The organism is Massilia sp. Dwa41.01b (genome assembly GCF_014171775.1).
Taxonomy (GTDB): domain Bacteria; phylum Pseudomonadota; class Gammaproteobacteria; order Burkholderiales; family Burkholderiaceae_D; genus Telluria.
Map to the genome: position 1 here is coordinate 2,335,749 of NZ_CP050454.1, position 54,086 is coordinate 2,389,834.

Genomic DNA, 54,086 nt, shown 5'->3' on the forward strand with positions numbered 1-54,086 from the left:
GCGCATAGGCACGGTCGTCCAGGCTGCGTGCGGCGGCCAGCGGATCGTCCGGGTGGGCGAGGGCGCTGCCGATCCGGCCGGCGATATAGAACATGCGCGCCAGGCCCACCGCCCCCAGGGCGTCGAGGCGGTCGGCATCCTGGACGATCCGCGCCTCGATACTGCACGGGGCAATCGCGGCCGAAAAGCTGTGCGCTTCGATGGCGTGGGCGGTGGCGTCGAGCCGCCCCGCTGGATATCCGAGCGCAGCCAGGCGTTCGCGTGCCAGGGCGGCCGAGCGGCGCGAGGCCATGCGGCGCTCCGGATCGTCCTTGGGCAGGTTGACCAGGTCGTGCAGGTAGCAGGCTGCCAGCACGACCAGGGCGTCGGCGTCGGGATGATGGTCGAGCAGCAGGCGCGCGTTGCGCCAGACCCGGCGCAAGTGGCTCGCGTCGTGGGCGCCGTCCGGCCCTGTCGAGCCGGCGTCGGCCGCCAGCGCTGCCAGGCGGACCCGCCATGCGCCGAGCTCAGGCGTGGACATCGTCTTCCAGGCTGCCCGCGCGCTGCGCGAGGGCGTCGGCTTGCGCGTTACGGTGGCGCGGTATCCAGCGCAGGGTGACCCCGGCAGGCGCGCCAGCAAGGCATGCACGCGCAGCCGGTAGGCACGCAGGGCGCCCGCGCCGGCGTCCTGCGGGCCATTGACGTCATCGATCACGACCTGGCTGTCGCCGAATACGGTGAGCCCGGTGGCGCCGTGGGCGAGCGCCGCTTCCAGCACGGCAATCAGCGCCAGGTACTCGGCTTCGCTGCTGTTGCCGTGGCCGGCTGCGCGCGACAGTTCGACCAGCTCGCCATCCGGGCCGCGCAGCAGGGCGCCGATGGCGCAGCGCCCGGGATTCGGCCTGGCCGAACCGTCGAACCAGGCACGCCAGCCGGTGGACGCGCCCCGGTGGCGCGCCCGCCGCTCGGCAGCTGCCTGCGCGCGCGTGTTGTGGCGCGCCTCCAGCCTGGCCGCTTCCTGCGCGCGCAGGGCGTCGCGCCTGGCAAGCAGCCCTGGCAGGCTGTCCGCGCCGGCGCTCGCCGTCAGCGTGGCGTGCAAGGCCTGCGCCAGCGGCATGCCGCTCTGCCGGGCCAGCCGCCGGCTGATGGCAAGTTCCTTCCTGTTGGCCGCCGCTTGCAGCCGCTCGAGTTCGTTCATGGCGGCAGCATACCCGATCCGCGGCGACCGGAGGACTGCCTCCCCGCCCATACAAGAGAGGACGGGGCAGGCCGGTGCGCACGCTCAGCGGCGGCGGGGATTGTCCGGGCTGCCGTCGCGGCCGTTGCGGATGCCGTCGCCGTCACGGTCGTGGTCGTACTTGTTGGGTACGCCGTCGTTGTCGCGATCGCGGTCGTACTGGTTCGGGATGCCGTCGCGGTCGGAATCGCCGCCATGGCGCTCGTAGCGATCCGGCATGCCGTCATGGTCGCGGTCGCGGCCCCGGTACTCGTGCGGGCGGCCGTCACGGTCGTACCAGACGTCGCGGCGGTAGCCGTCGCGGTAGCCGTCGCGGTAGCCGTCGTGGCCGCCATAGGCGCGGGCCTGGGCATACGGGTTCCAGCGGCCTTCCTGGATGAACCAGCGGCCCCCGCGCTGCTGCCATGCCGGCGGCGCGTAGACGTAACCGGGGCGTTCGACGATGTAGCTGCCTTGCACCCAGTGGTGACGGTGGCCGTTCCATGCCCAGTACCCCGGCGACCAGACATAGCCACGGCGCGCCACGGGCGGGCGTTCATACAGCGGTGCAGGCGGCGCCGAGCCGATGTACACCTGGAAGTCGGTCTGTGCCATCGATGGCAGCGGTGCGTAGGCGGCGGCGCCAATGGCGATCAGGGTAGCGAGAGTCAGGCTGCGTTTCATGTTCGTTCTCCAAGTCCAAAGCGGATGATTCACTATATCAACCACATCGGCGGCATGGGGCGTTTGAAGCATGTTCTTACATCTGAAACAGATTTGGCGAACGGATGCGGCAACGCGGGAACGGGCGGGAAACGGAGGCGGGACAGGAGGGAATGCAAGAGAAGAGGCCGGGCCGCGTCGAAGGGCCCGGCGTCCATCGGCCACGCGACGCGCGGCTCAGCTGCGGCTGGCACCCTTGCCGCGATCGGCAAGCAGGGTACGCCCTTGTTCGGCGGCGGCCGGGCGCTTGCCCTTCACGACCACGACGGCCATCCGGGTTTCGCTGGCGATGCTCGAATCCTGGATGACGGCGGGACGGGCCTGGGCTTCGGGCACGGCATCGGCGATATAGCTGGCCGAGCCGATAGCGGCGATGGCGACGACGAAAACGGCTTCCATGTGCTTGGCGATGTTCACAGTGTTTCTCCTTGCGGGTGGGGTGGCGATGTGTGCACTCTAGCCAGAGCGCCCCGCCGGCGTAAGCGGATTGCGACAAGCCGCATGAAAAGCGGGATGACCTGCACAAAACCGCACCTGACGGGGGCTAACCGGCCTTGAACGCCGCTCAAATGACGCTAACGCGAGCATAAGCTGCGCCACAGGCCTGTCCGGCGCCTTTCCGCTCCCCGCTAGCCGCCGGCGGGCGCGCGCGGCCCTGCGCCGCCGCGAGGAGAACACATGCAGGGAATGATCGCCACCGCCGTCGCAAGCCTGGCCGCCAATCGCCGGGCCTGGCGGCGCGCGCGCAATGTGCGGGCTGGAAGCCGGAACGCGGCGCCTGGCAGGACGCGCGCGGTAGCGGCCACGGACCGGCAAGGCGCCGGCGCGCCGGCCTGGTGGAGCGCCCTCGGCGCACTGCTGCTCGTCGCCGGTGGCGCGGCCGTGATCGCACTCCACGCGCGCGCGCTCGGCGGCGCCGTCCTGCCCGCCGCGGGCGGCGGCGTGCACACGCTGGCCGCCTTCCAGGGCGCCTTGCCCGGCCTGGCCTTCAGCGTGCCGCGCGAGCCGGGCGTGAGCCTGACGCAGCATCCGGGCGGCGCCTTGCTGGTGGTGGCGGACATGCGCGCTGCGCGCCCGGTCGTCGTCGACCTGTGCCAGCAGATGCTCGATCGCGACAGCGGCCGCCTGGCGCCGCTGCGCGTCGGTGCCCGCTTCGGCGACGTGGCCCGCTGGGTGGCGCACAAGGACGGCGCGGCCAGCCCGGTCCTGCTGCGCAACGTGGTGCTGGCATCCGACGCGATGCCGCTGCTGGACATAACAGGCAGGGCGCGCGGCGGGGCGCCCTTGCAGCTGCGCTGGCGTGGCCCGCCCGCAGTCAGCTGGGTCGGCGAGGGCGGCGCCGTCGTGCGCGGCGACAGCGGCAACGCCACGCTCGGGCGCGAAGGCTGGCTGGTCTGGGGCGGGCAGGGCGCACTGCGGGTGGCGCGGCGCGCAAGCGGCAGCTGCCCCGCAGCCGGGGGAACTGGTGCTGACGCGCTACCATGCCGTGGGGTCGGCCGGCCCGGCACTGGTGGCGGCTTTTCCGCAACAGGGCCCCGTCCGCAGCGCGGTGCTGGCGCCAGGCGACTACCGGGTGCCGGCCGCGCCGCCCGCCGCGCTGGAAGACGCTGCGCTGTTCGACAGCCTGCTCGCGCGCGGCCTCCTGCGCCTGGCGCCGGGCGGACTCGTCGAGGTGGCGCCGCGCGACCTGGCCCTGTGGCGCATGGCCGGCGCCGACCTGCGCGCGGCCGACCTGCATCGCTGGGATGGCGTACGGCTCGACGCGGAGGGCCTGCGCCTGCTCGCCCGCCTGCACGGCCGCGCCGACGGTGCCTTCGTACGCGAGCAGGTACGCATTTTCAATGCCGAGCGGCGCCTGCTGGCCTGGCGCCTGCGTCCTGGCGGCCTGCCCGCGGGGAGCTGGCAAGCCAGCGTCGGCGGCGTGGCGGTGAGTGCCAGGGCGGCCATGCCGCCGGCAAGCAGCCGGCTCTTCGCGAGCCTGCCCGCGGGCTGGGCACCGTGGCAGCGCGTGGACGATTGGCCAGCGGGAGCCGGCGCTGCCGCGCCTGTGCGCCTGGTGCTGCGGCTGGGGCAGCCGGCCCGCGGCGGCGAACGCTTCGACCTGATGCTGGCGGGACGCCTGCGCGCGCTCGAGGGAGCCGCGCTGACCGGAGACCAGGCACTCTGCCAGGGCGGGCCTGCCGCGATGCCGGCGAGGTGCGCGCGCTGACACTCCAGCTGCTTCCCGGGGCGCGCCAGGTGCTGCTGGAGGCGGCGCCGCTCGACCTGGCGGCCATGGGTACTTACGACGGTGCCTATCGCCACCTGACCCTGAGCGGCGGGCACCTTGCGTGGAAGGCCTTGCCGCCGCCCACGGCAAGCGGCACGACCGCTACTACCGAGGCGAGGATCAGCGACCGCCACGGCACCCCTTGTGGCAGGACGGCGCCACGACTGCCGCGGCCCGGGGCGCCGGCCTGTCGACCCTGCTTGGCCTGCATCCCGGCCACGCCGGCAGCATCGCCGGCATGCTGGGGCGCTTGCCCGCGTCCAATGGCGAGGCGCACGCCGCCCGCCTGACGCTCGACCTGGCCCTGCAGCGCGCAGCGCAGGGCGTGCTCGACTGCGTCGGCCTGCGCCGGGGCAGCTGGGACGGTGCACGCTGCCAGGGCGGCGGCGCCGTCCCAAGCGGACGCCAGGCCGGCCTGGTGCTGCTCGACACCGGCAGTGGCGACATCCTGGCCGCCGCCAGCGCGGGCGCGGCCGATACCTCGGCGTCCGCGTGGGAGGAAGTGCGCGATTTCGATCGCGCCGACCCCGCGCGCAGCCCGCTGCGCCAGGCGGCGCTGCAGCACGACGGCGGCGCCGAGCGCAGTCCGGGGTCGACCTTCAAGATCGTCACCGCGCTCGGCCTGGAACTGGCGGCGCAGCGCGATCCGCGCCTGGACGCGCTGCTCAGCGGGATGGCGCTGCCCGGCATCAACCGCCTCGCCGCCGGCCGCGGCTTCGCTTTCCGCACCGACGCCGCGACCTATCCGAGCGCGGGCAGCAGCGCCCATATCACGAATTTCCGCGACCAGCAGCTCGACAGGCGTGCGAAGGACGGCAAGCTCGGACTGGCCGAGGCGCTGGGCTACAGCCTCAATACCTGGTTCGCCTGGACCGCGGAACTGAGCGACGCCAGCCTGTTCGGCCGTCCGGCGGGCGGGGCGCCCAGCCTGCGCGCGCTCGACCCCGAGGCGCTGGCCGGCGTGCGCCCGGTGGCGGACATGGCACGCAGGATCGGCTTCGAGCGCAGCCTGCGCCTGGACGGCGGCCTGCTGCCGCCCGACTACGGCTGGCGCCCACGGGACGCGCTGGAGGCAAGCGTCGCCGCGTTCGACCCGATCGGCTCGCGCCACGAACTGCGGCAGATGGCGATCGGCCTGCGCATGCAGGCCACGCCCCTGCACATGGCGCTGGCGGCGGGCGCGGTGGGCGAAGGGCGGGCGATCGTCCCGCGCATGTTGCGGGAACTGGACGGGCGGCGCGCCGTCGATGCCGCTGGCGCGCCGCTGGGCGTGCGCCTGGACCGCATCCGTGCCGGCCTGCATGGCGTCGTCACCGAGGGTACGGCGGCGGGGGCCTTTCGCGATCCCGCTTTCGCCGGGCTGCGCGCCGGCCTGTATGGCAAGACGGGCACCGCGCCGGTCGGCCAGGACGGGCTGGCGACCGTCTGGTTCACCGGCTGGCTGGAACCGGGCAGCCTGCCGGGGCAAAGCCGGCGCCTTGCCTTTGCCGCGTTCGTCAGCCGTTCCGGCGAAACCGGCGGGGCGCATGCGGCACCGGTGGTGGCCGCGCTGCTGCGCACGATGGCAATGCAGCGGCCCGAGCCGGAGCACAACTGATCCGCTCCAGCGCGCCGTATTTCCGTGGTTCTATGGCATGATTGACAAAGTCCGTTATTCCACGGACATGCCCATGATCCGGAAGGAAGAGACAGGTATGCGTTTGCCGGGAACCCGGTACCAGGAGCCAGGCTGGGAGCAGGTGCGCAAGCTGCTGGGCGCCTGTTCGCTGGACGCTTTCGCGCGCGCCGGCCTGGCCACGCTGCTCGAATCGCCGCCACCGCAATCCCCGGACGACTACATGGACGCGCTGGCCGCCAGCCTGCACGGGGCGCGCCGTTCCAGCCGCGCACTGGCCCCCGGCAACAGCTACGGCGAGACTGTGTTCGAACTGGCCTTGACGCTGGCCTGGGAGCTGGCAGCGCGCCCGGCCGACTGGGAAGCCTTCCGCACCGCGATCGCCGCCGAGCATGCGCGGCTGCCGTCCTTCTGGGAGCGGCCTGGGGGCGAAGCGCTGCTGCGCAAGAAGGTCAACGATATGTACGCCGTCCTGCGCGACAAGGTCGACGCCGACAATTACCAGGCGGCCTGCGGCCGGCCCTGCAGCCCGAACCGGATCTACGCCTACCGCATGCTCGACACGGCCTACGGCGAGATCGCGCGCCTGTTCGACGCCTGGCGCGAGCACCGGGCGCAGGTGGGCGCGATCCTCGGCCGGCCCCTGGACGCCGCCGCGCCCATCGAAGTGCGCCAGCTGCGCTCGATCGGCGACTGCCGTCCCGAATGGATCCTGCGCTGGAGCGAAAGCCTGGAGCGCTTCACGGGTGCGGCGGGACCCCTGCACACGCGTTCCAAACGCTTCGACAGCCTGAAGGACAATGCCGGCAAGATCGGCGAGATGCTGCGCGAGATCGGCGAGTACGACACCCTCTCGAGCAACCGCGACCTCGACTGGCTGCACGAGCGCGGGCTTGCTGCCGACTGGATGGAGGACTACTGGCGCGTGCTCGGGGAGTCCGAGGCGGCTACCACGCCGGGGCCGGACCTGATCCCGGAGGCGCGCCAGGATGCGCTCGATGCGCCGGCCGGCGTGCCCGAAGACGCCGCTCCGCCGCTTGCGGACGAGGCCCTCGATGCGGCATCGGCCGCGGCGCGCGCGCTGGCCGTTTCACTTCCCCCGGCTATCTGGTAGCGGCACGCGCCGCCGAGGATGCGGGCAGCCTGACCGCACAGGTGCTGGCGTCCGATACGCTGCCGGTCCGGCTGGCGGTGTACCTGAAACTCCTGGGCGCCGGCGACGACAGCTATCCGCAGGCCTGGCGCGATCCGGCCAGCGGCGCACTGCCGACGATGGCGCAGCTGGTCGGCCTGGATGGCGTATCGCTGCCGACGCTGCGCAAGCGGCGCGACGCGGCGATTGCCCGGCTGACGGCCGCGATGGCGCAGGCACCACGAACAGGGAGACCCGAATGACTGCAAGTAGCGATATCGAAGGCAAACTGCGCGAGCAACTGCTGGTGGGACGGCGGGTGGAGGGCGACCGCCTGCTGCTGGGCGACGCCGTGCTGCGCGCCGCGCTCGACGGCAGCCGTCCGCTCACGGCCGGCGAGCGCGCCGCGTTGCAAGCCTCCCCATTGACCATGCGCCGCCTGCGCACGCTCGCCCTGGAGCGGCGGGCCGCCGCCATCGATGCGTGGCAGGGCAGCGGCGGCATGCTGCGCGCCGCCGACAGCGGCGCCGGATTGACGCAGCTGGCCACCGACGACGGCTGCTTCCGCCTGCACTTCGCCGGCAGCGGCGCCGCCTGCCGGGTCATCCTGCAGCTGCTGCCGGAGGCGCCATTCGCCGCGCGCCTCCTGCGCGAGGCGGTGCTGCTGCGCGTGCTCGATGGCGCCGGCACTGAAATACTGCAGGGGCGCCTCGATGCCGACGGCGAATGCGAGTGCGCCTGGCCCTTTCCCGATGCGCCCGCAGAGCACTTCCAGCGCCGGGGTGCGCGCTTCAGCGTGCAGGCCACCTGAGGCCACGGAAAACGCCCATGTTCGAGCTCTTCAAGCGCGTCCCGAAACCCGCTCCTTTCGACGGCGCCGGGCTGGGGACGGCCATTGTGGCGCGCCAGATCGGCGGCGGCTGCGCGCTGCCGGCCGGCACGACCGGGGTGGCGGTCGACCGCGCCGGGCGGACGCGACGCATCGCTTGCAGCGGACGGGTTGCCCTGCTGGACGGCGAAAGCGGGTGGTGCTTCCATCCCGGCCCCTACGGGTGCGACCTGGTGCCGTTCGCCGCGAGCCCCGAGATCGGACTGCGCACCGGCTTCGTGATCGACAGCCCCGACCCGCGCGTGACCCAGCAGCGTTTCGACTTATTCCTCGCCAGCGAAGCCGAGGGCGAGCTGACCCTCGCCGGCCTGGTGGCGGCCATCGAAGCGGCCCTGCAGCGCGAGCTGGCCCAGGAATCTGCTGCTGCCGCCATGCACGACGCTCGAGGAATGGAACGCGTTCCGGGCCGGTTTCAACCAGCTGCTCTACACCCGCTTCGGGCTGACGGTCGACGATTGCGTGCCGGTGGACCTGGCGGGCCGGGTCGAGTATGCGCAGATGCTGCGTGCCCGGACGGACGCAGCCACGGCGGCCGCGGCGGCGCCGCTCCCCTGACGCGCCCGCCACCGCGAGCGTCCCGCCGGGCTCGAGGGCCGTACCCGACCCGGCGCACGAGGATGCGCGTGCCTTGCGCCGCCTGTTCCTCGAGCTGCCCTGCGTGCTGTGCGGCCTGCGCATGGCGGCGCTGCCCACGGGCCAGGCGCTGTTCCGCCAGCAGCAGGCGCTGTTGACGCGGCTCGACCTTGCCAGCCTGGCCGCGAGCACGATGCCGGCGCTGGAGCTGGCGGCGCCCGGCCAGCCGCTGGCGCTTGACGCCCGGCTGCGCCGCCTGCGCCACAGCCGCCGCGCGCGGCGCGGCGCTCGACGAGGCCTGGGCCCTGCTGGCGCGGCTGGAGCGCGCCGGCGACGCGGAGCTGGCTGCGCTCTTCGGCGATCTCGAACGCATCGTGGCCAACCTCGAGGAGGCGCTGGCCGCACGCAAACGCGTCGGGCCCGCGGAGGACGACGAATGAACATGCCATCGAAAACCGCAGACCGTGTGGACGTGCGCAGCCTGCTCGCCGACGGCGGCGAGGTGGTGGTGACGGCCACGCGCCGCCCGCGCGACGGCCGCGCCGACATCAAGTGCAGCGTGCCCGGCGCGCCGCAGCTGGCCCTGCGCATGCAGGCGGTGGCCCGGCTGGCGCGCCACACCGAGGCCAGCTACGACAGCCGCGACCAGGTCGTGATCAGCCTGGACCGCGCACCCGCGCCGGAGGAGCGCGACTGGGAACTGGCCGTGGTGCTGGCCGACCGCATGGTGCGCGGCCTGCTGCCGCGGCGCGCTGCTGGCCAACGGCTGGTCCGGTGCCTGGCAGCTGGGACGGGTCGAAGGACATGACGTGACGGGTGCGCCCGCGGGCGCGCTGCTCGGCGGCCCCGGTCACCTGGGGCATCTGGGCACCCTCAGCGGCCAGCCCGACGTGGCCGCGGCCGTGTCGTCGGCACGTGCCTGGTTCCCGCTGCACAGCGGCGGCATCAACGACAGCCTGTGCTGGGTGGAGGTCAGTGTCTATCCGCTGGCGGCAGGCGCCGACGAGGAAGCGATCGCCGCGCCCGGCCTCGACGGGCCGCGCCAGGCGGCCTTGCGCCAGGTGCTGGCGGGGGCGCGCCATTTCGATGGAGCCAGGGCCGCACGCTGGCGCACCACCGTGCGGTTCGGCGAGGAGGGCTTCCAGGGCGAATCATACGAACTGGCGCTGGTGCTGGCCGACCGCCTGGCGCGCGGACGCGAATTCGTGCCGCGCGGGCGCATCATCGCCAGCGGCTGTTCGCGCGCCTGGCATGCGGGAGCAATCGACCCGGTCGAGGGCCTGGGGCCGAAATGCGCGCTGATTGCGCGCGAAGCGGCAGCGGGCGACCGCGTGCTGCTGCCGCGCGCCTGGGAGCGCGACCTGCCCGCAGGCTTGCGCGAGGCGCTGGCGGCAAAGGGCGCGAGCCTGGCCTGCATCGAGCGGATCGGCATCATATGACGGGCGGCACAGGGCGGCGTGCGGCGCAGGGAAAGCCGCATCTGGCTGATAGAATCGGCGTAGAGCGCCTAACAAAACCTTCATAGCCGCGTTGCGGCTCCTCGCCGTACAGTCGTACTGTCTTCGTCGCCGCGCCTTGCTCTGAAGGTTTTGTAAGACGCTCTTGGCAAGAGGATGGCGGCCTTATCGAGGTTGAAGTCACGAAGATGGAGTCGGATCATGTTCCAGATGTTCGGTTTTGGCGGCACCCGCTGCCCGCGTTGTGAGCACAAGAGCGCCGGCGGCGACCACTATTGCGCGGCCTGCGGCATGACGCTGGGGCGCCGCGCAGCGCGCCGCTGCTGCGCGAAAACCGCTGGATCGCCGGCCCCGACGAACTGGCCGTCTTCTTCGGCGTGCGCGAACTCTCCGGCCTGTTCGTGAAAACCCTGCGCGTGCCCGCCACCGCCCGCGCCTACATCCTCCAGGGCGAGCGTGCCACCGAGGTGCCGCAGGGCGAATACGAGATCGAAGGCTTTTTCACGCGCCTGAACCACCTGCTGCGCGATGGCCATGCCGAGATCCTGGTCACGCGCACGAACGCCTTGCCGGTGGAGTTCAGTCTTGAAGTCGAGACGGCCGAACACCTGGTGGTGGAGGCGCGTTTCACCGTCGACCTGCGCATCGAGAACGTGCCGGCTTTTGCGCGCCACTTCATGACCATGCCCGGCACCGTGACGGTGGCCCAGCTGCACGAACTACTGGCGCCCGGCGTGCGCCAGCTTGCCGCCGAATTCATCGGCAGCCAGTCGCTGCGCGAGATGGCGGCCAACCGCGCATTGCGGCAGCAGTTCGACGAACGCCTGCAGGGCGCGCTGCGCCTGCAGCTGGCCGGCTATGGCCTCGGCGTGGCGGCCGTGCAGACCCTGGCCCTGCGCCACGACAAGTTCGATGCCAACCGTGCCCGCATCGGGACCCTGTGGCTGGCCGCCGACGAACGCCGCGTCCAGATGGAGCATGCGCGCCAGCTCGAGGAACTCTACGACGAAGGGGAGTGGCACAAGATCCGGCGCGAAGAAGGGGAAGCGCGCCTGCGCCTGCGCCGCCTGGAAGCGCGCCAGGCCGAGACGCTCGAACGGGGCGAGACGACGCTGGTCAATTCCGAACGCTACCTGGCCCTGCGCACGCGCGAGATCGAACTGTACGGGCGCATTGCCGAAGCGCGCTCGCGGCGCGAAGCCATCGACCGGGGCGCCGGCGAAACCCTGGCCGAGCTGGAACACGCGCTGGCGCGGAAACGCGGCGTCCGCGCCGGCGAGGCGGCCGAGTGGGCGCAAGTGCAGGCGCTGGCGCGGATCCGCATGCGCGGCGCGCTCGAACTGGCGCAGCAGGAAACGCTGCAGGCACGCCGGCTGGCGCAGCAGCGCTTTTTCGCAGCAGCTGCTGGTGCAGCAGATCCGCAACAAGGTCGAGCAGGCCGCGGCCATCGAGGACGCCACGCGCCGCCGCGCCGAGCTGGCGCGACTGGCGGCAAGCGAAGCGCAGGCGGCCCAGCAGGCCTGCGAACTCGACGAGGAAGAGCACAAGGCGCAGTTCGACCTGGTACGGCTGGCCAATGCCGCGCGCCGCCGCGCCGCCGAGCGCGAGGAAGAATGGCTGGAATCGCAGCAGGCGGGACGCCTGCGTGCGCTGCAACACAGCCAGGACCTGGAAGCGGAAGGCCTGCGCCAGCAGATCGAGGCCTTGCGCCGCGCCGGGGGGCAGGAGGATGCGATCGCCCAGCACGAGAAGCTCCTGCGCACGATCGATGCCGAAGCGCGCCAGGCACGGGCGGCGAAGGAAGTCGAGCTGCTGGCCCAGGAGCGCCAGGCCGCCCATGAACTGGCCCGCGCCGAAGCGCTCGACCGGGTTGACGACACGACCAAGCTGGCGGTGGCCGCGGCCCCCAACGCCGCCGTGCTGGCCGACTACCTGAAGACGCGCGTGCACGCGGGGATGGACGCCGGCCAGCTGGCGGCGCTGGCCGGCGTGGTCGCCGCCGGCGGCGCGGTAGGCGCGCTCGATGCCGCGCGCCTGGTGGAGGAAGCGGCCGAACGCGAACGGGCGCGCCGCGACCTCGAGGTCGACAAGGACCGCGCCCACCAGCTGGCCTTGCTGGCGCTGCAGAACGAGGTCAACAAGGCGGCGCTGGGCGCGCAGGCGCAGGTGGCCGGCGGCGTCGGCGCCGCCCTCGTGTCCGCAAGCGCCGGCGCCCGCTGCGCGAATGGCCACGCGCTGGCGGCGGGCGAGCGCTTCTGCGCCGCCTGCGGTGCGGCGCGCACTGGCTGAGCGCAAGCGATGCCGACAGCCCTCGACAGGATCCGCGACCTGCGCGCGCTGCACGCGGACGGCTTGCTGAGCGACGCGGAGTTCGCGCAGCGCCGCGACGCGCTCCTCGACGCTGTGCCGGCCGCGCCGGCAGGGCCTGCGCGCGGCACCGAGCTGGGACTGATGCAGGGCCAGCACGTGGGCCCCGCCGGCCGCCGCTACCGTCTGGAGCGCCTGATTGCGCTTGGGGGCATGGGCCAGGTATGGCAGGCCACCGACCTCGCCACCCATGCGGAGCTCGGCCATAGTGCCCGGGTGGCGCTGAAGATCCTGGCGCCCGAACTGACCAGCGCAAGCGGGCCCGCCCGGCTGCTGATGCAGGAAGCGACGCGCGCGCGCCGCCTCGCCCATGAACACATCGTGCGTGTCTATGACTGGGCCCAGGACCCGGCCACGGCCAGCTTTTTCCTCATCATGGAGTGCCTCGAAGGCGAGGACCTCGAGCGGCTGCTCGCGCGCACCGGGCCGCTGCCGCTGGCGCGCGTGCTGGCGCTGCTGCAGCCGCTTGCCGCGGCGCTCGACTATGCCCGGGCAAAGCACGGGCTGGTGCACCGCGACATCAAGCCGGCCAACGTGTTCGTCACCAGGAAGGCCGAAGTCAAGCTGCTCGACTTCGGCATCGCCGCGCGGGCCCGGGCTGGCGGGCATCGCGGCGGGACGCCCGCCTTCGATGCGCCGGGCGCATCCGGCACGCCCGGCTACCGCGCGCCGGAAGCCGGCACGCCCGGCCTGGTCCCGGCGCGCAGTCTCGACGTTTTACGCGGTGGCACGCATGATCGGGCAGATGCTGACCGGGGCGCTCCCTGCGGGGCCAGGGCACGAGCCGCCTCCTGCCGCTGGCCTGGCCCCAGCCGCGTGGGAGCTGCTGCGCGCCGGCTGGGCCGATGATCCGGCACGGCGGCCCGAGAGCGTCAGCGCGTTGCTGGCGCGGTTGGCCGCGGCTGCCGCGCCGGCGCCGATCGGCTGGGCAGCGCTGCCGCGGCGCGAAAACGCGCTGGCGGATGGGCCGGCTGCCGGCCCGGTCCCGGACGCCGGCGATGGGCCGGACGAGATCCGGGGACGAGACTCGGGACGAGACTCGGGACGAGACCCCGGACGAGATCCAGGACGAGAAGCCGGACGAGACGCCGGACGAAACGCCGGACGAGAAGGCGGACGCGGGAACGCCGCAGCCGATTCCGCCGCCACCGCCAGTCGAGAGCCCGCGCCTGGCGCCGCTGCCCATCGTGCAGATAGGCCACGCCACTGCCGTGCAGGCCGAAGCCGGACGCGCGCTGCGCGAGCAGGCACGGCGCGCGCGCGACGAGGCCGATGCGGCCCGGCGCAGCCGGCGCGAAGCCCTGCGCGAACAGCTGGCGGCGCGCCGCGCCGAAGACGCGGCCAGGGCGCGCGAAGCCCGGGAAGCGCTGCAGCGCCAGGCATTGCAGGCAAAAGCGGCCGCAGCCTACCTGGCCGAGCAGGAACGCGAACGCAGGCAGGTGCCTGCGCACCCGGACGCGGCGTCCTCGCCCATGCCACCGGCGGCGGCAGTGCCGACGCTGCGCGACCGCTTCCTCGCCGGCGACGCTGGCGGTCCGGAGATGGTGCTGCTGCGCGCCGGCCGCTTCCAGATGGGCTCACCCGAACACGAGCGCGCGCTTGCGCTGGCCGAGGGCGCGAGAAAGCACTGGCTCGCACGCGAAACGCCGCAGCGCTGGGTCGGCATCGAGCGCCCCTTCGCACTCGGACGCTATCCGGTGACGGTCGGCGAGTGGCGTCGATTCGTGGAGGACTCCTCCTGGCGCGGCAGCGGCGACGTGGACTGGGCTTCGCCCGGCTTTCCCAGTCCGACCTGCACCCGGTGGTGGGCGTCAGCTGGCATGACGCCGGGCGCTACCTTGCCTGGTTGAGCGAATGTACCGGCTGCCGCTACCGCCTGCCCAGCGAAGCCGAATGGGAATATGCCTGCCGCGCCGCGACCAGGTCGGCCTTCAGCTTCGGCGAGCGCATCGACACCGGGCTGGCCAACTACGACGGCAACTTCACCTGGAATGGCGGCGAGCGCGGCGCCTGCGTGGCCGGCACGACGGCGGTGACGCGCTTCCCCCGAATCCCTGGGTCTTCACGACCTGCACGGCAACGTCTGGGAATGGGTACAGGACAGCCTGCAGGAGAGCGATCAAGGCGCGCCGCGCGACGGCAGCGCCCGGGAAGAGGGCAAGGAGAACGGGGCCGGCCGCGACCGCCGCGTCCTGCGCGGCGGCGCCTGGCGCTCGCCTCCGCGCGACCTGCGCTCGGCCCTGCGCAACGGTTTCTCCAGCACGCTGTCGAGCAATATCGTGGGCTTCAGGGTGGCGCGCGAGCTGTCCGACGCCGAGTGCCTGCCGCTGCAGTTGCTGGCGTGAACGCCCACCCGCGGACGACCGCGCCCGCGCCCGATTCCTGACGGCTAGCGTGCGCAAGGCGGCAATCGCAAGGAGTAGGCTGTGGCCTGTCGAATGGTCCATCCACCGCACTCGAAAGGAAGCGCCATGAACATCCCGGAGCACCTGCGGATTCCGTTGATCGTGTTCGGGCTGCAGGCCGCCTTGCTGGCGGGCTGTGCGCTCATCTTCATCGTGATGTTGCCGCAAGGGCACTGAGCGTACCCGGACCCGGGCGCGGCCCTAGAGGCTCAGCGCAAAACCGTGGTCGTGCGCCGCAGGGGACGGCAGGGACAGGCGCAGCTCGGGATACGGATCGGTGCGAAAGCGCCCGTCCGCGGGCCAGCCGCTCAAGCCGCTGGTCGCCGCCGTCGGGCTGAGCGCGGTCTCCACGCCCGTGCCCGGATCGAGATGCCAGAAGCCGCCGTCGCGGTGGAACAGCAGCGGCAGGCCGGGCGCGCCCTGGCCCGGATGGCTGCCCGGATGGCGCTCGGGGTCGAGCAGCCAGATGGCCTCGTGCGCCGCGCCGGCGTCCGTCCGCTGCAGGACGATGCCGTTCGGCAGCACGGCCGCCACCTCGAGCACGACCACGCCGGGAATGCTGGCGGTGAACGCCAGGCGCATCCCGGGACGCAGGGGCAGCGCCATGTGCTTGCCGGGCCAGGCGCCATCGACCAGCAGGCCATAGCGCGAAACGTCTTCGATTTCGTAGCCCGCGCGGCCGCGCCGGATCAGCGCATGCCGGGCCGAGATGCGCCGCGTCAAGCCTTCGTGTGCGATGCCCTGGCCGTCGTGGTGGGCGAGCAGCACATCGGCCATGGCATCGGGCCCAGGCGCCCCAGTACGCATTCGTCCAGCGCGAACAGGCGCAGGTAGCGCGCCTGGCCTGCTTGCGTTGCCGGGCCGGCGATACAGGCCGCGCTGGCGGGGCAGGCATGGGCGGGGGCGCGCGCCGGCGGGTCGGTCTCGAGCAAGTCCTCGTCCCAGGCGATGCTGGAAAAGCCGAGGTCGATCTTGCCGCCGCCGGCATCGAGGTCGAGATGGGCGATGCCGGCATTGTAGGCGCTGACGTCGATGTCGAGCCGGCCGCCGCCATCGAGCTGCCCGCGCACGGGCAATCGAGCCGTCGTCGGCGCTTACGCGGACGTTCTTGTGGGTGGCAAGGAAGGTCTGGTGGATTTCGTGCAGGCTGGCGTCCAGCCGCGGCGCCAGGATGAGCAGGGTCGCCACCCGGTGCGCGCAGGCAGGCCAAGGGCTGGACGGCTGCGCAGTTCAAGCGCGATGCGGTATTGGCCGTGTTCGAGGTCGCGCGAGGAAAATTCGAGAAAGACCGGCAGCCATTCGCCGCGCAGGGTGCGGTGAAGGCGTGGCGCGCACCGCCGTCGAGGCGCAGGCGCGAACTGGCGAGCAGGGTGACTTCGCGCGCGCAATCGGCCGGCATGCCGCGCAGTTCCAGCTTCAGCAGCTGGCGCCCGCCGGCCGCGCGCGGGTCGAAACCGCTCACATGCAGGTGGGGACGGACCGGACTTGCGGCGCAGCGGACCGGGCCGCTCGGCAGGATGGCCGCTGCCTGGACGACCGCGGCGGCAGCGGCGATGTCCCTGGCTTCGCTATCGACCGTGCCGATCTGGCGCGCCGCTGCCGCTGCGGGCGCCGGCTGCGCGTGGCCGTGCGCGCAAGCGCCGTCCCCGGGCATGACCCAGAGGGTGCAGTGCGGATGATCGGGATTGCTGCAACGGTTCATGGTCGGCGAGGTCGTGGGAGTAGCGTCTGCCTGGCCGAGCATACGCCGATCCGCCCAGCCGTGGCGCCCGCCTGGGCTCGCCGCACCGTGTTTTCCTGACAGGGAATCAGGCGGAGGGCAGCGCAGTCTCGTCGCGGTGGGGGCCCCGCGTGCGCAGTACGATGGCGGTCAGGTTGTCCGGCTGCAGGCCCACCGGCGGGCGCAGCGCGATCTCGGCGAACAGGGCCTCCACGCAGGCGGCCGCACCCGCGCCGGCGAACAGCCGCGGCCAGCGCGCGACGAACTCGGCCGGATCGAGGCAGGACCAGAAGCCGTCGCTGGCGAGCAGGTAGCAGGCGTGCGGCCGCAGCGTCACGGCGCGCCGGTCCGGCAGCGCGCGCAGCCAGGGGTGGCAGGATGTCGGGCGTGAGGGCGAACAGGGCGTCGTCGAGGCGGGTCGGATCGACGAAGGTATTGCCGAGGATGAAAGCCTGGGCGATCTGGGGCGCATGCGCGCCATGCACGGCGCGCCGCCATTCGTCTTCGTCGACGAGGCCGGCCAGGGCCAGCACCGTGGCCGGTACGTGGTCGATCGTCAGTGTCCGCAGGTCGTCGGCATCGATTTCGTAGAGGCGCGAGTCGCCGGCGTGCCAGAGCAGCGCATCGGCGCCGGGCGGCAGTTCGAGCAGCGTCAGTGTCGTGCCGGGACGCGGTCCGGCCAGCGGCGCGAACTGCCGCTGCAACTGGCCGTGCAGGGCGTCGAGGTGGGCGGACAGGGTAGGGATGTCGCTGCAGGCCGGGAGGCCTAGCAAACCCTGGGCGAGCGCCTCGGCCGCTTCGCGACCATGGCCGTGGCCGCCCATGCCGTCGAGCACGGCCAGGCGCACCTGGCCGGGCGGCCAGCCGGGAACGCGGCGCCGCTGTGGCCCCCCTCGACCAGGCAGGCGGCGTTGCCGGCGGCGTCGATGAGCACGCAGTTGTCCTGGTTTTCGGCGCGCTGCAACTCGCCGACGCCGAGCGCGCTGCGCGCCGCAACGTCCAGGTGGGGACCGAAGTCCAGGCTGTCGAACATGCGCCTCGCTGCCTCCTGTGATGGGTGCGGTGGATGGGGAAAGCCTGCCGGGGCTGGCCGGGCCAAGGCCCCTATGGTATGTTAAGGTTTTGGAAACGCCAAGCACCCATGCTGATTCGTCCCTTCGAAGCTGCCGACCTGACTGCCGTGGCCCGCCTGTTGCGCGCCAGTGCCAGCGAATTCATCGTGCACGAGTCCTCCCCGGAGGGCGCGGCCACCTTCCTGCGCGAAAACGACGAGGACGGACTGCGCGGCTATCTCGCGCAAGGCTACGCCTACCACGTGGCTTGCGATGGAGACGCGCTGGCCGGTTTCGTCGCGATGCGCGGCAACGACCACCTGTTCCACCTGTTCGTCGACAAGCGCTGGCATGGGCAAGGCCTGGCGCGGCGCCTGTGGCTGGCGGCGCGCGACGCGGCGCTCGCGCGGGGCGGCAGCGGCAGCTTCACCGTCAATGCCTCGAATTTCGCGATGCCGGTCTACGAGCGCTTCGGTTTCGTGCGCACCGCGCCCACCCAGTGCGTGAAAGGCCTGTACTTCAACCCGATGCGCTTGACGCAGGATTGACCCTGCCTCAGCGCCGCCCTTCGTCGGCGCGGCGTAGCCACAGGCTGCTGGCCCAGCCAGCGAGCGGCACGCCATCGACCTCCGTGCTTACCTGCCACCAGTCGCCATCGCGGCGGCCCGTCGTCTCGACTTTCGATCCGGCTGGCAGCACCACCACCCGTGGCGAACCCGTGCCGCCGGCGGCGCGCAGGTTCAGCGGCGCGGCGACGCGGTAGCTGCGTCCCGGCCGGGGCGCTTCGATCCGGCGGTGGCCGGCGCCGCCGGCGGGTCGGACCGGTGCGGCGCCAGCCACCACAGCGCGCTGCCGATGGCCGCCGTGCCCCCGACCAGCACCAGCAAGGCGCGTGCATTCGGGCGGCGCCACCAGGCGCGCGCGGCGTCGCATGCGCGGCCAGGACCAGGGTCGCGGCCAGGCTTGCTGCGCCACAGGCCAGGGCGAGCGGCAGCGCTTCCATGCTCACGCTTCCACGCGCAGCACGTAGTGGCCGGCGACGATGTGGTGGCCGACCGGCACCGTGGTAGGCCTCCTCGCCCGCCGCCGTGTCGATGGCGGCGACGAAACCGAGCCGTTCGTCGAGGTGGTAAAGCGCCTGCGTGGCCGCCAGGCGGGTGACGTGGCAGCCTTCCAGCCCGGCCTCGAAGCGGAAGGCCGTGCGCGACAGGCCAAGCCGATCGGCGCCGCCGGCATGGAGTCCGTCGGCCCCGCGCAGGCAGGTGGCGGCGTCGAGCACGCGCAGCAGGAGCCAGGGCCGTCGTTCCGCGTCCGAAGGTGAGGGGCGCGCCGTGCTCGACCGCGAGCGCCGGCGCCTGCGGCAAGCGCACGAGGGCGCTGTAGCGGTCCGCCATTGCCGGCGCCGGTGCCAGGACCTGGATGTCGACGCCGTCGAGCGGGGCGAAGCGGCTCGGGACGGCGATGCGCTGGCGTCCGTCCGCGCCCAGCACGTGGACCTCGTCCGCTGCGTCGACGGCGAAGCCGATCAGGGTATCGCTACCCAGCGGGCCGGCGCCGAGCTGGCGGTCGAACCCGAATTCGACGGCGGCTGCGCCGGTGTCGCGGTAGCGCGAGAGGCGCGGCAGGGCCAGGGCGGCGAGGGCAATGCGCGCCCGTGCCACTGGGGCGTAGGTGGCTTCCAGTGCCGCGGGAGCGGGCGCGCTCGCCGCCCGCTGCAGCGCCGGCACGGCCGTGAGCTCGGCATCGTCCGGGGCCCGCGTGCGCGACTTCCACACCGCCGGCGCGCGCCCGGGCAGCAGGGGCAGGCGCCTGCTCGGGCACGAGAGCAGGCGGCGTGGCGAGCGCCGGCGCGGCGGCGCTGCGCGTCACTTTCAATAGCAGCCGCGCCGTGCCGGCGGTTCCGTCGGGCTGGCGCGCGCGCGGACCGTGTAGTAGCCGGCGAGCGCATCGAAGCTGCAGTCGAAGGCGTCCTTTGGCCGCACCTGCACTTCCAGCGGGGCATCCGGTCCGTCGTTGATCAGGAGGATGGCCCCATCCTGGGCGAAGGGCCAGCCCGGCACCGCGTGGGTACAGCTGGCCGCGTCATGGCCGAGCACCGTCAGGCGTCCGTTCGGGTACACCGGGCAGACCGGCTGCCAGATGGCGCTGTCGCGCGAAACGCTGACCGTGTAGAGCACCGCCTCGTCCGGCGCCGGCAGGTAGACCGCATGGCCGAACTTCACCTCGACCTGGCCAGGTTCCACCGCGTCGGAGCCCAGCACGTGGTAGCGCACCTCGTCAAGCCCGAGCAGGTCGCCAAAGTCCTTCTGGTGCAGTGCCTGCAGCGATTGCGCCAGGTCGCGCACGCGGGCGCCGCGCGTCAGGTGGCGGTCGTCGTCGACCTCGTCCTGCGGCAGCATCAGGGTGACGTGCGAGAAGCAGCGGGTGGCGGCGCGGCCGCGCTGTTCGCGCGGGGCGCGTTCGAGCAGGTCGCGCAGCAGGGGACGGCGCGCGAACAGCGCCAGGCCCGGTGCCTGCCACAGCGCTTCGGCATTGAAGACGTCGCTGACGCGGTTCAGGGTTTCGTGTTGGACGTAGACCGGCATGATGTCAATTCTCCTCTAAGGTGGACTCGCCTGCGGCAGCCACGGCTAGCAGGGGGAAGATGAAAAACAGGAGGTGCGAGCCGCCGGCGGAGAGAAAACTCATCGGCTGGCCCATGACGGGAAAAAAGGCGAGGTTGGTGCCCCAGGAGAGCAGGAAGTGGCCGAGCACGAAGGCGCCGCCGCCGCACAGCAGGAAACAGCGGAAGCGGCCGCGCCAGGCCTCGTGGTAGTTGCGCGCCGCCGCACCCGCGCGCCAGGCGCGCAGCGCCGCATGGAGCAGGGCGCACAGGAACAGGGCCTGCAGCGTCCACAAGCCCAGGCCGGCGAGCAGGCCATGGCGCTGCAGCAGGAAGGAAGGCGCGAAGTCGTCCTGCACCGCCGGGATCGCCAGCGCCGCGGCCGCGCCCTGGCCGAGTGCGGACAGGCCGAAGGCGCTGTCGATGCCGCTCCAGCCGCCGGCGCCGATCGCCTGCGCGCCCAGCAGCAGCTGGGCACCGGTATGCGGATGGGCGGCCGGGTCGAGCCAGACGCCGAAGCGCTCGCCGTAGAAGCGCCAGCCTTCCGCTTCCAGCGGGCTGGCCGCGCGCAGCAGCACCAGGGCAGCCGCGCCGGCGCACAGCAGTCCGGCGACGGCCAGCGCCGCACCGCGCCGGCGCGCCGCGCACGACCAGGCCAGCAGCATCGCCGCGGCCCAGACCAGCAGCAGGATCAGCGGCGAGTAATCGTCGACCTGCACCAGGGCCACCGCCAGCAGCGCGGCGAACAGCAGCGCGGGCGCGACCAGGCGCAGCCAGGGGAGCAGCGAGCGAGAGCGCGCGTCGCCGCTGCCGAGTCCCAGCGCGATGCAGTGCGCGCACAGGGCCGTCAGGGCGAGTTTGGCAAATTCCACCGGCTGCAGGTCGAACACGCCGGTCTCGTCGCCCCAGCCGACCTGCACCAGCAGTGCGCCGACCGCGACAAAGGCCAGGGCAAGGAGCGCCGCCTCCACCCGCGCCGGCGCCGGCTGTGCGCCACGCGGCCATGCGGTCCAGACGCCGAGCAGGCCCGTGCCGAGCGTGACCGCCGCCGCCGTCTTCTGGAAGTGGCGCAGCCAGGCGCTGTCGGGCGCGCCCGTGCCCAGTTCCAGCTGCAGCAGCAGGCCGGCCGCGAGCAGCACCACGGCGCAGGCGATCACCCCGCCGCCCCGGCACCAGGCCAGGACGCAGGCCAGCGCAGCGCAGGCGGCCAGCAGCGACCATGCGGCACCCGGCGCGGCGCCCAGGCGCCCGGCCAGCAGCAGCCCGAGCCCGAGGATGGCCAGCAGGACGCCGGCGCCGAAGCCCAGCGCCTGGGCCGGGTTCTTGCGGCCTTGTCCGCGCCGGGCGAGCAGGGCGGCGAGCACGCCGCCGGCAGCGGCCAGGCCTGCCCACCAGGAGGCCTGCGCGGGCACGGCCCAGGATCGCGGCGCGTCCACTGCCAGGACACGCCAGCGGGGAGTTCGGCGCGCGGGGCTGTCCGCAGGACGAGCTTGCCGGCGGGTTCGAGGTGCAGCCGGTCGCCAAGCACGGCTACGCTCAGGCGGGTGCGCCCGACCCTGAGCGCGGTGACGCCGGCCAGCGGGAAGTCGACGAGCGCGAGTTCGCGCGGCAGGCCCGCCGCGTCCACCAGCAGCGGCAGGCGGGCCGCGCCGGCCAGCAGGACCGGGTCGCCATCCTCGAGGACGATGGCCGCGCCGCCGGTATCGACGTCGGGGTTGCCGATGCGATTGCCGCAATCGAGGCTGCCGCCAAACGTCACCGGCCGCGCAGGCGCCAGCGCGGAAGGCGCGATACGGCGCCAGACCGAGAAAAGGCGTGCGCCCGCACCTGCATCGGGACAAGGCGGAAGTGCCGCGCCGTCTCGCTGCAGCAGGACGCCGTCATAGCGCCAGGTATGGGCCGCGTCGCTCAATAGCAGGTGGCCGGTGCCCGCTTCGCGCACGCGGTAGGCGCGCGCGCCGAGCTGGAAGCGCATGCCTGTCCCTAGCGCGACCGCGCCGCTGCGCGTGCGCACCGGGCCCGCTCGATGCCGATCGGTGGCGCCCCTGCCATCCCGGCCGCCCACCAGGCGCCGGCGTCGTCGCGGCGCAGGCTCAGGCCCCGCCCGGGGCGCCGGCCGCGGCCAGTTCGTTTCCGCCGAGTTGGAGCGCGCCTCCCGCGGCCAGGGTCACGTCGACGCGGGTGGGCAGCCAGGCCGGCGGCATGCGCACCAGCGCCGCCGCCATCAGGGCGCACAGCAGGACAAGGAGCGCGGCGGCCGTCATCCTGCCGATGCGCGCGGCGCTCATGCGACGCTCCGCCATGGCTGCGCCGCCCCGGCCGCCGCCGCGATGAGGCGGCTGATCTCGAGCGCATGGCGCGGCCGGTCTTCGCGCCGCGCCGCCAGCAGGGAGCGCAGCAGGGCCAGCGATGGTGCCGGGTCGGCCCCTCCGCGCGCGGCGCAGGCGGCGAAGTGCGCTGCTTCGTCCTCGGCCAGGATGGCGGGCAGGGCGCCGTCCCAGCGTTCGCGCAGGTGGGCCGCGGCGGCGTGGCCGTGCTCGCGCCAGGCGGCTGCGCAACTGCCGCAGTAGCGCAGGGTCGCGCCGCTTGTCACGAGATAGTAGAAGACCGCGCCGAGCGCGAAGTAGTCGGTGCGGGCGTCGGTCAGGTAGCCGGCACCTTGCGGAAAGAACTGTTCCGGCGCCTGCCAGCTGGCGGTGCCGGTGTAGGAATGGGCGGCGGTATCGAGCAGGCTGCGGTTGGTGCCGAAGTCGGCCAGTTTCAGGGTGGCGCTCCTCCGGTCGAGCAGCAGGTTGCCCGGTTTCAGGTCGAGGTAGCGCCAGCCGTGCGCATGCACCTTGGCCAGCGCGCCGTTGATCTGTCCCAGCCAGGCGAGCGCCTGGGGCAGCGCGATGCGCTCGCCCGCCGCGCCCAGCGCCCTCATGTGGGCACCGAGGTCGCCGTCGAGCAGTTCCAGCGCCATCGCGGGAAGGCCCTCGTGGCTGCCCTGGTCGAGCAGGCGGACGATGTGGCGCCCGTCCCGGGCGACAACCCGCCGAGGAAGGCGATTTCGCGCTGGGCGCATTCGCTCCAGCGCTGGCGCAGCGTGGGCGCGGCGCCTGCCATCTGCTCGCGGTTGACGAGTTTGAGTGCGACGTCCCTGAAGCCGTCGCGCCGGGCGCGCCAGAGCAGGCCGTAGGCCGAGCCGCCCAGCTGCTCGCACAGGCGGTAGTGGCCCCGCCCAGTGCCACGATGTCGCCGCTTCCTGCCATGTGTTCCCCCTGAGTGCGGCACGGCGCCGCCGCAGGGGCCTAGCCGAGGGGAGGGAAATGGCCGGAACGCGGCGGGGAGGGGAAGGGCGAAAAAAAAGCCGCGTCGGCTGACGCGGCTCGTCCGGTATGTCCGTGGAAGGGATCAGCGGCGATAGCCGTCGCGGTCCCAGCCGCGGTCGTGGCCACGGTCCCAATCGCGGCCGCGGCGATCGTCGCGGTCCCAGCCACGATTGTGGTGGCGGTGGCGCGGCTCGACGTAGACGACGGTCGACCCGCGGTAATAACGCGGCTGCTCGTAATACACCGGGCGTGGCTGCTCGTAGTAGACCGGCTGCGGCTGGACGTACACCGGGGCCGGCTGGTAATAATCGACCGAAGCATAGCCGCGGCCGCCGTAGCGGCGGTCATCGTGGCCGCCGATCGAGTTGCCCACCGCAGCGCCGAGCACGCCGCCGACGACGGCGCCGCCGCTGCCGCCGGCGCTATGGCCGATGGCTGCGCCCAGCACCGCGCCGACCGCCGTATTGACGCCGCGATCGCCGGCGAATGCCGAGGGCGAGACGGCAGCCGCGGCCAGGATCACCGCACCAAAGCATTTTTTGTTCAACATGGCTTTTCCTTTTGCCGGGGCGGGGATCGGAATGATCGCGACAACGTCCGGGCATGGATGAACTATAGCGAGACCCATCCGCAAGGCCACGTCCTTATACAGATTATTACAAGTGGTACGGACGCAGTAACATTATTCGGGCGCTCGTCGCGGACCGCCCCTTGCAGACCGCCGTGCCCGCCCCATCTAGGCATGAGAACAACTTTTCCCGAGCGTACATGTCAGCCTTGCGCAATCTTGCCGTCGTCCTCGTCCTGCTGGTTCTCCTGCATGTCTATATTGGTGTGCGCCTGATGCCTGACATGGGCCTGGGCGCGGCGGGCATGGCCGGCGGCGCCATGTTGCTGCTGCTGTCGACGCTGCTGGTGCCCGTGGGCCTGCTGTCCTCGTCGCTGCGCAGGCGGCGCTGGTCGGAGGGGCTGGCCTGGTTCGGCCTGCTGGCAATGGGGATGTTTTCGTCGCTGCTGGTATCGACCCTCCTGCGCGACATCGTGCTGCTGCTGGCGCGCATCGCCGGTCTCGGGAACCCCGGCCTCACTTACTGGAGCGCCCTGGCGGTACCCCTGCTGGCCTTGCTGGTGACCTTCCTCGGCTTCGTCAATGCACGCCGGGTGGCGCAGGTGAAGCAGGTCGACGTACCGATCGCGGGCCTGCCGGAAGCACTGCACGGCTATTCCATCGCCCAGATTTCCGACATCCACGTGGGCCCGACCATCAAGCGTCCCTACCTCAACGCGATCGTCAACCGGGTCAACGCCCTGCGTCCGGACGCCATTGCCGTCACCGGCGACCTGGTCGACGGCAGCGTCGGGCGCCTGGCCCTGCATACCGCGCCGCTGGCACGCCTGTCTGCACCGGACGGCGCGTTCTTCGTCACCGGTAACCACGAATATTATTCGGGCGCGGACGAGTGGATCGCCGAGGTGCGCCGGCTCGGCCTGACGGTGCTGCTGAACCAGCACGTGGTGCGCCGCCGCGGCGGCGCCGCGCTGATGATCGCGGGTGTGGCCGACTATTCCGCCCACCATTTCAACCCGGCGCACCGCAGCGACCCCCAACTGGCCGCCGCCGGCGCGCCCGGCGACGTCGCTGTCAGGATCCTGCTCGCGCACCAGCCGCGCAGCGCCCTGCTGCGGCCGAAGCCGGCTTCGACCTGCAATTGTCGGGCCACACCCACGGCGGGCAATTCTTCCCGTGGAACCTGTTCGTGCCGCTTCAGCAGCCTTTCGTCGCCGGACTGCACCGCGTGCGCAAGCTCTGGGTCTACACGAGCCGTGGCACCGGCTATTGGGGACCGCCCAAACGCTTTGGCGCACCGTCGGAAATCACGCTGGTGCGCCTGGTCGCCGCGTAGCGCGGGCGTACGCCCGCGGTCAGGCTGAGGCTGTGTAGCGGTCTTCGCCTGCGCTTCGGCCGGGACTGCGTAGCGTGGCCTCCGCCTGCGGTTCCGCCGAGCTGCGCATCGTGGCCTTCGCCCACGGCTCGGCTGGGGCTGCGTATCGGTCGTCGCGCGCAGTTTGGGTGCAGCTGCATGCGTGGCCTTCGCCCCGGGTACCCCAACGGCTGCCTGCTTGCGACCGCCGGACAGGGCTGAGCAAGCCTGTCCCGGCAGCTTGTCGCGAGGCATGTAAAGACAGCCAAACGTTGCCAAATGCGCTATCGTGCCCCTTCCTGCCATCTTCGAAGGACCGTCCGCATGAATCGCATCAAGACCCCCATCCTCGGCCTGCTGGCCGCCTCCCTGTTCGCCTCCGTCGCCCAGGCGGCCAGTCCCGGCAACGACCCGGCGGCCCTGGTGCGGATCCGCGATACCGCGATGCAGAGCAATTACGCCCGGGAACGGATGGCGGACATGACCGACCTGATCGGGCCGCGTCTCTCCGGCTCGGCCGGGGGGCGGCTGCCGTCACCCAGTGGCCGAGGCCATGCGCGCGCTGGGCGCGAAGGTGACGCTGCAGCCGGTCAAGGTGCCGCACTGGGTGCGTGGGCTCGAGACGGGCGAGCTGGTCGACTACCGCGGCCGCCCGGCCGGCATCAGCCAGCGGGTCGTGCTGACCGCGCTGGGCGGATCGGGCGCGACGCCGGAGGCCGGCCTGCGCGCCGAGGTGATCGTGGTATCGAGTTTCGAGGAGCTCAAGGCGCGCGCAAGCGAAGTGAATGGCCGCATCGTGCTCTTCGACGTGCCCTTCGACCAGGCGATGGCCGACGTCGGCCTGGCGGGCCAGGCCTATCGCCAGGCTCGAACTACCGCGTCAATGGCCCGCGCATCGCCGCCGAGATGGGCGCGGCCGCGGCGCTGGTGCGCTCGGTGGGCGGCGCCAATTATCGCCTGCCGCACACCGGCAACTCCGGCCTGCAGGACGGCGCGCGCATTCCGGCGGCAGCCGTCACGGTCGAGGACGCAATGCTGATGAGCCGCCTGGCCAGGCGCGGCCCGCTCGTCATGCGCCTGGTGCTGACGCCGAAAATCCTGCCCGACGCCGATAGCTACAACGTCATCGCCGACTGGCCGGGGTCCGACAAGGCTGGCGAGATTGTCGTCGTGTCGGGCCACCTCGATTCCTGGGACCTGGCCACCGGCGCCCATGACGACGCCGCCGGCGTTGCCAGCGCGATGGCGGTATTCGAGACGCTGAAGAAACTCGACTACCGGCCGCGCCGCACGATTCGCATGATTGCCTGGATGAACGAGGAGAACGGTACCCGCGGCGCACGCGCCTACCTCGACAGTGTCGCCGCGAATCCGGCCAGCCACGTGGGTGCCATCGAAAGTGACAGTGGGGCTGGCCGCCCCTTCGGTCTGCACGCCAGCGTGCCGGCCGCGTCCACGCCCCTGTTCGCGCCGCTGCAGGCGGCCTTGCAGCCGATCGGCGCCGGCGTCTTCCAGCGCCAGGGATGCGCTCGCGACCGGCGATTTGTCGGGTCTGGAGCGCGCGGGCGTGCCAAGCTTCGCGCCGCTGATCGACAACTCGACCTATTTCAACTACCACCATACCGCCGCCGACACGCTCGACAAGGTGGATCCGGATAACCTGCGCCGCCACGTCGCAGTGATGACGGCGACGGCGTGGTTCCTCGCCAACATCGAGGAACCGGTCGGGCGCGCGGTGGTGCCGGCCTCGTTTTCCCGCTGACTGCCCGGCTGCGGCGGCACGCCTCATGTGGCGCAGGCAGCGCCACCAGGCGGTGTTGATGCCTGCGCGAACGCTGCCGACCCGTACGCGGCCCTATCCGCCGTTGGGGTAGACTCCCCGCACACATCTCAACGGAGGAAACCATGACTGGACGGAAGAAACTGGTTGGACAGCGTATCGCCGTGCTCGCCGCGGACGGCTTCGAGAAAGTGGAACTGACGGCGCCGGTCGCGGCGCTGCGCACGGCCGGCGCCGAGGTCGATATCATCTCCCTTCGCTCGGGCAAGATCCGCGGCATGAACCTGCACCAGCCTGCCGACCTGATCCCGGTCGACTTCACGGTCGACGAGGTCAGCGCCCGCGACTACGACGGTCTCCTGATTCCGGGAGGCTTCATGAACCCCGACATGCTGCGCCAGTCCGCCGAGGCGCGGGACTTCGTGCGCGCCTTCGATCTGCTGGGCAAACCCATCGCAACGCTCTGCCATGGCCCCTGGGTGCTGGCATCGAGCGGCTTGCTGTCGGGCCGCACGCTCACCTCATGGCCGGGCGTACGCGACGACATGATCCATGCGGGCGCGATCTGGCTCGACCAGGAAGTCGTTCGCGACGGCAACCTGGTGACCAGCCGCGGACCGCAGGACATGCTGCCTTTTGTCCGCGAAATGATCGCTTTGTATGCGGGCAACGCGGGCAGCAAGGCGGCGCTGCGCCAACGCCACCATTCGGATCCGCAGCGCGAGGGCCGAGCGTCGTGACGAGCGCTGCCATGCCGCTGGATGCCGCGCCCATCGCTGGGCACGGTGCTCGGCCTGGTCCTCCCGGGTGTGGGCGTGATGGCGGCACGGTCGAGCGGCGAGCGCATGTCCGCCGCCGAGGCACGGTCGGCCTCCGTATAAGGCTTGCCTGCGAGACCGGCGGAGGGAGGGGCGGCGCTGCGTGGCGTGCCGCTGCCCCGTCTGCCCAGGCCGAGATGCCGTTTCCGCATAGCGAGCCGGCGCAGGGGCGGGCTCGGTACCGCACACCCGTCAACGCCAGCGTGCTTGCGCGTGCGACTCCGTGCGACTGCATGCGACTGCATGCGACTGCATGCGACTGACATAGCGGCGCGCCGACGCCGATCCGCTCGCGCGTCGTCGGCAAGTAGCTGGTGGCCTGCGCCTCGACCATTGCTTCCGCTCGCGTTGCCAAGCCTGCGCCTGCTGGAGGCGCGGCCTGTCGAGGCGTCAAGCACCGGGGCGCGCACACCTGTGACCCAGCCTGTGCAGGCATGCAGCCGCGCAGCACCCGCATCGCCCAGGCCCTGCATGGCTCGAGCCGCGAAATCGCCCGGCCCGCCAGTTGGGCAAGCGTCGGGCTGGCTCGGCGCCCACCCGGGCGGCGCTACGCCAGGCCAGCTGCACTCCCGGTGCTGTCAGTCGTGCAAGCACAGGCCTGGACTGGCGTGCATCGGCGTTCACACACAGAGGCCACGGCTCGTGACCCATGACGCAGCATGGGAAGCGGTACCGCCGCTGCATGCGCCGCGGCGGCCTCCCTATTCGATTGCTACCCGTCTGACCGCCCGTGCGTGGCCACGGAAGGGTCGGCCATAGACGGTCTGGATGCCGCTGGCGAAATTCTCCCCCCAGACCAGCTGGGAACGGGTTTCGTGCGGTTCGGCAGACCAATACCATTCGCGCGCGAACTCTTCGCGCAGGTTCGCGAACAGCAGCGAGAGTTCGCGCCGGTTCGGTAATTCGCCACCCTGGCTGCCTGCCCAGTCAAGCGCACCGGGCCAACTGACATCGGCGGCGTCGCCGGGCAGGAGAATCAGGTGGTGGTCGGGCGCGCCATCCTTACCAAGGATGACACCGGCATACAGTTCGCCTTCCTTCAGTGTTTCTCGTAATTGCATATAAATGCCCATCGTTGTCCTCGCGCGTCCGTGACTGGTTATTCGTATGACACCGGGCTCTTCGTTTTAGTTGCCGCCGTTGGCGCTCCAGACACGACATGGATCATGGAAGTGTTCGATTTCACAGGAATAAACTGTTTTGATTCTTTATTACTCCAAGAAAATTTATTCGCAAAAAGATTGAACTAAGGAAGTTTCCTACCCTCAAAGGTTACGTATTCACTTTTTACGCTAGGAAATTTCCTCATGAAAAAGCAAGCCCTCTTCGCCGCCATCGCCATCGCTTTCAGCGCCACCGCCGCCTCGGCAGCCACCGTCACCCTGACCGGTTACGACAGCCTGACCGCCACCCCCGGCGGTACCGTGAACGCCACCATCCCGGCCACGACCTATAACTATTATGTGTCGCCGACCGGCTCGGATACCGCAGCAGGCAGCAAGGCCGCGCCATTCAAGACCCTGGCCCGCGCCGCCAAGGCCGCCATCAAGCCGGGCACGACCGTGTTCGTCGCTCCCGGCACCTATGCCGGCGGCTTCAAGACCACCGGCAACGGCACCGCGACGGCCCGTATCTACTGGGTGTCGACGACGAAGTGGGGCGCGAAGATCGTGCCGCCGGCAAGCTCGGTCAACAAGAACGCTTGGGACAACCGCGGCAACTACGTCAGCATCGTCGGCTTCGAAGTCGACGGTTCGAAGATCCAGAGCGGTACCAAGTGGACCCTGGGTATCTACACGGGCGGTTCGTACAACGTCATCGAAGGCAACCACGTGCACCACACCGCCACCACGATTCCTTGCTCGAGCGCAGGCGGTTCGGCCATCGGCGTCGACAGCTACTACAAGGGCGTGATGGGTGATGTCATCGGTAACGTCGTGCACGACATTGGCCCTGCCGGCTGCACCTATGTCCAGGGCATTTATCACAGCACCTCGGGCTCGATCAAGAACAACGTCGTCTACCGCGTCGGTTCGGCAGCGATCCACCTGTGGCACGATGCGACGAACGTGAAGATCATCAACAACACGGTGAGCTCCTCGGTGTTCGGCATCATCGTCGGCGGCGGCGACTATTACTTCACGACCGCTGGTGCCAACAACGTCCACGTCCACAACAACATCGTCTACGACAACAAGTACGGCATCTCGGAGCAGGGCAAGACCGGCAGCGCCAACACCTACAAGAACAACCTGGTCTACAAGAACACGACCTACAACTGGCAGCTGCGCAATGGTCTGCAGCACACCGGCACCCTGACCACCGAGCCGCTGCTGGCTGGCTACTCGCGTACCGCCGCCATGCCGAACTTCAAGCCGAGCACCAGCTCGCCTGTGATCGGCCGTGGTCTCAGCACCTACGCGCCGACCACCGACATCGATGGCCGTGCGCGTAACGCGAGCACCGGCTTCGACATCGGTGCCTACCAGCATTAAGCAAAGCACCAGGCAGCCCGGTACAGCACCGAGTACCTGAATAGCACCAGCACTCACTGCGGCACCGAGCTGCCCGCATCCTTCCGCCGCCTGAGCAGTCTACTGACTGCCCCGGGCACGGTTTACACCCGCGTCGCCGCCAGGCCCGCGGGTTTTTTTTCGTCTGTCGATGCCGGCGACCGCGCGCAGGGATGACGCCGCGATGGCCGTTGGCGGCCATCGAACGCACCTGCGCGGGTGATTTCTACTCGGAAACTACATTTGTGGCCATGATAATCCGCGGAAATATTTCCAAGAAACCTTTGAACTTAGGAAGTTTCTGCACCTCAAAGATTACGCATTCACTCAATACGTCAGGAAAATTTGCATGAAAAAGCACCTCACCGCAGTAAGCTCGTTCCGCCTCAATCCGGTCACCCGTGCCACCGCTGCCGCCATGCTCAGCTTGTGCGCCGCCACGGCCACGCAGGCTGCCGATCGTTACCCGACGGACGGCGAGGGCACAGCCTCCGCCGGCTACTCCGCTGCCTACCGGTCCCCAGCTGCACGCCAGGTTGTCGATGCTTACCGCACCTTGCTGCACCGTATGCCAGACAGTGCCAGCCTGGCCTACTGGACCAGGCTGATGGGCCGCGGGATGACGATCGCGCAGGTCGAAGCCCGCCTCAAGCAAACCGACGAATACCGCAAGCGCGTATCGCCGCCACCGGTCGCTCCCAAACCGACGCCCACGCCACCGCCCGCGCCAGCTCCGACGCCAGCCCCGCCGCCTGCGCCGACCCCGACGCCGCCGGCGCCAGGCCCGACGCCCATCGCACCCGGCGCACCGCTCGCCACGCCGAGCACCACCTACCATTATTATGTGTCGCCGACCGGCTCCGATACCGCTGCCGGCACCAGGACAGCCCCGTTCAAGACCCTGGCACGTGCGGCCAAGGCGGCGCTAAAGCCAAGCACGACCGTGTTCGTGGCACCCGGTACCTACGACGGTGGTTTCAAGACCACGGCCAACGGTACGGCCAATGCGCGTATTTACTGGGTGTCGACCACGAAGTGGGGCGCGAAGATCGTCCCGCCGGCAAATTCGGCCAACAAGACCGCCTGGGATAACCGCGGTAACTACGTCAGCATCGTGGGCTTCGAAGTCGACGGTTCGAAGATCCGTAGCGGTACCAAGTGGACGCTGGGCATCTATACCGGCGGTTCGTACAACGTCATCGAAGGCAACCATGTGCACCATACCGCCACCACCATCGCCTGCAGCAGCGCGGGCGGTTCGGCGATCGGCGTCGACAGCTACTACAAGGGCGTGAAGAGCGATGTCATCGGTAACGTCGTGCACGACATCGGCCCGGCCGGCTGCACCTATGTCCAGGGCATCTATCACAGCACGTCCGGCACCATCATGAACAACGTGGTCTACCGCGTGGGTTCCGCAGCGATCCACCTCTGGCACGATGCAAACAACGTCAAGATCGTCAATAATACGGTGAGCTCGTCGGTCTTTGGCATCATCGTCGGTGGCGGCGATTACTACTTCACCTCGGCAGGCGCGAACAATGTTGCTGTCTACAACAACATCGTCTACGACAACAAGTACGGCATCTCGGAGCAGGGCAAGACAGGCAGCGCCAACAGCTACAAGAACAACCTGGTCTACAAGAACACGACCTACGACTGGCAGCTGCGCAATGGCCTGAAGCATAGCGGTACGATTTCGTCGGATCCGCTGCTGGCCGGCTACTCGCGAACCGCCGCCTCGCCGAACTTCAAGCCGAGCACCAGTTCGCCAGTTATCGGACGCGGCATTGCAAGCTATGCACTGCCTGCCGACATCGACGGCCGCCCGCGTAACGCCTCGACGGGTTACGACATCGGCGCCTACCAGCACTAAGAGCCTATCCCGGTAGTCCGGAGTCGCTGCTGGCGCGCCTGACAAACGCGTGCTGCGTTGCTCGTCGTTGCATGGCCAGCCATGCGGCCTCCTCGCGCCTTGCCCGCGCTTGCCATGCATCGCCACCAGCTTTCCCCCGGACTACCGGGATAGGCTCTAAGCACGGCGACCGACCATCTCGGGCACTGCCCGCGCAGCCCATCGCTGCGCGGGCTTTTTTTCGCCTGGATCCGTGGGCGAGGCATTCAATGCGACACAGAACCGAGTCGTTTCCCGGAGCCATGGCCCGCTCTGCAGACACCGGCTGACCGCGCTGCGGTGGAGCGTTCCGGCATCGAGGGCGACGCCGCTTCGCCGTCGGATATCTCCCTGGATTTAACAATCGTCCAGAATCCCGATGTTCGGTATCCCACAGGAAATTTCCTTTAAGCCTTTGATACTCCTAGAAAATTTATTTGAGAAAAGATTGAACTAAGGAAGTTTCCTACCCTCAAAGGTTACGTATTCACTTTTTACGCTAGGAAATTTCCTCATGAAAAAGCAAGCCCTCTTCGCCGCCATCGCCATCGCTTTCAGCGCCACCGCCGCCTCGGCAGCCAGCGTCACCCTGACCGGTTACGACAGCCTGACCGCCACCCCTGGCGGTACCGTGAACGCCACCATCCCGGCCACGACCTATAACTATTATGTGTCGCCGACCGGCTCGGATACCGCAGCAGGCAGCAAGGCCGCGCCATTCAAGACCCTGGCCCGCGCCGCCAAGGCCGCCATCAAGCCGGGCACGACCGTGTTCGTCGCTCCGGGCACCTATGCCGGCGGCTTCAAGACCACCGGCAACGGCACCGCGACGGCCCGTATCTACTGGGTGTCGACGACGAAGTGGGGCGCGAAGATCGTGCCGCCGGCAAGCTCGGTCAACAAGAACGCCTGGGACAACCGCGGCAACTACGTCAGCATCGTCGGCTTCGAAGTCGACGGTTCGAAGATCCAGAGCGGTACCAAGTGGACCCTGGGTATCTACACGGGCGGTTCGTACAACGTCATCGAAGGCAACCACGTGCACCACACCGCCACCACGATTCCTTGCTCGAGCGCAGGCGGTTCGGCCATCGGCGTCGACAGCTACTACAAGGGCGTGATGGGTGATGTCATCGGTAACGTCGTGCACGACATCGGCCCTGCAGGCTGCACCTATGTCCAGGGCATTTATCACAGCACCTCGGGCTCGATCAAGAACAACGTCGTCTACCGCGTCGGTTCGGCAGCGATCCACCTGTGGCACGATGCGACGAACGTCAAGATCATCAACAACACGGTGAGCTCCTCGGTATTCGGCATCATCGTCGGCGGCGGCGACTATTACTTCACGACCGCTGGTGCCAACAACGTCCACGTGCACAACAACATCGTCTACGACAACAAGTACGGCATCTCGGAGCAGGGCAAGACCGGCAGCGCCAACACCTATAAAAACAACCTGGTCTACAAGAACACGACCTACAACTGGCAGCTGCGCAATGGCCTGCAGCACACCGGCACCCTGACCACCGAGCCGCTGCTGGCCGGCTACTCGCGTACCGCCGCCATGCCGAACTTCAAGCCGAGCACCAGCTCGCCTGTGATCGGCCGTGGTCTCAGCACCTACGCACCGACCACCGACATCGATGGCCGCGCACGTAACGCGAGCACCGGCTTCGACATCGGCGCTTACCAGCACTAAAGCGTAGTCCAGGGGCGGCGACCAGCACGGTCGCCGCCCCGGCGCCGGATGCCAGGCTTCGCGCCACATGAAACCCGTACAGTTTGCGCTGTGCGGGTTTTTTTCGCTCCGGATGCGCGCGGGCGCGGGCATTTTGGCCCGCAATGGCCGTGGTGTTGATCCCGCGCAGACCTGTGCCACAAATGCGTCTTGTAGAGCGAGGGGCTTCGTGTAGAATCAATTCTTTCAAGTCGCAGGTCGGGGCGGACGTCCCGGTGGCGCCGCGCTGCGGGCCGGCGCTCCTGAGGCGGATCGAACACGGTACCTGGCATGTCACGCAACCTGCAACACAAGTTCCTCGGTTTTACGTCCTTCGACGGCGCGGCGCTTGCCCGCGCCGTTGTCTTTTGCGGCCGCCCGCAGGGGCGCATGCGCAAGTCTCTCTCCGAGCATCTCGCCCGGCTTGCCTGAGCTCGGCCGACGAGCAATCGTCGCGCCCGAGCACGCCAGGCTACCAGCGGCCCGCAACGGCCAGCATCCACATTTTCCGCACTTTCGGGGACGCCCCATGGATATCGTAGAGATGAATATGAAACAAGATACGCAACAAGCACATGACACCGAAACTGGCCCGCTGCGTCCGCGCCGGCGTGTCGCCAAGCAAGTGCTCGAACGCGGCGAGCGCCTGCGCCAGCGCGCGGGCGTCATCATCGGTCTGTCGCTGGGACTGGTGGCGCTGCTGACGATCCTCGAGTAAGTCCCGCACCGGGGAACCTGGCCGGTCGGCGCCATCGCGGCAGTCCGCCGGCGCATGGCCTGCGGTTGTGCTCCCAGGCGCAGGTTTACCCGGCATCGGTGTTGCCATTTGCGGGCTGTTCGCCCCCGCGCGGTTGACCTCGGGCGTCACCTTGAACCATTCGAAGGCATCGGGCGGCAGCGCAGCATTGCGGGCGAGTTCGAGGGCGCCTTCGGGCGGGAGTGCGGGATCGAGCCAGAGTGCAGCGTCCTGCGCGCTGAGCACCACCGGGCGGCGGTCGTGGATGTCGAGCATGCCTTCGCCGGCGGCGTCGGTGACCAGCACGAACCCGGCTTCGGCACGGTTTTCCTCATAGGGCCCGAAGTTGGCCAGCGCCAGCATGAACAGCGGCGCGCGGTCCTTGCGGTGGATATGCCAGGGCTGCTTCTTGCCTTTTTCGCCCGTCCATTCGTACCAGCCCTCGGCCGCCACGATTGCGCGCCCGTTCTTCAGCAGGCGGCTCCAGTAGCGGTTGGTGAGCTTGTCGAGCCGCGCATTGATCGAAATCGGCAGCTTGCCTTCCGCCCACTTGGCACGGTAGCTCCAGAAAACGTCGTCGATGCGGCGCTCGCCGTCCTGGATGTGCATCAAGGGGCGGTAGGTGCCTGGCGACACGTTATAGGCGGGCGCGGACTCGCTGTCGTACACGGCATCGGCCCAGCCGAAGACGTTGGCGTAGTATCGGGCCGTTTGGCTCTGGTCAAATCGTCCACACATGGGATCATGGTACTGCAAAACCCCCGAGCGCACGGCACGCGACGCGGCTGCGGAACGCCCCGCCTGCGCACCGGTGCTATCCTGAAGCCTGTTCCCAATGATGGGATCGAGATCGGGAAGAGAAGGAGTCGAGATGGCGCTACCCTGGCTGAAGGTATTGAAGTCCGTTCCCTGGAGCGATGTGATCGCGGCCGCGCCGCAGGTGGCCAACGGTGCGCGCAGGCTGTGGGACACTGTCGGGAGGAAGCCCGGCCCGGCGCCGCAGCCCGACCTCGGCGAGGCGATGGCCCACCTGCCGCCCGAGGAAGACATCGCGTTGCTGGCCGCGCGTATCGAGCAGCATGAGGCGACCATGGCCCAGCTGCATGGGCAGGTGCGCGACGCATCGCGCCTGATCACCGAACTGGCCGACCAGAACGCCCAGCTGATTGCGAAGATGGAAGCGGCACGCGAGCGCCTGAACCTGGTCGGTTTCGTGGCCGCCGCGGGGGTCGTCGTGTCCATCGTGGCGCTCGCACTGGCGCTGGCCCACACCTGAAACACCCTGCCACGCACGCCGGGGCGAACATGAAAGGCCACCGATGAAGTTTGTCCTGCTGCTGTTCCTCGGCTTCCTCTTCATTGCCATGCTGCTCAACGGCAGCCGCAAACGCGGCATGCTGAACGAGGATGCGAACAAGGCCGTCACCGGCCTGGCGACGGCGATGCGCTATTTCCTGTATGGCTTGCTGGTGCTCGGCGCGGCCGCGTGCGCGGTGCTGATCTACCAGGGCAGCTGAGGCCGCTGTCCCCATTGAAGCCGCCGTGCGCCCGGCCCTGCCGCGCGTTTACAGCGGCTCAGGCCGGCAAGTCCGCGCGCCGTCCTCCCTTGAATAGCAACACTTCCAGCACCAGCAGGATGGCGCCGGACAGCGCCAGCAGCGGCATCAGCGCGCACAGCCCGGCCGCGGTGAGCAGCGCCAGCGGCGAGGCCGCGCGCCAGGCGCCGGGCAGGAGCGCCGGCAGGCCGAGCCCGGCCGGGCGCATGCGCTTGAAATACATCACCCAGCCCGATACCAGCGAAAACAGCACGCCCAGGCCGAACAGCAATAGCAGCAACTGGTTCCACAGTCCGAACTCGCCGCGGTGGAAAGGGATGCCGAGCGCCGTTGCCTGGCCGAAGGCGGTGGCTTCGCTCCAGCCCGAGCGGTACAGCAGCGTGCCGCTGTAGGCGTCGAACAGCAGGTCGAAGCGCGCAAGTGGCCGGGCCGTGTCGCTGCTTGTCGCGTGCCAGACGCCGTGCGCACCTTCGGGTGGGCTGAGCTTGAGAGCAAGCGGCGCGCCGGGGCGGCGAGCGACTGCGCGCGCCGCGATGCCGCTTCCCAGCCGAGGGGCGGCGCGCCTGTGGGGGTCGAATGCAGGTGGCGCGGCGCCTGGGGCGAGGCCTGGCCGGCGGCATCGCGCAACTTGCGCACCTGCACGCCCGCGTACTGGCTCCGGGTGATACCGGTGGCGACGATGACGAGGCTCAGCACGCCGAGTGCGACGCCGGAAACAGCATGCCACTGACGCCAGGCGGCCCGGCCTGTCTTGCCCGCACGCGGCAGGCCCGTTTGCCCCGGCCGCGGCCACCACAGCCAGGCGCCGGTGACGAGCATGACCAGCAGCCAGCTGGCGGCCAGTTCGATCATCCAGCGCCAGCCGTCTCCCCTGCAGCAGGCGTGAATGCAGCCTGCGCGCCCCCTCGGCGAGGCGTGCGTCGGGTGCCTGGGTGCCCAGCACGCGCGCCGTGTACGGATCGACGAAGACGGTCAGCGGGCCCGACGGCGCTGCTGCCGGTGCGCCGCCGTGGTGTGCGTGCGCCGCACCCGCGCCCCCTGGCGCCATCAGCACCTCGAGCGCGCGCCCCGGACTTGCCGGGAGCAAGACCGAGCGCACCCGATACCCGTGGGGTGCGGCGGCCTCGGCTGCGGCCAAGGACAGCTCGAGGGCGCGCATCGGGCCGGCGGGCGTCACCCGCTCCAGCGACGCGTACAGGCGCGCCTCGAACTGGGGCGTGAAGATGTACAGCAGCCCCGTCAGGGTGGCGAGCAGGATGAAAGGCGAGGCGATCAGTGCCGCCCAGCCGTGCACGCGCAGGTAGAGGCTGCGGCGGCGTGCCCCGAGGGCAGGGGTGAAAGGCATCGCATTGGTCGTCATCGTGTCCTCGTCGAATGGCTGGCCGCGGCGCATTGGCGCACCGGCCAGGCGCCCACCATCGTAGCGCGCCATACGGATGAGCGGCGCCGCCGAGCCGCGGGCAGGGCTGCCATCGCCGTCGCGTGCCCGGACGCAGCAAGCGACGTGGGTATCGCCAGGACCGCGACGGCGTCGTTTGCGCACACGCAGGGGTGCGCAAACGACGCCTGGCACGCGCGCCGCGCCGGTCCAGGCAAGCAGGCCGGCGCGGGAGGACTTCCCCTAGCGTGCCGGGCTGCGCCTGCGCAGGGCCGCGGCCAGCGCCGCCAGGCCCAGCCCGAGCAGACCCAGGCCGGCCGGTTCCGGCACGGCGACGGGCGCGGGCACGAGACGCGTCAGTCCATCGGGATAACCGCCTTCGCCGTCGATGAAATTCACCAGGCCGGGGTCGACCGCCGTCACGCGCGCGGTACCGCTAAAGCGCAGGGCCAGTGGCACCAGCTCTCCGGCCCACGGGTCGTTCGCGTACTCCGGATGCTCGCGCTGGGAGTAGCGCGCCGAAAAGCGGTACACGCCTGCGCTGCCGGTGGATTGGTAGTCGAGGGCGATGTTGTAGACATAGACCCGGCTCAGGCTGTCGAAGGCGGCGAAATTCGTCGGGCCGCCATCGCCGAACCGGGTAGTGGCGCCCGTAATGTTGTCTTCGCCATGTGCGGCGGCGAAGCGCGCATAGGCCCGTTCGGTGTCGATGAAGATCTGATAGAAGGCGATCGAATGGTCGTCGTCGTGCTGGACGACGTAGCCGGAGATGCCATTCCCGCTGAGGTCGTACTGGATATAGCCTGCGGATGCGTCGAGGGAAAACAGCGTGGTCGCTGCCAGTGCAATCAGTTTCTTGATCATGGCTGCCTGAGGGCGTGGGGAAAGACGGCTGTTTTCAAGCAACGGCCATGCCACCAGTCCGGAAACCATCGGTATCAAGGACTTAGCGGCGCCCGGGATGGCCCGGTGCACCGGGGTGTCAATATTTCCGACACCTGGACGCCCAGCCATTGCGCAGAGTGGGTTTGTCAGCCTGTCATGCCGCCCTTGCCACACTCCTTGTCAGGCGCGCATGACACAAGATTCACAGTGTTGCGCGGATGAAGCAGAGGCGAGAAAAAGCGATTTTCATCCTGCCATGAAAGCGCGGATTGGCTAGCGCGCCGTTCTAAAATTCGCTCAAGAAATTTGCCTCACGGAATTCTTTCTTTCTTTCTTCTCCTGCAGCGCTACCGCGCCTACCCCCACCACCATGAACACGACCGCACATCAGCGCATGCCGTACGCGTGGCTTGCCCTGTTATTTCTCGGCGCTCCCGCCTTCGCCACGGAAGCCGATACCCCCACGCCGACGACGGAAGTCGTCTCGCCCCTGTCGTTCAACACCACCATCGCCTCCCAGTACGTCTCGCGCGGCTTTCGCCAGACCTGGGGCAAGCCGGCGGCGCAGGCCGGGGTCGACTATGCGCACGCAAGCGGCTGGTCGGCCGGTGCCTGGGCCTCGAACGTCAGCCGCCGCTATGTCGAGGGCGCGAGGTTTGAGGTCGACCTGTACGGCGGCTACAGCGGCACCGCCGGTCCGCTCGGGGTCAGCCTGATGGCCTATTACTACGCCTACCCGGGCGCGCTGATCAAGGCGACCGGCACCCGCTTCAACTACGGCGAAGTGTCGGCCGGCCTGGCCTACAAGGCGCTCTACGCCAAGTACAACGTCACCTTCACGCGCGACTTCTTCGGCATCACGAATGCGCGCGGCACCGGCTACCTCGACAGTGGCGCGAACGTCGACCTCGGCCACGCCACCACGCTCAACCTGCATGCGGGCGAGGGCCGCGTCGCCGGCGCCGGCAACGATTACTGGAACTGGCGCGACGTCAAGATCGGCGTGACGCGCAAGTTCACGGGCGGCTGGAGCGGCGCCGCCGCCTTCACCCGTGCATTCGGCGCCACCCACGCCTACGACAGCTACACCACGGGCGTGCCGGACACGTCCGGGCACATTGCCTTTTCGAACCCGGCCAAGAATACCTTCGTCGTCAGCCTGACGCGGACCTTCTGAACGTCTCCCACCTTGATACGATCATGAACACCACAGCATCCAAGCCACGCCGCTTCGCCTTCCTTTCCACGCTGTCGCTGAACGCGCGCATCTGCGCCAGCGCCACCGCCCTCGGTATCCTCAGCCTGGTCCTGACTTCCAGCTTCATCGCCGTGAAGAACAGCGCGTCGGCCGAACGGGTCGCGATGGAACTGGCGCGCACCTCGGCGCGCGAAGCGGCCGGCGTGCTGCAGGCGCGCATCGGCGCCAACTTCGCCGCGGTCGATACGCTCGCGAGCCAGCTCAGCACAACCCACGGCGCCGGTCACGCGCTGGCGCGCGAGCAGATCGGCGAAATGACCCGCTCGCTGGTGCTCGGTTCGCCCGACCTGATCGGTGCGGCCGTCACCTTCGAGCCGAATGCCTACGACGGCAAGGACGCCGAGTATGCGGGCAAGAAGCCGCACTACGACGACAGCGGCCGCTACATGCCTTACTACACGCGGGCTGCGAATGGCGGCATCGGCATCGAGCCGATCGTGTTCACGACCACGCCCGGCGCGAACGACTGGTATGACATCCCGAAGGCAAGCGGCAAGAAGCACTTCACCGAGCCCTACGTGTATCCGATCAACGGAAAGGACGTGCTGATGGCCTCGATGGTCGCGCCGGTCATCATGGACGGCGGCTTCAAGGGCACCGTCAGCGCCGACTTCCAGGTGGCGACCCTGGGCGCCATCCTGGGCGACATGAAGGTGATCGAGGGTGGCGTGCTGACCCTGGTCTCGAACGGCGGCCTGTACGCCAGCCACCCGGACGCGGCGCGCCTGGGCAAGAAGGCGGCCGACATCCCCGAAGCGGCACTGGAGAGCATTCGCCGGGCAAGCCCTATGAATTCGTCGACGCCACCAACACCGTGCGCCTGCTGCAGCCGCTGCGTGTCGGCCCCGGCATGGCACCCTGGGCGGTGGCGCTGAGCTTCCCGCATGCAGTCGCCACCGCATCGGCGCGCGAGCTGGCCACCTACGCAGCACTGGTCTCGGTCGCCTGCGCGCTGCTGGCAGCTTTCCTGCAGGTGACGCTGCTGAACCGCATGATGCGTCCCCTGCGCACGCTCGCCACGGCGATGTCGGGCCTGGCCGGCGGCAATGCCGACCTGAGCGCGCGCCTGGAAGTGCGCGGCAGGGACGAACTGGCCATCATTGCGGCCGGCTTCAATGGCTTCGTGGCCAAGATCCGTGGCGTACTCAGCCGCGTACGTACGAGTTCGGACAGCGTGGCCCTGGCCAGCGGCGAGATCCGCCGGGGAACGCCGACCTGTCGGCCCGCACCGAGCAGCAGGCCAGCGCGCTGGAGGAAACGGCGGCATCGATGGAAGAACTGACCTCGACCGTGCGCCAGAACGCCGACAACGCGCGCCAGGCCAACCAGATGGCCGAGTCCGCGTCCAGCGTTGCCCAGCGTGGCGGCGAGGTGGTCGGCCAGGTGGTCGAGACCATGGCCTCGATCGAGATGTCGTCGCGCAAGGTCGTCGACATCATTTCCGTCATCGACGGCATTGCCTTCCAGACCAATATCCTCGCCCTGAACGCGGCCGTGGAAGCGGCACGGGCGGGCGAGCAGGGCCGCGGCTTTGCCGTCGTCGCCAGCGAGGTGCGCAACCTGGCCCAGCGCAGCGCCGCTGCTGCCGGGAAATCAAGGGCCTGATCGGCGACTCGGTCGACAAGGTCGGCGAGGGCTCGATGCTGGTCGCCGAAGCCGGCGAGACGATGCGCCAGGTGGTCGAGAGCGTGCGCCGCGTGAGCGACATCGTCAGCGAGATCAGCGCGGCCAGCGTCGAGCAGAGCAACGGCATCGGCCAGGTCAACAGCGCCATCGGTCAGATGGACGACGTGACCCAGCAGAACGCGGCCCTGGTCGAGCAGGCCTCGGCGGCCACGGAAAGCCTGCAGCAGCAGGCCGCGACCCCGGGTGGCGCTCGTTGGCGAGTTCCGCATCGACGCGGCGCAGCCGCCAGCGGGCAGGGCAGACCCGGCACCGCTGGCGCTGCCGGCGCGCTGAGCGCGCGGCAGCCGGTACCATCGACGGGGCGCACGCGCCCCGTTTTTTTCGTCCGTCGCCCTCGCGCCGCCGGGCAATGTTGCACCTTTGATCCTGATTTCCCTGCGCCTGTGCTAGAATCGCGGCCGCTGCCCGGATGGTGAAACTGGTAGACACCCGGGACTTAAAATCCCGTGCCAGAAATGGCGTGCCGGTTCGATCCCGGCTCCGGGCACCAGCATGCCTGCGCCCCGCGCGCGGTGCGGTGCAGCACGGCAGTGGCCTCACACAAGCACAATCGCCCGCGTGCCCTCATGCCGTTTTCCGGCGGCGCGAACATCCAGCCAGGCCTGCAGCACCCAGGGCGAAGAGGGCCAGGCTCGCTGGCTCAGCAATAGCATGCTGCTTCGGCACAACGTGACGCAACAGGTCGTTGTAGCGCTCCCCATCCGTGTTTTCCAAGTACCAGTCGAGCATCGCAACCATGCCAGGATCCACCTCGCCACGGGTGACATACCCGGACGGGTAGCGCACGTTCGGCTGGAGCGTGTACCAAGGAAAAGGCGATCAGACTTGCTTGAATGAATAGTACGAAATGAAGCGGAACGTATCTGGCGAATTTGTCCCGGAGAAGTTAAACCAGATATGGTAAGACAAGCCTTCCGTGTCTTCGTCGCCGATCTCGAACAGCGACGGTCCGCGGTTGTTGTAGCGCGCACTGACCCGCTCGATATCCGAATAGCCGTTTGGTGAAAAATTATGCACGCTCTCATTGGCATTGCCGACAGTCAGGTCGAAGTAGGCTATCGACAAGTCTTCTTCGTTCTGGACGATATAACCGTACAGTTCGGGGCTGCTGACGTTCCATTGCACGTAGCTGGCTGATGCGTTGAGCGACAACAGGGCGGTGGCTGCAAAGGCGAAAAGTCTTTTGAGCATGATTGTTGTCCTTTGTGGTTGAGCCACGTCGTGGAGCAACCTTCGTGCCAACAGAAAATTAACTTTTAGTATCAATTATTTATGCGGCCGCGTCGTCGCCGGCGGTGTCCCGCTGTCAGTTTCGTCGACAGCGGGGCACGGCATTCGGCTACGGCCGAGCCAGCGAATGGTGTAGCATGCTCCCCGGCGCAAGCATCAGCAGGGCGCCACCGGAAGAAGTACAAGGAACGACATTGAACATCACCATCAACGACCAGCTGCGGGCCTTCGTGGACCCGCTGACCGACATCGAATACGCCGCGCTCGAGCGCAGCCTGCTGGCCGAGGGCTGCCGCGACGCCCTCGTGCTCTGGGGCGACACCCTGATCGACGGCCATAACCGCTACGACATCTGCCGCAGGCACGGCATCGAATTCCGCACCGTCCAGAACAACAACTTCGCGTCCATCGAGGACGTGATGCTGTGGATGATCGACAACCACCTGGCGCGGCGCAGCGTGTCGGACTTCCAGCGCGGTTTGCTGGCCCTGCGCAAGAAGGAAATCGTCAGCGCGCGCATGGCCCAGAAGCTGGCCGACGAACCGCCCGCACCAAACCCGGACGACATGGACAGCCGGCCGCCGCCGCCCTGGAACACGCGCGAGGAAGTCGCCAAGGCGGCGCGGGTGTCGAGCAACACCATCAGCCAGATCGAACGCATCCAGAAGGCGGCCACGCCCCAGCTGGTCGAGGCGGTGCGCAGCGGCACCATCTCGATCAACGCGGCGGCGAACGTTGCCCAGCTGCCGCAGGAAATGCAGATCGCCGCGGTGGCGGGCGGGCGCAAGGAGTTGCAGCAGGCCGCGCGCCAGGTGCGCGAGCAGAAGATGGCCAGCAAGCCGAAGAAGCTGGGGCCGGACGGCGAGCCGGTCGACGAAAAGCTGGCCCTGCGCGCCGAGATTGCCTCGCTCAAGGACCGGCTTGCCACCTTGCTGACCGAGAACGACATCCTCAAGCAGAAGCTGGCCGCCGCCGGGGCTTGACGCCAGGGGCCGGCCTCGAACGACAACAACAAAGGAGATCACGCATGTCGCTGTCCCGCTACCTGTCACCGGCGCTGTTCGGCGCCACCCTGGCCGCTTTCGTTCCCGCCTTCGCTCCATCCACCGCGCTGGCCGGGACCGCCCCGCTGGCAAAGCGGGAAGCGCCTGCCTCCGCCGACCTGGCCCGCTGGCGCAAGAGCGCGGCGCGCGTGACCATCCTGCGCGACAAATGGGGCATTCCCCACGTGTTCGGCAAGAAGGATGCCGATGCCGTCTTCGGGATGCTGTACGCCCAGGCCGAGGACGATTTCAACCGCGTCGAAATGAACTACATCAACGCGATGGGGCGCCTGGCCGAAGTCGAGGGCGAGCGCGAAATCTGGCGCGACCTGCGCATGAAGCTCTACATCACCCCAAGCGACCTGCAGGCCAAGTATGCCGCCAGCCCGGCCTGGCTGAAACAGCTGATGGTCGGTTTCGCCGACGGCCTGAACTTCTACCTGCACACCCATCCGGAAGTCAAACCGAAGCTGATCACGCGCTTCGAGCCCTGGATGGCGCTTGCTTTTTCCGAAGGCAGCATCGGCGGCGACATCGAAGAGATCGCGCTGAAAGACCTGGAAGCCTTCTACGGGGGGCGCGGCGAACCGAAGCTTGCCGACAACCGCAACGTGCACGACGAGGAGCCGCGCGGCTCGAATGGCTTCGCCATCGCGCCGAAGCTGAGCAAATCAGGCCACCCGCTGCTCCTGATCAATCCGCACACCTCCTTCTACTTCCGCCCTGAAATCCACATGGTGAGCGACGAGGGCCTGAATGCCTATGGCGCCGTTACCTGGGGCCAGTTCTTCATTTACCAGGGTTTCAACGAGCGCGCCGGCTGGATGCACACCTCAGGCGGCGGCGACGTCATCGACGAATACCTGGAAACCGTGACGGAGCGCGATGGCAAGGTCTTCTACAAGTACGGCGACGGGGAACGCGCGATGCGCGCCGTGCCGGTCACGCTACCCTACAAGCAGGCTGACGGAACAATGGCCAGCCGCACCGTCACGGCCTGGTTCAGCCACCACGGCCCCATCATCCGCAGCGAGAACGGCAAGTGGGTGGCCGTCAGAATGATGGACGAGCCGGTCAAGGCGCTGACCCAGTCCTACTCGCGCACCAAGGCGAAGAATTACGCCGCCTTCTACAAGGCGATGGAGCTGCGCACGAATTCCTCGAACAACACCGTGTATGCCGACGGCGACGGCAATATTGCCTACTTCCACGGCAACTTCATCCCGAAACGCGACCCGCGCTTCGACTGGACCAAACCCGTGGACGGCAGCAACCCCGCCACCGAATGGCAGGGCCTGCACGATATCAAGGACACGATCACGCTGTTCAATCCGGCCAGCGGCTACATCTCGAACACGAACAACTGGCCGTTCTCGTCCTCCGGCGCGAACAGCCCGAAACGCCAGGACTACCCGGCCTACATGTGGTCGCTGCCTGAGAACGCGCGCGGCGTCCACGCCGAACGCGTGCTGAAAGACGCGAAAGGGCTCACGCTCGACAGCCTGATCGCCACCGCCTACGACAGCTATCTCACGGCTTTCGAGCCGCTGGTGCCCCAGCTGGTGCGCGACTTCGAAGCCCTGCCGGCGAGCGACCCGCGCAAGGCGGCGCTGGCGCCGCAAGTGGCGGCCCTGCGCGGCTGGGACCTGCGCTTTGGCGCAGCATCCGTGCCGACCTCGCTCGCCGTCTACTGGGGCCAGGAGATGGTGGCCGCCGCGGTCCCGCAGGCACGCGCGGCCGGCCTGCCGACCGTGGACTACATCACCACGCGCATTGGCGCCGGCGAACGCCTGGGCGCGCTGGAACGGGCGACGACGAAATTGACGGCCGACTTCGGCACCTGGCAAACGCCCTGGGGCGAGATCAACCGTTTCCAGCGCACCAGCGGCGCCATCGACCAGCAATACGACGACAGCAAACCGAGCTACCCGGTCGCCTTCACCTCGGCCACCTGGGGTTCGCTGGCGTCCTTCGGCATGGTGGCCAAACAGAAGACGAAACGGATTTATGGCGACCGCGGCAACAGTTTTGTCGCCGTCGTCGAGTTCGGCCCGAAGCTGCGCGCGAAAAGCATTCTCGCGGGCGGGCAGAGCGGCAACCCTGCCTCGAAGCATTTCGCCGACCAGGCGGAGATGTACAGCCGCGGCGAGTTCAAGGATGTGCTGTTCTACAAGCAGGACATCGAGAAGCAGCTCGAGCGCAAATACCACCCCGGCCAACGGGAGACGCGATGACGCGCAGCGAAAAGGACAAGATGGCAGCCGGCGAGCTCTACCACCCGAGCGCGCCCGAGCTGCAGGTCGAGCTGGAAGCCTGCGCGGCCTGGCTGGCGCGCTATAACGCGGCGATCGGCGAACCGGCCGCCGCCTGGCATGCGCTGGCAGCGGAGCGTCTCGGCGCGGTGGGCGAGGGCGCCATGCTGCGTCCGCCGTTCTACTGCGACTACGGCTTCAACATCCACCTCGGCACCGGCGTCTTCCTCAACTACAACTGCGTGATCCTGGACACGGCGCGCGTGACCATCGGCGACGACACCCGTATCGGGCCGGCCGTGCAGATCTACACGGCCGACCACCCGCGCGAGCCCGATGTGCGCCGCAGCGGCCTGGAACGCGGCGTGCCCGTCACCATCGGCCGCAATGTCTGGATCGGCGGCGGCGCCATCGTCCTGCCGGGCGTGACGATCGGCGACGATGCCATCGTCGGCGCCGGCAGCGTCGTCACGCGCGACGTGCCGGCGGGCGCGACTGTCGTCGGCAATCCGGCGCGCGCCGTGGGCAAGAAGGACAACGGCTGAGCTGGCGCCGGTGATTGCCGCCGCGCTATAATTTCGCGATTCTCTTTCGGCGTGGGCAGGCAGTGGCAAAACTCTATTTCAGGTATTCGGCGATGAACGCCGGCAAGTCGACGGCGCTGCTGCAAGTGGCACACAATTATGAAGAGCAGGGCCAGCAGGTCAAGCTCTACACCGCCGCGATCGACAACCGCTACGGCGTCGGCCTGATCACCTCGCGTCTCGGCGCCCAGCGCGAGGTCGACACCTTCGACGCGCACACCGATTTCCTGGCCCAGGCCCCGGCCGTTGCCTGCGTGCTGGTCGACGAAGCCCAGTTCCTCACCACCGTCCAGGTCCAGCAATTGCACCAGCTGGCGCAAGTGCGCGGCGTGCCCGTGATCTGCTACGGCCTGCGCAGCGATTTTCGCGGCGAACCGTTCCCCGGCTCGGCTTACCTGCTGGCGCTGGCCGACGACATCGAGGAAATCAAGAACATCTGCACCTGCGGCAAGAAGGCGACGATGAACATCCGCGTCGACACGGCAGGGCGCCGCATCCGCGAGGGCGAGCAGGTCAGCATTGGCGGCAACGAGAGCTACCGCCAGGCTTGCGGCCGCTGCTTCTACGCTGGCTGAACATCTGAAATGAGCGCCTTGGCGGCCTGCACGGCCGTGCTGCCTGCGTTCCTGTGCAGCCATGGCGCAGCGCTGAGCGACATCCTGCTCTACCTGGTTCCGTCGGCCGCGCTCGCTTTCCTGTTCTGGATGCTCAGCAGTGCCCATCCGGCGTTCTTCCTGCTGACCGCACCCGGCACCCTGTGCCACGAGCTGGCGCATTTCGGCGTGGGCCTGCTCACCAATGCCGAACCGGTCGCCATCGACCTCTTCCCCAAGCGCAAGGGGAAGGTCTGGGAGCTCGGCTCGGTCAGCTTTGCCAACCTGCGCTGGTACAACGCGGCGCCGGCGGCGCTGGCACCCTTGCTCATCCTGCTGTTGCCGCTGGGCGTCGCCGCCTGGCGCACTCGCCCGGGCTGGCATTTCATGCCGCTCGACCTGCTGCTGGCCGTTTTGCTCGCGCCACAGTTCCTGTCGTTCTGGCCGTCCCCGGTGGATTGGCGCCTGGCGGCGCGTTCCTGGCCCTGGCTGCTGGTCGGCGCTGCCGTGGCCGGCCTGTACTGGGGACGCGGCGTTTTGCCGTTCCTGTAGCCGGCCGCGGCGCCGCAACGGCCTGGCCTGGGCGGGGCGCTCTTGACCGAGTGGCATCGACTCTATTTCCGTTCATAAAATTTTTCGCGGCGTGCCCTTAAGCCAGCCTTAATCCGGCGCCGCGCAAGCGTATCTTGCGGCTCTGCGCGCTTGCGTCATCCTGTAGAATGGGTTCGCTCGCCGTCGATACCACTGGTATCCGGCGCCGGTCCGGAGCGGCAGCAGGAAGTTGCCATCCGGATTTTGAGTGCCTGGCAGAGGTGTTGCCAGGTGCTCTCAGCCAAGATTCGCATTCACGTTCGGAGAACGCATACATGAAGAAGCAGATGTTGATGGTCGCCCTGGCATTGGCCGTGTCGACCCACGCGGTCACCGCCCAGCAGCCCGAGAAAGCCCCCTCGCTCCAGATGAAGCCGGTCGCGGCCCAGACCCAGGCCGCCCTGTGGGCTTCGCGCGTGCTCGGGCGCTATCACTACAAGGCGATGCCGCTCGACGACGCGATGTCGGAGAAGATCTTCGACAATTACTTCGAGACCCTCGACAGCGAAAAACTGTATTTCACCCAGGCCGACATCGACCGCTTCACGCCCATGCGCACCAAGCTCGACGATGCCATCAACAACGAGGACCTGACCGTCCCGTTCACGGTCTACAACCTCTACCAGCAGCGCTTCACCGACCGCATGAACTATGCGCGCAGCCTGCTCAAGACCAAACTCGACTTCACCGCCGACGAAACCCTGCAGCTCGACCGTGAAAAAGCGCCCTGGGCCAAAAGCGAAGACGAAGTGCGCGACCTGTGGAGGAAGCGCGTCAAGAACGACTGGCTGCGCCTGAAGCTGGCCGGCAAGAACGAGAAAGCCATCCGCAGCACGCTCGACAAGCGCTACGAGAACTACATCTCGCGCCTGAAAAAGCTGAACAACGAAGACGTGTTCCAGATGTTCATGAACGCGTATGCCACCGCCATCGAGCCGCACACCAATTACCTGGGTCCGCGCTCGGCGGACAATTTCGATATCGCCATGCGCCTCTCGCTCGAAGGCATCGGCGCCGTGCTGCAGTCGCGCGACGACTACACCGTGATCCGCGAAATCGTGCCGGGCAGCCCGGCCGACAAGTCCGGCAAGCTGAAAGTCGGCGACCGTATCGTCGGCGTCGCCCAGGGTGACAAGGCGTTCGTCGACGTGCTCGGCTGGCGCATCGACGATGTCGTGCAATTGATCCGCGGCGAGAAGGGCTCGACCGTGCGCCTGGACGTCATCCCCGGCGACGCCGGCGTCGATGCCAAGCACATGACGGTCTCGATGGTGCGCAAGAAAATCAGCATGGAAGAGCAGGCCGCGAAGAAGTCCATCATCCAGGTCAGGGAAGGCGGCGTGACGCGCCGCATCGGTGTGATCTCGCTGCCGACCTTCTACCAGGACTTCGAGGCGCGCCGCAAGGGCGACAAGGACTTCAAGAGCGCCACGCGCGACGTCGAGCGCATCCTCGGCGAACTCAAGAAAGACAAGGTCGACAACGTGCTGATCGACCTGCGCAACAACGGCGGCGGTTCGCTGGTCGAGGCGGTCGAACTGACGGGCCTCTTCATCGACAAGGGCCCGGTGGTGCAGCAGCGCAGCGCCGAGGGCCGTGTCGAAGTCGAATCCGACACCAAGGCGGGCCTGGCCTGGGACGGCCCGATGGGCGTGCTGATCAACCGCGGTTCGGCCTCGGCCTCGGAAATCTTTGCCGCCGCCATCCAGGACTACGGCCGCGGCCTCGTCATCGGCGAACCGAGCTTCGGCAAGGGCACGGTGCAGACCCTGATCGACCTCGACCGCTTCTCGCAGTCCGAGAAAGTGCGCTACGGCGAACTGAAGATGACGATCGCCCAGTTCTTCCGCATCAATGGCGGCACCACCCAGCTGCGCGGCGTCACGCCCGACATCAAGCTGCCCGTGACCACCGATCCGGAGGCCTTCGGCGAATCCTCGTTCGACAACGCGCTGCCGTGGGTGTCGATCAAGCCGGCCAACTACATGCCGGCCGGCGACCTGAAGGAACTGGTGGGGCCGCTGCAGAAACGCCACGAAGCCCGCATCTCGAAGGACAAGGAGTTCCAGGACCTGCGCGAAGACATCGCGGAAGTGCTGAAACTGCGCAAGGAGAATGCGATTTCGCTGAACGAAGCGGTGCGCCGCAAGGAACGCGACGCCCAGGATGCGCGTGCGCGCATGCGTGAAGCGCGCCTGGCGGCGGGCAAGGGCGAGAACACGGACGAGCCGGCGGCAGCGCCGGGCGGCAAGGAAGCCCGCAGCAAGGTGCCGGTGCCGACCAAGCCGGTCAAGGCCGTCGTCGCATCGCGCAACACGCCACAGCGCGACGACGGCCTGCAGGCCGACGAACGCGCCCTGTCGGCCGAGCTGGCGGCCGAGAAGGCCGCCAAGGATGCCAAGGATGTGCTGCTGCAGGAGGCCGCGCATATCCTGGCCGACGAAGTGGGCATGCTCAAGACCGATACCCGGATGGCCTCCCGCACCATGCCCTACATGGCGACCTCACGCCCGGAGTAATCCTGGCTGGCGGCGGTCGGGAAAGCAGTTTTCCCTAAAAGAAAGCTTCCTCTTGGAAGCTTTCTTTCATTTAAGAACAAGAATCAATCGAAACAGGCGCATATTGGCACCGTGTTAGCATGATATTGCTTTGTAAATACTTCCCGCTCTCAACAGCGGTATCCGAGCATTCATTGTCATCACAATAACAGGAGTCGCCCATGCAAGTTCGCCACATCGTTTTCGCCCTCGTCTGTGCCGCCGCCGGTACTGCCCAGGCCGATATCGTGCAGATCGCACGTCCCGATCGCATCGTGGAGCCGATGCCGGCACAGATCGCGCCGATCAATCCAGCCACCCCCGCCATCCCGGCAGTGCCGGCGACGCCAGCCGTGCCGAATGGCCCGGGCATCCCGGCGACGCCTGCGATTCCGGTCACCCCGGCCGTGCCCGCCGTGCCTGGTATCGTGACCTTGCCGGTTGCGCCCATTGCCGTCGAGGTGCCCGAACCGGCAAGCATCGCGCTGCTGCTCGCCGGTGTGGCCGGCATGGGCGTCCTGCGCCGCCGCCGCGCACGCTGAAGCGCGCGCTATGCAAGCGGCGCGACCCGGACGGGCGCGCCGCTTTTTTTCTCGTCCAGCGGTGGCGCAATGCAACGGCAGGGGCGGTCCGCTCCTGGCCGAGGACCCCTGGCGAACGCCCATCGGGTCTTTGACAACATCGCCCCCCTTTCCGGTACAATCCTTGTGAACGATCGTGCTTTTTTGGCGCGCAAACAAGGAGACGGAATGGACCTGAATTATTCGAACGAGGACCTGGCATTTCGCATTGAGGTGCGGGCCTTCCTGGATGCCGAGCTGCCTGCGGACCTGCAGCAGAAGGTGCGCAAGCACCTGCGCCTGTCCAAGGAAGACAGCGTCCGCTGGCACAAGATCCTCGCCGCCAAGGGCTGGGTCGCGCCCGGCTGGCCGGTCGAGTTCGGCGGTCCGGGCTGGACGGCCACCCAGCGCCACATCTTCGAAGAAGAATGCGCCCGCGCCGGCACGCCGCAGATCATGCCTTTCGGCGTGAACATGGTCGCGCCCGTGATCATGGCTTTCGGCAGCCAGGCCCAGAAGGACTACTACCTGCCGCGCATCCTGTCCTGCGAGGACTGGTGGTGCCAGGGCTATTCCGAGCCAGGCGCCGGCTCCGACCTCGCGTCGCTGAAAACGACGGCCGTGCGCCATGCCGACGCCGACGGCGACTACTACCTCGTCAACGGACAGAAGACCTGGACCACGCTGGCCCAGCATGCCGACATGATCTTCTGCCTGGTGCGCACCGACACGGGCGTACGCAAACAGGAGGGCATCTCCTTCCTGCTGATCGACATGCACAGCCCCGGCATCACGGTACGCCCGATCATCATGCTGGACGAAGACCACGAGGTGAACGAAGTGTTCTTCGACAACGTGCGCGTCCCGGCCAGTAATCTGGTGGGCCAGGAAAACCGCGGCTGGACCTATGCCAAGTACCTGCTCGGCCACGAGCGTACCGGCATCGCCGCGGTGGGCCGATCCAAGCGCGAGCTGGCCTTCGTGAAAACCCTGGCCGCGCGCGAAAACAAGAGCGGGCTGCCGCTGATCGAGGACCCGCTCTTCGCCGCGAAGCTGGCCAGCCTGGAAATCGAACTGATGGCGCTGGAAATGACGGTGCTGCGCGTGCTGGCCAGGCCGAACCAGGCGCCGGGACCGGAAGCGTCCGTACTGAAGGTGCGTGGCACCGAGATCCAGCAGGCGCTGTCCGAGCTGATGGTCGAAGCCGTGGGGCCGATGGCGCTGCCTTTCGACCCGGCCTACCTCGAGGGCGAACGCGAACACAGCCTGGTCGGCGACGACGAGGCCGCGCCGCTGCTGGCGCACTACTTCAATTATCGCAAGACCTCCATCTATGGCGGCTCGAACGAAATCCAACGCAACATCATCTCCCAGATGATCCTGGGCCTGTAAGGAGAGCACAGTGGACTTCAATTTCAATCCCGAGCAGCTCCAGTTCGCCGACGCGCTCAAGCGCTGGATCGGCCGCGACTACGGTTTCGAGGCGCGCCGCGCCATCATCCACTCCCAGGCCGGTGTCTCCGACGCGGCCTGGGCTACCCTGGCCGAACTGGGCATGACGGCGCTGCCTGTGGCGGAAGCGCATGGCGGCTTTTCAGGAAGCGCGGTCGACATGTTCGTCGTGATGCGCGAACTGGGCCGGGGCCTGGTGGTCGAGCCATATTTTGCCACCGTGCTGGGCGCCGAGTTCCTGCGCCTGGGTGCCCAAGCCGGCTTTGCTGCGGCCGAGCTTCTTGAACGCGTCGCCGGCGGCGAACTGAAACTGGCCTGCGCCCTGGGCGAACGCCAGTCGCGCCACGACCTGTTCGACATCGCCACCCGCGCACAAGCGAGTGGCGACGGCTGGACGATTAGCGGCGAAAAGAAGGTGGTGATTCACGGCTTTGAAGCGGGCGCGCTGATCGTCTCGGCGCGCGCAGGTGGCAGTGAAGGCGGCGGCCAGCGCGAGCACACGGCGGCGTGCTGCTCTTCGTGCTGCCAGCCGATACCCCTGGCGTGACGGTCACCGGCTACCGCACCCTCGACGGCCAGCGCGCCGCCGACATCCGCTTCGACGGCGTGCAGCTCACGCGCGCGCAGCTGCTGGCCGACGAGGCGGCGGGTGCCGATATCCTCGACGCGACACTCGACTATGGCGCCGCGCTGCTGTGTGCCGAAGCGCTGGGCGCGATGGAAGCCCTGTTCGAAGCGACGCTGGACTACCTGAAGACGCGCCAGCAGTTCGGTGCACCCATCGGCAAGTTCCAGGCCCTGCAGCACCGCATGGCTGACATGTTCGTCCACCTCGAGCAGGCCCATTCGATGGCGCTGCTGGCGGCGGTGAAGATGGCGGCCACGGATCCGGTCGAACGCCGCCGCGCCGTCTCGGCCGCGAAGTACCGCGTCAACCAGGCGGCCCGCTTCGTCGGCCAGCAGGCGGTGCAGCTCCATGGCGGCATGGGCGTGACCGACGAACTGCCCGCCGCGCACTACTTCAAGCGCCTGGCCGCCATCGAACTGCAACTGGGCGACAGCGACCACCACCTGGCGCGCTTCATCGCCCAGCCGGGTTTTGCGACGGGTGTCGTCGAGGCGGAGGCCGCATGAGCGATCAATGGTATTTCGAGGACTTCGTCCCCGGCCAGGAAATCGAACTCGGCCAGCGCAGCGTGACGGAGGAAGAGATCATCGCGTTCGCCACCCAGTTCGATCCCCAGCCCTTCCACATCGACCGCGACGCGGCGGCGCAATCGATTTACAAGGGCGTGATCGCCAGCGGCTGGCATACCTGCGCGATGATGATGCGCATGGTGGTCGACGGCATGCGTTTCGAGGAAGCGAGCATGGGTTCGCCGGGGCTGGACGGCGTGCGCTGGCACCAGCCGGTGCGCGCCGGCGACACGCTGTCGCTGCGCTACATCACGAAGGAAGTCAAGGCCTCGAGCTCCAAGCCCGACCGCGGCGTGGTGTGGTCGACCTGGGTCGCCACCAACCAGCGTGGCGAGACCGTGTGCACGATCGAGGGGATGGCGATGATGCGGCGCCGGTCGGCCGGGCAGGGCGGCTAGCCGGGAAAATCGTCGGCAAGCGCGCGCCCGCCGTCGTCAAGCGCGGGCCAGGTTCGGAATCGGCCGGCCCGCCAGCAACCGGAACTAGCGGTTGCGAAGGCCTCGAATCTGTTCGGCACAGCGGTCGCCTTCCCGGAGCAGCTCGACGACCTTCGATTGGATCTCGCGATATTCCTTGAGCAAGGGAATGCAG

The 54,086-nt window shown here is 68.9% G+C and carries 61 protein-coding genes, 1 tRNA gene and 6 pseudogenes (1 of these 68 only partly in view); 42 read left to right on the forward strand and 26 right to left on the reverse strand.

The features are described 5' to 3' along the window. From G4G28_RS10675 to G4G28_RS25790, 5 genes and pseudogenes are all read right to left on the reverse strand, one after another. Nucleotides 1-520, reverse strand: the 5' portion of a protein-coding gene (locus tag G4G28_RS10675; RefSeq protein WP_183108350.1) for an HD domain-containing protein. Its footprint begins 146 nt before the window's first position; 520 of the gene's 666 nt are visible here — the first part of the coding sequence; its start codon is at nt 518-520; the stop codon falls past the left edge of the window. A gap of 177 nt (nt 521-697) precedes the next feature. Continuing rightward, nucleotides 698-1,228: pseudogene (locus G4G28_RS25785) on the reverse strand (reverse transcriptase-like protein); the annotation flags it as partial. A gap of 33 nt (nt 1,229-1,261) precedes the next feature. Continuing rightward, complete coding sequence (locus G4G28_RS10685) at nt 1,262-1,879, reverse strand: YXWGXW repeat-containing protein (RefSeq protein WP_182988252.1); 618 nt, start codon at nt 1,877-1,879, stop codon at nt 1,262-1,264. Between the two features lie 216 nt (nt 1,880-2,095). Beyond that, nucleotides 2,096-2,335, reverse strand: a complete 240-nt coding sequence (locus tag G4G28_RS10690) for a hypothetical protein (protein ID WP_182988253.1) — start codon at nt 2,333-2,335, stop codon at nt 2,096-2,098. 212 nt (nt 2,336-2,547) lie between these two features. Further along, nucleotides 2,548-3,288, reverse strand: a complete 741-nt coding sequence (locus G4G28_RS25790; RefSeq protein ID WP_229508004.1) for a hypothetical protein — start codon at nt 3,286-3,288, stop codon at nt 2,548-2,550. 95 nt (nt 3,289-3,383) lie between these two features. Between G4G28_RS25790 and G4G28_RS25795 the strand changes: the two genes are divergently transcribed. The 9 genes from G4G28_RS25795 to G4G28_RS25820 all read left to right on the forward strand — a co-directional run bounded on the left by G4G28_RS25795 (nt 3,384) and on the right by G4G28_RS25820 (nt 9,835). After that, the gene (locus G4G28_RS25795) at nt 3,384-4,127 is read left to right on the forward strand and encodes a hypothetical protein (RefSeq protein ID WP_229508005.1); all 744 of its coding nucleotides are present in this window, start codon (nt 3,384-3,386) and stop codon (nt 4,125-4,127) included. A 121-nt stretch (nt 4,128-4,248) separates the two neighbouring features. Then, on the forward strand, nt 4,249-5,784 hold the full coding sequence (locus G4G28_RS25800; protein ID WP_229508006.1) for a penicillin-binding transpeptidase domain-containing protein: 1,536 nt from the start codon (nt 4,249-4,251) through the stop codon (nt 5,782-5,784). Between the two features lie 97 nt (nt 5,785-5,881). Continuing rightward, nucleotides 5,882-6,916 carry a hypothetical protein gene (locus G4G28_RS10700; RefSeq protein ID WP_229508007.1) on the forward strand — a complete coding sequence of 345 codons (1,035 nt, stop codon included), beginning with the start codon at nt 5,882-5,884 and terminating at the stop codon, nt 6,914-6,916. A 41-nt stretch (nt 6,917-6,957) separates the two neighbouring features. Further along, nucleotides 6,958-7,197 carry a hypothetical protein gene (locus G4G28_RS25805; RefSeq protein ID WP_229508008.1) on the forward strand — a complete coding sequence of 80 codons (240 nt, stop codon included), beginning with the start codon at nt 6,958-6,960 and terminating at the stop codon, nt 7,195-7,197. Then, on the forward strand, nt 7,194-7,745 hold the full coding sequence (locus tag G4G28_RS10705; protein ID WP_183108351.1) for a hypothetical protein: 552 nt from the start codon (nt 7,194-7,196) through the stop codon (nt 7,743-7,745). Before G4G28_RS25805 ends, G4G28_RS10705 begins: the two co-directional genes overlap by 4 nt. A 17-nt stretch (nt 7,746-7,762) precedes the next feature. After that, nucleotides 7,763-8,554 carry a hypothetical protein gene (locus G4G28_RS10710; protein WP_229508009.1) on the forward strand — a complete coding sequence of 264 codons (792 nt, stop codon included), beginning with the start codon at nt 7,763-7,765 and terminating at the stop codon, nt 8,552-8,554. 12 nt (nt 8,555-8,566) lie between these two features. Continuing rightward, nucleotides 8,567-8,836, forward strand: coding sequence for a hypothetical protein (locus tag G4G28_RS25810; protein ID WP_229508010.1), 270 nt, complete (start codon nt 8,567-8,569; stop codon nt 8,834-8,836). A 2-nt stretch (nt 8,837-8,838) separates the two neighbouring features. Then, complete coding sequence (locus G4G28_RS25815; protein ID WP_229508011.1) at nt 8,839-9,204, forward strand: hypothetical protein; 366 nt, start codon at nt 8,839-8,841, stop codon at nt 9,202-9,204. 1 nt (nt 9,205) lies between these two features. Beyond that, entirely contained in the window at nt 9,206-9,835 is a 630-nt protein-coding gene (locus G4G28_RS25820; RefSeq protein ID WP_229508012.1) for a hypothetical protein, read from the forward strand. A 290-nt stretch (nt 9,836-10,125) separates the two neighbouring features. Here G4G28_RS25820 and G4G28_RS25825 read toward each other — a convergent pair whose 3' ends face one another. Next, entirely contained in the window at nt 10,126-10,569 is a 444-nt protein-coding gene (locus G4G28_RS25825) for a hypothetical protein (RefSeq protein WP_229508138.1), read from the reverse strand. Between G4G28_RS25825 and G4G28_RS25830 the strand changes: the two are divergent. Further along, a pseudogene (locus tag G4G28_RS25830) lies at nt 10,468-10,677 on the forward strand (hypothetical protein); the annotation flags it as partial. The gene G4G28_RS25825 and the pseudogene G4G28_RS25830 sit on opposite strands and share 102 nt — an antisense overlap. Here G4G28_RS25830 and G4G28_RS25835 read toward each other — a convergent pair. Next, nucleotides 10,573-11,280: a hypothetical protein gene (locus G4G28_RS25835; RefSeq protein ID WP_229508139.1), complete on the reverse strand. Its 708-nt coding sequence runs from the start codon at nt 11,278-11,280 to the stop codon at nt 10,573-10,575. The pseudogene G4G28_RS25830 and the gene G4G28_RS25835 overlap by 105 nt on opposite strands. Between G4G28_RS25835 and G4G28_RS25840 the strand changes: the two genes are divergently transcribed. The 4 genes and pseudogenes from G4G28_RS25840 (at nt 11,261) to G4G28_RS28200 (ending at nt 14,565) form a co-directional block, all read left to right on the forward strand. Further along, nucleotides 11,261-12,142 (forward strand): hypothetical protein, encoded by an 882-nt coding sequence (locus G4G28_RS25840; protein ID WP_229508140.1) that lies wholly within the window; start codon nt 11,261-11,263, stop codon nt 12,140-12,142. The two genes, G4G28_RS25835 and G4G28_RS25840, sit on opposite strands and share 20 nt — an antisense overlap. 9 nt (nt 12,143-12,151) lie before the next feature. Continuing rightward, the gene (locus tag G4G28_RS28190; protein ID WP_308602220.1) at nt 12,152-13,069 is read left to right on the forward strand and encodes a serine/threonine-protein kinase; all 918 of its coding nucleotides are present in this window, start codon (nt 12,152-12,154) and stop codon (nt 13,067-13,069) included. A 722-nt stretch (nt 13,070-13,791) separates the two neighbouring features. Beyond that, a pseudogene (locus G4G28_RS28195) lies at nt 13,792-14,147 on the forward strand (formylglycine-generating enzyme family protein); the annotation flags it as partial. Between the two features lie 178 nt (nt 14,148-14,325). Continuing rightward, entirely contained in the window at nt 14,326-14,565 is a 240-nt protein-coding gene (locus G4G28_RS28200) for a hypothetical protein (protein WP_308602470.1), read from the forward strand. A 261-nt stretch (nt 14,566-14,826) separates the two neighbouring features. On the opposite strand, the gene G4G28_RS10730 is transcribed toward G4G28_RS28200, so the two are convergent. After that, entirely contained in the window at nt 14,827-15,402 is a 576-nt protein-coding gene (locus tag G4G28_RS10730) for an FHA domain-containing protein (RefSeq protein WP_183108352.1), read from the reverse strand. Beyond that, complete coding sequence (locus tag G4G28_RS10735; protein WP_183108353.1) at nt 15,345-15,695, reverse strand: hypothetical protein; 351 nt, start codon at nt 15,693-15,695, stop codon at nt 15,345-15,347. Before G4G28_RS10735 ends, G4G28_RS10730 begins: the two co-directional genes overlap by 58 nt. A 254-nt stretch (nt 15,696-15,949) precedes the next feature. On the opposite strand from G4G28_RS10735, the gene G4G28_RS10740 reads away from it, so the two are divergent. Next, on the forward strand, nt 15,950-16,426 hold the full coding sequence (locus G4G28_RS10740; protein WP_183108354.1) for a hypothetical protein: 477 nt from the start codon (nt 15,950-15,952) through the stop codon (nt 16,424-16,426). 7 nt (nt 16,427-16,433) lie between these two features. Here G4G28_RS10740 and G4G28_RS25845 read toward each other — a convergent pair whose 3' ends face one another. Next, complete coding sequence (locus G4G28_RS25845) at nt 16,434-16,817, reverse strand: hypothetical protein (protein WP_229508013.1); 384 nt, start codon at nt 16,815-16,817, stop codon at nt 16,434-16,436. Here G4G28_RS25845 and G4G28_RS25850 point away from each other — a divergent pair. Next, complete coding sequence (locus G4G28_RS25850; RefSeq protein WP_229508014.1) at nt 16,816-17,115, forward strand: hypothetical protein; 300 nt, start codon at nt 16,816-16,818, stop codon at nt 17,113-17,115. The two genes, G4G28_RS25845 and G4G28_RS25850, sit on opposite strands and share 2 nt — an antisense overlap. On the opposite strand, the gene G4G28_RS25855 is transcribed toward G4G28_RS25850, so the two are convergent. Beyond that, nucleotides 17,112-17,378, reverse strand: coding sequence for a hypothetical protein (locus G4G28_RS25855; RefSeq protein ID WP_229508015.1), 267 nt, complete (start codon nt 17,376-17,378; stop codon nt 17,112-17,114). The two genes, G4G28_RS25850 and G4G28_RS25855, sit on opposite strands and share 4 nt — an antisense overlap. Nucleotides 17,379-17,486: 108 nt before the next feature. Here G4G28_RS25855 and G4G28_RS10750 point away from each other — a divergent pair, with 108 nt between their 5' ends. Continuing rightward, the gene (locus tag G4G28_RS10750; protein ID WP_182988256.1) at nt 17,487-17,945 is read left to right on the forward strand and encodes a GNAT family N-acetyltransferase; all 459 of its coding nucleotides are present in this window, start codon (nt 17,487-17,489) and stop codon (nt 17,943-17,945) included. A 7-nt stretch (nt 17,946-17,952) separates the two neighbouring features. Here the strand turns inward: G4G28_RS10750 and G4G28_RS25860 are convergent, their stop codons facing one another. From G4G28_RS25860 to G4G28_RS10780, 9 genes are all read right to left on the reverse strand, one after another. Further along, complete coding sequence (locus G4G28_RS25860; protein ID WP_229508016.1) at nt 17,953-18,102, reverse strand: hypothetical protein; 150 nt, start codon at nt 18,100-18,102, stop codon at nt 17,953-17,955. 35 nt (nt 18,103-18,137) lie between these two features. Beyond that, nucleotides 18,138-19,172 (reverse strand): hypothetical protein, encoded by a 1,035-nt coding sequence (locus G4G28_RS25865; protein WP_229508017.1) that lies wholly within the window; start codon nt 19,170-19,172, stop codon nt 18,138-18,140. 96 nt (nt 19,173-19,268) lie between these two features. Further along, entirely contained in the window at nt 19,269-19,982 is a 714-nt protein-coding gene (locus G4G28_RS25870) for a hypothetical protein (protein ID WP_229508018.1), read from the reverse strand. A gap of 4 nt (nt 19,983-19,986) precedes the next feature. Beyond that, nucleotides 19,987-21,156: an FtsW/RodA/SpoVE family cell cycle protein gene (locus G4G28_RS25875; RefSeq protein WP_308602472.1), complete on the reverse strand. Its 1,170-nt coding sequence runs from the start codon at nt 21,154-21,156 to the stop codon at nt 19,987-19,989. Further along, nucleotides 21,153-21,974, reverse strand: coding sequence for a hypothetical protein (locus G4G28_RS25880; RefSeq protein WP_229508019.1), 822 nt, complete (start codon nt 21,972-21,974; stop codon nt 21,153-21,155). Before G4G28_RS25880 ends, G4G28_RS25875 begins: the two co-directional genes overlap by 4 nt. 118 nt (nt 21,975-22,092) lie before the next feature. Continuing rightward, on the reverse strand, nt 22,093-22,287 hold the full coding sequence (locus tag G4G28_RS10770; RefSeq protein ID WP_183108356.1) for a hypothetical protein: 195 nt from the start codon (nt 22,285-22,287) through the stop codon (nt 22,093-22,095). Then, nucleotides 22,284-22,961: a protein kinase gene (locus tag G4G28_RS10775; RefSeq protein WP_229508020.1), complete on the reverse strand. Its 678-nt coding sequence runs from the start codon at nt 22,959-22,961 to the stop codon at nt 22,284-22,286. The genes G4G28_RS10770 and G4G28_RS10775 overlap by 4 nt, the downstream gene beginning before the upstream one ends. Further along, entirely contained in the window at nt 22,919-23,272 is a 354-nt protein-coding gene (locus G4G28_RS25885; RefSeq protein ID WP_229508021.1) for a hypothetical protein, read from the reverse strand. Before G4G28_RS25885 ends, G4G28_RS10775 begins: the two co-directional genes overlap by 43 nt. A gap of 120 nt (nt 23,273-23,392) precedes the next feature. Beyond that, nucleotides 23,393-23,860 (reverse strand): glycine zipper domain-containing protein, encoded by a 468-nt coding sequence (locus tag G4G28_RS10780; protein ID WP_182988257.1) that lies wholly within the window; start codon nt 23,858-23,860, stop codon nt 23,393-23,395. Nucleotides 23,861-24,078: 218 nt separating this feature from the next. On the opposite strand from G4G28_RS10780, the pseudogene G4G28_RS10785 reads away from it, so the two are divergent. From G4G28_RS10785 to G4G28_RS10795, 4 genes and pseudogenes are all read left to right on the forward strand, one after another. Next, a pseudogene (locus tag G4G28_RS10785) lies at nt 24,079-25,214 on the forward strand (metallophosphoesterase). A 571-nt stretch (nt 25,215-25,785) separates the two neighbouring features. Beyond that, on the forward strand, nt 25,786-26,271 hold the full coding sequence (locus G4G28_RS28205; protein ID WP_308602221.1) for a hypothetical protein: 486 nt from the start codon (nt 25,786-25,788) through the stop codon (nt 26,269-26,271). 32 nt (nt 26,272-26,303) lie between these two features. Continuing rightward, the gene (locus tag G4G28_RS28210) at nt 26,304-26,891 is read left to right on the forward strand and encodes a M20/M25/M40 family metallo-hydrolase (RefSeq protein ID WP_308602473.1); all 588 of its coding nucleotides are present in this window, start codon (nt 26,304-26,306) and stop codon (nt 26,889-26,891) included. A gap of 246 nt (nt 26,892-27,137) precedes the next feature. Then, nucleotides 27,138-27,752 (forward strand): type 1 glutamine amidotransferase domain-containing protein, encoded by a 615-nt coding sequence (locus G4G28_RS10795; RefSeq protein WP_183108357.1) that lies wholly within the window; start codon nt 27,138-27,140, stop codon nt 27,750-27,752. Between the two features lie 779 nt (nt 27,753-28,531). Here G4G28_RS10795 and G4G28_RS10800 read toward each other — a convergent pair. Then, nucleotides 28,532-28,891 (reverse strand): DUF1566 domain-containing protein, encoded by a 360-nt coding sequence (locus tag G4G28_RS10800; protein ID WP_229424997.1) that lies wholly within the window; start codon nt 28,889-28,891, stop codon nt 28,532-28,534. 246 nt (nt 28,892-29,137) lie between these two features. Here G4G28_RS10800 and G4G28_RS10805 point away from each other — a divergent pair, with 246 nt between their 5' ends. From G4G28_RS10805 to G4G28_RS10820, 4 genes are all read left to right on the forward strand, one after another. Next, complete coding sequence (locus tag G4G28_RS10805; RefSeq protein ID WP_182988260.1) at nt 29,138-30,325, forward strand: right-handed parallel beta-helix repeat-containing protein; 1,188 nt, start codon at nt 29,138-29,140, stop codon at nt 30,323-30,325. A gap of 367 nt (nt 30,326-30,692) precedes the next feature. Next, nucleotides 30,693-32,219: a right-handed parallel beta-helix repeat-containing protein gene (locus tag G4G28_RS10810; protein WP_182988261.1), complete on the forward strand. Its 1,527-nt coding sequence runs from the start codon at nt 30,693-30,695 to the stop codon at nt 32,217-32,219. Between the two features lie 532 nt (nt 32,220-32,751). Then, the gene (locus G4G28_RS10815) at nt 32,752-33,939 is read left to right on the forward strand and encodes a right-handed parallel beta-helix repeat-containing protein (protein WP_182988262.1); all 1,188 of its coding nucleotides are present in this window, start codon (nt 32,752-32,754) and stop codon (nt 33,937-33,939) included. Between the two features lie 309 nt (nt 33,940-34,248). Continuing rightward, nucleotides 34,249-34,389 carry a hypothetical protein gene (locus G4G28_RS10820; protein ID WP_182988263.1) on the forward strand — a complete coding sequence of 47 codons (141 nt, stop codon included), beginning with the start codon at nt 34,249-34,251 and terminating at the stop codon, nt 34,387-34,389. 40 nt (nt 34,390-34,429) lie between these two features. On the opposite strand, the gene G4G28_RS10825 is transcribed toward G4G28_RS10820, so the two are convergent. Beyond that, entirely contained in the window at nt 34,430-35,431 is a 1,002-nt protein-coding gene (locus G4G28_RS10825; protein WP_183108459.1) for an SOS response-associated peptidase, read from the reverse strand. Between the two features lie 133 nt (nt 35,432-35,564). Here G4G28_RS10825 and G4G28_RS10830 point away from each other — a divergent pair, with 133 nt between their 5' ends. Further along, on the forward strand, nt 35,565-35,969 hold the full coding sequence (locus G4G28_RS10830) for a hypothetical protein (protein ID WP_182988266.1): 405 nt from the start codon (nt 35,565-35,567) through the stop codon (nt 35,967-35,969). A 43-nt stretch (nt 35,970-36,012) separates the two neighbouring features. Next, the gene (locus G4G28_RS10835; protein WP_182988267.1) at nt 36,013-36,210 is read left to right on the forward strand and encodes a hypothetical protein; all 198 of its coding nucleotides are present in this window, start codon (nt 36,013-36,015) and stop codon (nt 36,208-36,210) included. A 58-nt stretch (nt 36,211-36,268) separates the two neighbouring features. Here G4G28_RS10835 and G4G28_RS29050 read toward each other — a convergent pair. Beyond that, nucleotides 36,269-37,681, reverse strand: a pseudogene (locus tag G4G28_RS29050) (PepSY-associated TM helix domain-containing protein). Between the two features lie 189 nt (nt 37,682-37,870). After that, nucleotides 37,871-38,491 carry a PEP-CTERM sorting domain-containing protein gene (locus tag G4G28_RS10845; RefSeq protein ID WP_182988268.1) on the reverse strand — a complete coding sequence of 207 codons (621 nt, stop codon included), beginning with the start codon at nt 38,489-38,491 and terminating at the stop codon, nt 37,871-37,873. A gap of 391 nt (nt 38,492-38,882) precedes the next feature. Here G4G28_RS10845 and G4G28_RS10850 point away from each other — a divergent pair, with 391 nt between their 5' ends. From G4G28_RS10850 to G4G28_RS10870, 4 genes and pseudogenes are all read left to right on the forward strand, one after another. After that, complete coding sequence (locus tag G4G28_RS10850; RefSeq protein WP_229424999.1) at nt 38,883-39,689, forward strand: TorF family putative porin; 807 nt, start codon at nt 38,883-38,885, stop codon at nt 39,687-39,689. A gap of 23 nt (nt 39,690-39,712) precedes the next feature. Continuing rightward, the gene (locus G4G28_RS10855) at nt 39,713-40,645 is read left to right on the forward strand and encodes a hypothetical protein (protein ID WP_183108358.1); all 933 of its coding nucleotides are present in this window, start codon (nt 39,713-39,715) and stop codon (nt 40,643-40,645) included. Nucleotides 40,646-40,704: 59 nt separating this feature from the next. Next, nucleotides 40,705-41,872 (forward strand): annotated as a pseudogene (locus G4G28_RS10865) (methyl-accepting chemotaxis protein); the annotation flags it as partial. Next, nucleotides 41,860-41,946 (forward strand) — tRNA-Leu (locus G4G28_RS10870). The pseudogene G4G28_RS10865 and the gene G4G28_RS10870, both read left to right, overlap by 13 nt. A gap of 74 nt (nt 41,947-42,020) precedes the next feature. On the opposite strand, the gene G4G28_RS10875 is transcribed toward G4G28_RS10870, so the two are convergent. Both G4G28_RS10875 and G4G28_RS10880 read right to left on the reverse strand, forming a co-directional pair. Then, nucleotides 42,021-42,194: a PEP-CTERM sorting domain-containing protein gene (locus G4G28_RS10875; protein WP_182988272.1), complete on the reverse strand. Its 174-nt coding sequence runs from the start codon at nt 42,192-42,194 to the stop codon at nt 42,021-42,023. Between the two features lie 81 nt (nt 42,195-42,275). Next, complete coding sequence (locus tag G4G28_RS10880) at nt 42,276-42,647, reverse strand: hypothetical protein (RefSeq protein WP_182988273.1); 372 nt, start codon at nt 42,645-42,647, stop codon at nt 42,276-42,278. A 233-nt stretch (nt 42,648-42,880) separates the two neighbouring features. On the opposite strand from G4G28_RS10880, the gene G4G28_RS10885 reads away from it, so the two are divergent. The 11 genes from G4G28_RS10885 to G4G28_RS10930 all read left to right on the forward strand — a co-directional run bounded on the left by G4G28_RS10885 (nt 42,881) and on the right by G4G28_RS10930 (nt 53,893). Further along, nucleotides 42,881-43,669 (forward strand): hypothetical protein, encoded by a 789-nt coding sequence (locus G4G28_RS10885; protein ID WP_182988274.1) that lies wholly within the window; start codon nt 42,881-42,883, stop codon nt 43,667-43,669. Nucleotides 43,670-43,713: 44 nt separating this feature from the next. Then, nucleotides 43,714-45,963, forward strand: a complete 2,250-nt coding sequence (locus tag G4G28_RS10890) for a penicillin acylase family protein (RefSeq protein ID WP_183108360.1) — start codon at nt 43,714-43,716, stop codon at nt 45,961-45,963. Next, nucleotides 45,960-46,526, forward strand: a complete 567-nt coding sequence (locus tag G4G28_RS10895) for a sugar O-acetyltransferase (RefSeq protein WP_183108361.1) — start codon at nt 45,960-45,962, stop codon at nt 46,524-46,526. The genes G4G28_RS10890 and G4G28_RS10895 overlap by 4 nt, the downstream gene beginning before the upstream one ends. Nucleotides 46,527-46,618: 92 nt before the next feature. Then, entirely contained in the window at nt 46,619-47,140 is a 522-nt protein-coding gene (locus G4G28_RS10900; protein ID WP_374011313.1) for a thymidine kinase, read from the forward strand. A 9-nt stretch (nt 47,141-47,149) separates the two neighbouring features. After that, on the forward strand, nt 47,150-47,710 hold the full coding sequence (locus tag G4G28_RS10905) for a hypothetical protein (RefSeq protein ID WP_182988278.1): 561 nt from the start codon (nt 47,150-47,152) through the stop codon (nt 47,708-47,710). A gap of 314 nt (nt 47,711-48,024) precedes the next feature. Further along, nucleotides 48,025-50,268 carry a carboxy terminal-processing peptidase gene (locus G4G28_RS10910; RefSeq protein ID WP_182988279.1) on the forward strand — a complete coding sequence of 748 codons (2,244 nt, stop codon included), beginning with the start codon at nt 48,025-48,027 and terminating at the stop codon, nt 50,266-50,268. Nucleotides 50,269-50,468: 200 nt separating this feature from the next. Continuing rightward, the gene (locus tag G4G28_RS25905) at nt 50,469-50,828 is read left to right on the forward strand and encodes a PEP-CTERM sorting domain-containing protein (protein ID WP_229508022.1); all 360 of its coding nucleotides are present in this window, start codon (nt 50,469-50,471) and stop codon (nt 50,826-50,828) included. A 207-nt stretch (nt 50,829-51,035) separates the two neighbouring features. Continuing rightward, complete coding sequence (locus G4G28_RS10920) at nt 51,036-52,238, forward strand: acyl-CoA dehydrogenase family protein (protein ID WP_182988281.1); 1,203 nt, start codon at nt 51,036-51,038, stop codon at nt 52,236-52,238. 10 nt (nt 52,239-52,248) lie between these two features. Then, complete coding sequence (locus tag G4G28_RS29055) at nt 52,249-52,845, forward strand: acyl-CoA dehydrogenase family protein (RefSeq protein WP_374039782.1); 597 nt, start codon at nt 52,249-52,251, stop codon at nt 52,843-52,845. Continuing rightward, a complete protein-coding gene (locus G4G28_RS29060; protein ID WP_374039783.1) occupies nt 52,806-53,432 on the forward strand; it encodes an acyl-CoA dehydrogenase family protein in 627 nt (208 codons plus the stop codon). Before G4G28_RS29055 ends, G4G28_RS29060 begins: the two co-directional genes overlap by 40 nt. After that, a complete protein-coding gene (locus G4G28_RS10930; RefSeq protein ID WP_183108363.1) occupies nt 53,429-53,893 on the forward strand; it encodes a MaoC family dehydratase in 465 nt (154 codons plus the stop codon). The genes G4G28_RS29060 and G4G28_RS10930 overlap by 4 nt, the downstream gene beginning before the upstream one ends. The last annotated feature ends 193 nt before the right edge of the window (nt 53,894-54,086 follow it).

Bases quoted from the DNA above. Each gene is read 5' to 3' on its own strand.
- G4G28_RS10685 (WP_182988252.1), bottom strand. From the start codon at position 1,879: ATGAAACGCAGCCTGACTCTCGCTACCCTGATCGCCATTGGCGCCGCC.
- G4G28_RS10700 (WP_229508007.1), top strand. From the start codon at position 5,882: ATGCGTTTGCCGGGAACCCGGTACCAGGAGCCAGGCTGGGAGCAGGTG.
- G4G28_RS10705 (WP_183108351.1), top strand. From the start codon at position 7,194: ATGACTGCAAGTAGCGATATCGAAGGCAAACTGCGCGAGCAACTGCTG.
- G4G28_RS10710 (WP_229508009.1), top strand. From the start codon at position 7,763: ATGTTCGAGCTCTTCAAGCGCGTCCCGAAACCCGCTCCTTTCGACGGC.
- G4G28_RS25815 (WP_229508011.1), top strand. From the start codon at position 8,839: ATGCCATCGAAAACCGCAGACCGTGTGGACGTGCGCAGCCTGCTCGCC.
- G4G28_RS28190 (WP_308602220.1), top strand. From the start codon at position 12,152: ATGCCGACAGCCCTCGACAGGATCCGCGACCTGCGCGCGCTGCACGCG.
- G4G28_RS10730 (WP_183108352.1), bottom strand. From the start codon at position 15,402: ATGGCCGATGTGCTGCTCGCCCACCACGACGGCCAGGGCATCGCACAC.
- G4G28_RS25850 (WP_229508014.1), top strand. From the start codon at position 16,816: ATGCGCGCCATGCACGGCGCGCCGCCATTCGTCTTCGTCGACGAGGCC.
- G4G28_RS25845 (WP_229508013.1), bottom strand. From the start codon at position 16,817: ATGCGCCCCAGATCGCCCAGGCTTTCATCCTCGGCAATACCTTCGTCG.
- G4G28_RS25855 (WP_229508015.1), bottom strand. From the start codon at position 17,378: ATGTTCGACAGCCTGGACTTCGGTCCCCACCTGGACGTTGCGGCGCGC.
- G4G28_RS10750 (WP_182988256.1), top strand. From the start codon at position 17,487: ATGCTGATTCGTCCCTTCGAAGCTGCCGACCTGACTGCCGTGGCCCGC.
- G4G28_RS25870 (WP_229508018.1), bottom strand. From the start codon at position 19,982: ATGCCGGTCTACGTCCAACACGAAACCCTGAACCGCGTCAGCGACGTC.
- G4G28_RS25880 (WP_229508019.1), bottom strand. From the start codon at position 21,974: ATGCGCTTCCAGCTCGGCGCGCGCGCCTACCGCGTGCGCGAAGCGGGC.
- G4G28_RS10770 (WP_183108356.1), bottom strand. From the start codon at position 22,287: ATGAGCGCCGCGCGCATCGGCAGGATGACGGCCGCCGCGCTCCTTGTC.
- G4G28_RS10775 (WP_229508020.1), bottom strand. From the start codon at position 22,961: ATGGCGCTGGAACTGCTCGACGGCGACCTCGGTGCCCACATGAGGGCG.
- G4G28_RS10780 (WP_182988257.1), bottom strand. From the start codon at position 23,860: ATGTTGAACAAAAAATGCTTTGGTGCGGTGATCCTGGCCGCGGCTGCC.
- G4G28_RS28205 (WP_308602221.1), top strand. From the start codon at position 25,786: ATGCGCGCGCTGGGCGCGAAGGTGACGCTGCAGCCGGTCAAGGTGCCG.
- G4G28_RS28210 (WP_308602473.1), top strand. From the start codon at position 26,304: ATGCGCCTGGTGCTGACGCCGAAAATCCTGCCCGACGCCGATAGCTAC.
- G4G28_RS10795 (WP_183108357.1), top strand. From the start codon at position 27,138: ATGACTGGACGGAAGAAACTGGTTGGACAGCGTATCGCCGTGCTCGCC.
- G4G28_RS10800 (WP_229424997.1), bottom strand. From the start codon at position 28,891: ATGCAATTACGAGAAACACTGAAGGAAGGCGAACTGTATGCCGGTGTC.
- G4G28_RS10805 (WP_182988260.1), top strand. From the start codon at position 29,138: ATGAAAAAGCAAGCCCTCTTCGCCGCCATCGCCATCGCTTTCAGCGCC.
- G4G28_RS10810 (WP_182988261.1), top strand. From the start codon at position 30,693: ATGAAAAAGCACCTCACCGCAGTAAGCTCGTTCCGCCTCAATCCGGTC.
- G4G28_RS10815 (WP_182988262.1), top strand. From the start codon at position 32,752: ATGAAAAAGCAAGCCCTCTTCGCCGCCATCGCCATCGCTTTCAGCGCC.
- G4G28_RS10820 (WP_182988263.1), top strand. From the start codon at position 34,249: ATGTCACGCAACCTGCAACACAAGTTCCTCGGTTTTACGTCCTTCGAC.
- G4G28_RS10825 (WP_183108459.1), bottom strand. From the start codon at position 35,431: ATGTGTGGACGATTTGACCAGAGCCAAACGGCCCGATACTACGCCAAC.
- G4G28_RS10830 (WP_182988266.1), top strand. From the start codon at position 35,565: ATGGCGCTACCCTGGCTGAAGGTATTGAAGTCCGTTCCCTGGAGCGAT.
- G4G28_RS10835 (WP_182988267.1), top strand. From the start codon at position 36,013: ATGAAGTTTGTCCTGCTGCTGTTCCTCGGCTTCCTCTTCATTGCCATG.
- G4G28_RS10845 (WP_182988268.1), bottom strand. From the start codon at position 38,491: ATGATCAAGAAACTGATTGCACTGGCAGCGACCACGCTGTTTTCCCTC.
- G4G28_RS10850 (WP_229424999.1), top strand. From the start codon at position 38,883: ATGAACACGACCGCACATCAGCGCATGCCGTACGCGTGGCTTGCCCTG.
- G4G28_RS10855 (WP_183108358.1), top strand. From the start codon at position 39,713: ATGAACACCACAGCATCCAAGCCACGCCGCTTCGCCTTCCTTTCCACG.
- G4G28_RS10875 (WP_182988272.1), bottom strand. From the start codon at position 42,194: ATGGTTGCGATGCTCGACTGGTACTTGGAAAACACGGATGGGGAGCGC.
- G4G28_RS10880 (WP_182988273.1), bottom strand. From the start codon at position 42,647: ATGCTCAAAAGACTTTTCGCCTTTGCAGCCACCGCCCTGTTGTCGCTC.
- G4G28_RS10890 (WP_183108360.1), top strand. From the start codon at position 43,714: ATGTCGCTGTCCCGCTACCTGTCACCGGCGCTGTTCGGCGCCACCCTG.
- G4G28_RS10895 (WP_183108361.1), top strand. From the start codon at position 45,960: ATGACGCGCAGCGAAAAGGACAAGATGGCAGCCGGCGAGCTCTACCAC.
- G4G28_RS10900 (WP_374011313.1), top strand. From the start codon at position 46,619: ATGAACGCCGGCAAGTCGACGGCGCTGCTGCAAGTGGCACACAATTAT.
- G4G28_RS10905 (WP_182988278.1), top strand. From the start codon at position 47,150: ATGAGCGCCTTGGCGGCCTGCACGGCCGTGCTGCCTGCGTTCCTGTGC.
- G4G28_RS10910 (WP_182988279.1), top strand. From the start codon at position 48,025: ATGAAGAAGCAGATGTTGATGGTCGCCCTGGCATTGGCCGTGTCGACC.
- G4G28_RS25905 (WP_229508022.1), top strand. From the start codon at position 50,469: ATGCAAGTTCGCCACATCGTTTTCGCCCTCGTCTGTGCCGCCGCCGGT.
- G4G28_RS10920 (WP_182988281.1), top strand. From the start codon at position 51,036: ATGGACCTGAATTATTCGAACGAGGACCTGGCATTTCGCATTGAGGTG.
- G4G28_RS10930 (WP_183108363.1), top strand. From the start codon at position 53,429: ATGAGCGATCAATGGTATTTCGAGGACTTCGTCCCCGGCCAGGAAATC.